The sequence below is a fragment of the Dysgonomonas sp. 520 genome (assembly GCF_010501095.1).
Classification (GTDB): Bacteria; Bacteroidota; Bacteroidia; order Bacteroidales; family Dysgonomonadaceae; genus QVMP01.
This window is the reverse complement of record NZ_QVMP01000003.1, coordinates 1-57,671: the sequence shown is the minus strand read 5'-3', so window position 1 is coordinate 57,671 and position 57,671 is coordinate 1. Positions and strand designations below refer to the sequence as shown.

Here is a 57,671-nt window from a genome sequence, read left to right as displayed (position 1 = left end):
CTGCGTTCTACATTATCCAAGGCTTCCTCCCAGTTTTCTCTTTTACTGTCTATTTGTGCCACCGCCAGATATGCAGGGTCTTGCCAAGCTGCATTCCATGCCGATTTGAAAAAGGCTTCGTAGGCTTCATCATCCTTGCCTTGCATTTTCAGGCTCCAGCCCAGGTTGTAGTAAGGCTCTCCGTCGTAAGGGTTCGGATTGCGTTCGGTCAAGGTTTCTACGGCTTTTCTGAAATACGGCTCTGCCTTTTCGAACTGTCCACGACGCATATACAACAATCCAACTGCATTATTGCAACGTACATCTCCCGGTTCACGCTTCAATGCTTCAAAATAGTAATCGAAAGGATTGTATGTTGCGTGGCGGTATTGTTCCAAATGCAAACCGGTCAGATATAATTGTTCCATAGAAGCTATGTCTTCCGGATTTTTTGCCGCACGAGCCGGGTCGGGAGTAGGTTTTATCTCCGGTTTTTCGGCTTGATAAGAAAGCATCAATTTCCCGTCTTCCTTGTAGAGTTCGAAAACCACATCTTCAACTTCCCGAACGTCGGTTTCTACGACATTCTTGTAAGGCTTATCGGGCGAAACATTAATCTTTCCATCTAAAAATATTTTACCATCTTTATGTTTCAACACAATGTGAAGGTTCTCAAATGCGCTTGTTGTGTACAGAATAACCTCTGTTTTTCCGTCTTGTGTTTCCACATTCACCATTGCCTCTTTTGTAGCATTTTTCACATAACCTACTTCGGCATAAGGCATGAAATATTGCACCCACGACTTTTCTTCGTATGGTTGCAACCATGTGAAGTCAGGCTGATTGTCTGTATAAACACCTGTCATCAGCTCTATGTATGGTCCATCTTCGTCTGTCAGGTTTCTGTCCCAAGCCACACCAAAATCGCCATGTCCCCATGTCCATTGTTTTTTCCCCGGAGACACATTGTGATTGGCTACGTGCAACAAACCTGCCTGCACATCGTCTTCGTATCCTCCCACGAAATCGAATTTAGACTTAATGGCCATGTAGGATGTGGGCACAGGAATATTCTTATATTTAGAAATATCAATTCCCGCAGAATAATCTTGCTTATAATAAACTCCCGTTGCAATAGGGAAATTAGATACATCACGCTTTCCGTGATCGAATACGGCATGCACATCGGGCGGAAAAACAGATTTATACCCATCGTTCACCACCACGGCTGGGTTTGCCCACCAAAGGAATGTTTGAGGGAAAGACGTGCGGTTATAAACCTGCACTTTGATCTCCAGATACGCTTTGCCCGGATGCAAAGTGAATCCTTGCATACCTTTCGTACGGAACATACGCTCTACTTCGTTACACCAGATTGTTTTGCTGCCATCCGCATTTTCTTCTATCGAACAATCGGTAGGCATAAACGTGCTGGGACGGTGATGCTGAGGCCAGTTGAACTCTATACCTCCCGAAATCCAAGGGCCTGTAAGACCTACCAGTGCAGGTTTCACAACTTGGTTGTAGTAGACAAAGTGACGTTCTTTCACCTTATCGTATGCCATGTGTACACGGCCTCCCAGTTCGGGGAGTATCATTATTTTCAGGTATTCATTCTCGATGAAGAAAGCCCTGTATTGCTTATCTACTTTTTCATCCGAAATTTTTTCTATCACCGGGTATGGATAAACCACGCCCGAACTACCTTGATAGACACGCTTTTCTAAAAAAATAGGATTTTTTTCCTCTTCCCCTACCTGATATGTAGGCAGCATGATTTTTTCTTCCCATGCACGCACAACCCCTTTTTCAGTAACGGTTGGACGAATCAGGTATTCTGTAATTTTTTCCATTTCTTAGTTCAATTTGTTTAAATGAAAATGCCTTGTATCGAGACTAAGGCTTATAATTTTTGTGTGGTTCTATGTGCTTTATTTATTATTGTATCTTTTTTCCAGTTCTTCATACCATTTTTGCATGACATAAAAAGCCTTTTTCTTCTGACCTTTATCTGATATTAAACCCTTACGGTTGAATCCGTCCTGTATTTCGGGCAATAGCCTGCGAGGCGATCTGAAGTCCATCAATATCCAGGGAGTTGTACCGGAAAGATTGGGTATTTGGTCTAGCATCTTCACACTTCTTTTATACAAGTCTTCTTGAAAATCTTCGGTAAAACGATCGGTCATTCCACCCCTCATTCCGTATAAAGCTCCGCCACCAAACTCACTGATAAAGACAGGCTTGTCTTCAGGAAAGACCCATTTCACCCGGTCACATTTTTCGGGCAAACCATCATACCATCCTACATATTGGTTAAAACTTACAATATCAAGCAATTGTGAAAGATCATCTTCAACAGTCAGCACATCTTTCTCTTTTTCTACTTTTTCCATTGCTGCCGATATAAGACGAGACGAATCCATAGAACGCGCTTTTTGTACCAGTTTCGACAAAAATTCGAACCGTTCCTTATTTCGGGGTGTTTCATTCGCCAACGACCAAATAATGACATTACATCTGTTCTTATCGCGCGTAATCATGTCAGCTAATTGATTCTCCGCATTTTGATAAGTATCATGGTTTTTGTAATGGATTGACCAATAAACGGGAATTTCAGCCCAAACCATCAATCCCAGCCTTTCCGCTTCACGCACCATATGCTCGTTGTGTGGGTAATGAGCCAAACGGACAAAATTGCAACCCATTTCTTTAGCCCAACCTAACAGAATTTTTGCATCATCCAGAGAATATGCCCGACCTGTCCTAATTGGTGCTTCTTCATGAATACTAATGCCCCGACAAAATGTTTCTTTGCCATTCAGCAGTATTTTTGAACCTTTTGTTTCGATTGTGCGAAAGCCTATTTCATCCTTCAGAGATTCTTCTCCGGAAGCAATGTTTACTACATACAGTTTCGGATTTTCCGGTGACCAGTATGTCGGTTTTGCCGACTGTTCGAAAGAAGCAAAGCCTTTTTCGTCGGATTGCAATGTTACTTTAATTTTTAACTCAGGTATTTCTATCGTTACCGGTCGATTTTTGTTTATCCCATCAAGCTGAATCCAACCTTCTATTTTAGTGTTTTCGTTCTTCTTTAACTGTAGATAATAATCCCTGATAAAAGTTTCGGGGGTTTCTATCAATTTCACATCCCGGGTGATTCCTCCGTAGTTCCACCAATCGGTAATAATTGTCGGAACTCCTTCCGGTATTCTCTTGTTGTCAACTTTCACAACAACAGAGTTTTCTCCATCTTTTAACAAGTTTGTAACTTCAAAATTGAAAGGAGTGAACCCTCCGATATGTTTACCTAATTCCTTACCATTCAGGAAAACAATTGCCTCGTAATTAACAGCTCCAAAATACAGGAATACCCGTTTCCCGTTTTTTACCTGATAGTCGAAATATTTTCTATACCAGACAGTGCCTTCGTAGTAAAACAAGTCGGGACGCTGTGTATTCCAATCGCCGGGAACATATAACGATTTATCTGTCGCAAAATCGTATTCCTGCAAAGTCGTTCTATCGGTAATAGCTTTATCCAAGCCATACGTATTTTTAATGGGGTTACGTTGTGAATCATAATAACCTTCCTCGTACGGATCTACAATAGTTTTCCAAAGACCATTTAACGAAAAGGTGCTACGGGCAGCAATGTTTGTTACAAGTTCAGCCTGTTGTGCCTTTATCGGAAAGATACAGCACATGCATAACATGGAGAATATGACTTTTTTCATCATCTTTTTTGAAGATTTATTTTGTTAATTCTTCTTCTATTTCTTCCAACGATTTGCCTTTTGTTTCGGGTAGATTTTTCTTGATGAAGATAAATCCTGCCAAGCATATAACCCCGTACAACCAGAATGTGCCGTATGCTCCGAGTCCCTTATTCAACAGAGGGAATGTGTATGTAAGTACAAAACATGCCGTCCACAAAGAGAATGTTGATACGGCCATTGCCATGCCTCTTACCCTGTTAGGGAATATTTCGGAAATAACCACCCATGCAACAGGAGCCAACGTCATAGCATAACTTGCGATAGCTGCTACCACCAATACCAGAACTGCAATTCCTGTGATTTGGAAATAGTAACACGCTCCCAGAATGGCATAGATGCAAGTCAAACTGACAGATCCTAATATCAATAGACCTCTGCGCCCTAGCCTATCTACTGTATACATACCCACAATTGTGAATATTACATTCGTTACTCCGGTTACAACTATATTGAACAGGATGTCGGAAACTCCGTAACCGGCAGCCGAAAATATTTCCTGCGCATAGTTAAAAATAACATTGATTCCGCACCATTGTTGGAATACGGCGATGACGATACCAATCAGCAATATTTTCGACATCTTGCCTTTGAACAAATCTTTGAAGCGAACCTTTTCTGTTACACTGTTGATAGCAGCCTGTATATTTTTTATTTCAGCAACAGCATAATCTTTTCCGCCTATTTTTGAAAGGATAGAACCTGATCTTTCATATTGCCCTTGAACTGCCAACCAACGTGGACTTTCGGGGATGAAGAAAATGAGGACGAAAAAGAACACTGCCGGAACCGCTCCTGCCCAAAACATCCAACGCCAACCCATTTGCCCGTTCCACGATGTCAGAATATCTTCTCCCGGTATCACAGGATCGGCGATCAGCCAATTGGTGATTTGCGCCGCCAAAATCCCGATCACAACAGTCAACTGATTGATCGACACAAATTTTCCACGGACATTTCCCGGCGAAACCTCGGCTATATACATCGGCGAAAGATTGGATGCTATCCCAATACCTATACCTCCAAGTATCCGGTAGAAAATGAACCAGTTCAAGTTATCAACAGCACCTGTTCCTATTGCGGCTCCGATAAACACTATCGAGGCGCATATCATCAACGGCTTACGCCCATACTTATCGGCCATACTTCCCGATATCATCACACCAATCAAGCATCCGAGAATGGCACTTCCCATTACCCAGCCTTGCATTGCTGTTGAATCGGCTATATCGAAAAAGACTTCATAAAAAGGTTTCGCTCCTCCGATTACCACCCAGTCGTAACCGAAAAGTAAACCGCCCATGGCCGAAACCAGAGATATTAATAGTAGATAAGGTGTTGTTTTTGACATGTTATTTTTCTGTTTGTTAACTTATGATACAAAAGTAGAATGTTATTTACGAATAAAATATACACAATAATTTTGAAAACATGTAAAATATAACTATTTTCACCTCATATTACTTCCTGCAATATATATACGAATTTTTTAAAGCGATTATGGAAAAAATAGCAGATGGGTTCAAGGGTGAAAAGGCAATTGTCACACCATATAATATACGACACTATCAGGCAGGCAATAAAATAACCCGCCAGATGTATATAACCCACATCGGATATTACCCAAAGGCAAAGTTTCACTTCAGGGAACGTTCGCAAGGTACAAACGAGTTTGTTTTCATCTATTGCGAAGCGGGAGCCGGATGGATAGAACTGAATGGAGAAAGGCACGAACTGTGCAAAAATCAGGCTTTTATATTCCCACCCGATCAGGCACATGCGTATGGTTCGTCAAATTCGAACCCGTGGTATATATATTGGTTTCATTTCAAAGGCGAGAATGTAGACATGTTCCAATCTTTGATCGGACGATTGATAACCCTTCCCGAATCGGACAAAAGCCGCTTTGGCGACAGGTTTGTGCTGTTCGAAGAAATGTATCAAAACCTTGAAAAGGGGTATAGTCCCGAAAATCTCGAATATGTTAGTTTTTGTTTAATGTATTTTTTAGCTTCCATCAAATATCTTGATCAGTATAGGGAAATAAATGTTGTGAAAGAGGTTGACGTTGTTCAACGGGCAATCTTATTTATGAAAGAAAATCTTGAAGAAAAAATATTATTAAAGGACATAGCCGATCATGTAGGCTATTCCGCCTCCAGATTTGGAGCAATATTTACCGAAAAGACATCGTATCCTCCAATGGATTATTACAATCAGCTAAAGATACAGAGATCTTGTTCTTATCTTCAGTTTTCCGACCTGAAAATCAAAGAAATAGCATTCAGACTAGGTTTTTTCGATGCTTTTCATTTCTCAAAAGCATTCAAGCTGGAAATGGAAATAACTCCGAAAGAGTATCGAAAAAGATATAAGAATTAATAGACCATGGGGGTTCAATATTTTGAATATCGTTGTACTGTTTGACATAAACTATGTGCAACCCGTGTGCAAACAAAAAAGAAAGCTGCCACTTACATCGTATTGTAAGTGGCTGCTTTTCTTGCTCTTCCTCTTGAACTAGAACCAAGGACCCTCTGATTAACAGGCACGACTTTAGTATTACCTACGATTCCCCAAGTGTGTGTGTGTGTGTGTGCAAATCGGGTGTCACTTATCTTTCTTGGGGCATATACTAATAGCCATCCCTCCTCCGGGAGCACAGTATTGCGATAGTTTAGATTTATTAGTTACTTGCATTTTGCGAATATTATATGCTTGAGGATTCGTTTTGTAATGGGCATCATGGTTATCAGAATAAATAGTAGCAATGTATGTTCTATTTTTTTCAAGAAAATTGAAATTAATAATGCTGTTCCGCCCTTTTTCTCCATTTGTACTTCCAACAAACCAGTCATCTGAATCTTTTGCTTTTCGCGCAACTGTAATATATTCTCCTGGTTCGGCTTCAATATATTTTGATTCATCCCAGTCTAATGCTACATCTTTAATAAATTGAAATGCATCTATATATTTTTCATAAGTTTCAGGAAGATCACAAGCCATTTGAAGTGGACCGGACATGGTTACGTATAAAGATAATTGATTTGCCAGAGTTGTGTTTACCCACGAATCGTTATTCGGATTATATTTACTAATATCATTTTCGAAAGCTCCGGGAGTATAATCCATAGGGCCACCAATCAAACGGGTAAAAGGTAATATTGTAGTATGATTTGGTTTACTTCCACCAAAAGCCTGAAATTCTGTTCCACGAGCCGATTCGTTTCCAATCAGATTTGGCCAGGTACGACAAACACCTGTAGGCCGCACAGCCTCATGAGCATTCACCATTATCTTATATTCTGCAGCTTTCTCAATAGCATATTGATAGTGATTATTTATCCATTGGCTATAATGTTTTTCTCCACGAGGGATGATATTTCCTACATAACCGCTTTTTACTGCCGGATAATCGTATCTGTTCATTAACCGATACGCATCATCCATAAACCGTTCATAGTTGCGAACAGACGAGGATGTTTCGTGGTGCATGATCATTTTAACGCCTTTACATTTTGCATAACGATGAATTTCTTCAATATCAAAGTCCGGATAAGGGGTTTGAAAATCGAAAACGAAGTCTTTAGATAAACCAAACCAGTCTTCCCATCCGATATTCCATCCTTCAGCCAATACTCCATCAAATCCATGTTGTGCAGCAAAATCAATATATCTTTTTACATTGGCCGTAGTTGCTCCGTGACGTCCATGAGGCTTAACTTTAGAAAAATCAGTTGATCCGATTTTTACACCAGCCACTTCATCTGTATATGACCACTCACTTTTTCCGGTGATCATTTCCCACCATACCCCCACATACTTCATAGGCTTAATCCATGATGTATCTTCTATCTTGCACGGCTCATTTAAGTTCAATGTGAGGTTAGATGCAAGAATGTCGCATGCATCATCACTCACTATAATAGTACGCCAAGGTGTATGGCATGGAGCCTGTAAATGTCCTTTGGTTCCGTTGGCATCGGGTGTGAGCCAGGATTGAAATACAAAGTTCTTATCATCCAGGTTCAAATGCATACAAGAATAATTGATAAGAGCAGCTTCGTGTATGTTGATATATAATCCTTCGTTAGTTTTCATCATCAAAGCCGTTTGAACGCCCGTGGGGGAAAATGATGTTTGTGACGAATTCGGAGTGATTGCACCTTTCATTAAACCCCGGATCTCGGATAAACGTGAAGTTGTATAATCATACTCCTGCGTATCATAGTCTCCCGGTATCCAAAAAGCAATATGATCTCCTGTCATGGCAAACTGAGTCAATTCATCTTTTATTACAAAATAGGTTAGACTGTCTTGAGTAGGAAATTCGTAACGAAAGCCAAGCCCATCGTCAAATAAGCGGAAACGGAGTATCATATTTCGCCCAGTTTCCCTTTGGCTCAATGTAACTTCCATTTCATTATAATGATTGCGAATATCACTTGTCTCACCCCATACAGGCTGCCATGTTTCGTCGAATGTCGCATTTTTCACATTCACTATTGTAAAGTTGTCATAAAACGAAGGTTTTTCTCCGATAAATTCCAACCCTAATCTACTTAGGTCTATTACTTTTTTCCCTTTATAAGACAATTCATAAGACGGTATTCCTCCATCCTGTACAGAAAACTTCATCACTAATTTCTCATTAGGTGACTTAAGCTCCTCAGACATAGCTATCCTAGCTATCAAGCAAAAGACTAAGAGTAATAATAGTTTTTTCATGTGATTATTAGATTAATTCATTTATATTCCTTCTTTTGTCAGGTATCATCTTACTCCCAGCTATCCGTTCTGAAAGAAGATACAGCTAAGTCACTGTCATCCTTGAGGTTTCCTTTTACATAATTCCTGAATCCATAGCGAGCAGCTACAGGCTCCGGTACTTTTTCGCTCGAAACAATAACTTTTCCGCTGCTTACATAAGCCTTAGCCGGATAAAAAACCCTGTCGTTGCCTGCGATTTCAAAGTTCTCTAAATTCGTAGAAATAGGAGTCACGCAACGAGATGAGGTATAATTGAATGTGAGGATTATTTTCCCCTCCTTGATTTCCATAGACTTATATTCGGCAGGAGCATATCCGAAACCTTTTCTATTGTATGTTCCGGACAAAGCCCAATAAGCGAGCCTGTTGCCAACTTCTTGCTTCTTGGCAGGATGAATACACTTTTCTTCCCCGATGTCCATGGTTACCACCATCCCCGAATTAGGTATTTCTTTCATATTCTTAAATTGAATCTCTCTAAGTTTGGCAGCTTGAAATCCATCAGGATCATTGTAACCATGCGGAGCTATTTGTACATAATAGAATGGGAAGTCTCCAATATTCCATTTGTTCCGTATATTTTTCACAAATGCCGGATGCAGCTTTTCGTACAATTCGGGGTTATCCCGATTACTTTCGCCCTGATACCAAAGAAAGCCTTTTATCGTATAGTTGATAAGTGGGTGAAGTTTAGCATTATACAAATAACATGGTGCGTGATGGTTTTGAGTGCTTGGTTTAACATCACCTTTCAGATGGGATAAATCGAACTCACCGAAAGACGTTAATGCGTCTTCACTCATCCATGCCTCTATTTTTGAGCCTCCCCATGCCGATACTACCAAACCGATAGGAACCTCTAGTGTTTCGTGAAGGTATTTTCCGAAGAAATAGGCTGTAGCACTCCAATTGGATATGTCTTCCGAAGTGTGATTTGTCCATCCTCCTTCAATGTCTTCCAGAGGGGTTTTACTGAACTTATTTTTGGTTGTGTACATCCGTATTGGGGTCGATTTGTTAGCTTTTGCTATCATATCGTTACCTCCTTCAACAGGTTGTCCGGGAAAACCTTTCAAAGGCATTTCCATGTTAGACTGTCCTGAGCAAAACCAGACTTCGCCTATGAGTATATCTTTCAATACAGTTTCTTCCCCGTCACTGATGCTTATTTCGTAAGGACCTCCGGCGACAGGAGTCTCTACTTGTAGAAGCCACTTTCCGTTAGAGTCAGACTTTACTGTATACGCTTTATTATTCCATGACGGAATTACTTTTACTTCTTTCCTCGGATGGGCTTTACCCCATAATTTCACACTCGATTGTTGTTGTAATACCATATTGTCAGCCAATATAGTAGGCAATTCTATTTTTGCTGAAAGGGGTAAAGTTGCCAAAAACAACAAGCAAATTATTATTATTTTTGTCTTCATTCGTTACTATTTTATTTCATTAATTTTCTATACTTATCGACAGAAGCTCCCATGCCATCAATCAGAATAATTTTATGCTTATCGTTAGCATCCCATTCAAGGTATTGGTCAAAATATAAAGATGCGCATTGAGGATAATTGTCTTTTAACGATTTATATTCGCTCCATAATCTGTCATATTCTTCAATAGCAATTTTCATCGAAATCAAATCATATTCTCCTGTTTTGTCACCATAATAACCTTTTAATATAACCGCCCATCCTTGCTCCATTATTGCATGAAGCAGATAACCATATTGAGATGAGATGCGGATATATTCTTCTGTCATTTTATCGCTGCATTCTACTTTTCGGGATAAATTTACTATATCTTTCCAAATAGCGGTTGCAGTCTTCATCTCATATAACGATTCAGATACTATATTTTTATCGACTATCTCATCAAAAACTTTTTGGTTCCGTTCAATTCCACCCAGATAATGATCCCGTGTCCAAGTCACCTCTACATCATGTATCAAAGAACCTCTGCCTCGGATAATGGCATCAGGAGTCAACAAGCATAATTTACGGAAATAAGGCAGAGACTCTTCACTTATCCCTTGTTTAACAGCATATTCGTTAAAAATATCTTCTTCTTTTCTGTCGGGATTATTCGCCCATCGGCTCATGACATACGTATTAATATCGCACCAAAACTCATTCGATATATACGGCCCATGCCAACCGCCACCGCGTGACCAAGTCCAAACTCCATAAAATAACGGATGATTCTTAATATCATTCAAACATCGGGGAGCCGGGTCGTTCTTGGTTTCTTCAAAACCATATATTACAGCATTTGCCACATAGTTGGGGTAAGCACCTTTCCCTTCATATTCGCGCTGACACTGAACTTCAACCACCTGCTTGTGCTTGCCCAATGTTATTGTTTTATTAAATGGGAAAGTGCGGAAATAATCTCCATCGGTATGCTTAATAGCAATATACAGATTGGGATGTGTTTCTACATTTTGTGTAACAGCAATATAGTAATCGGGACGTGTGTGAAAGAATCCGAAATCCCATGTCCGATATATAACCTTCTTGTTCCTTTTCACACAGACCTCTTCCCTCAATAATTGCATTAATTGTGTGTGTATCTTAATGCTTTCGTCATATCGGTTGTGATAATCTACCGGACCATTTCCCATGTGATAAGGAATATTGTGGGTATACGTTTCACCGGTGCGTATTACCAATCCGTCCATTTCGGGGAAACGTTCGAACAGTTCTTTAAGCATCGCACGATGTATCTCCCATGTTTTAGGCTTTTCGAACGATATTCGTCCGTTTTCGTCACATATTTCATTCTTGTATAGTTCTACAAGTTTTTTTGGTAGCACAATTATATCGGTAAAGTAATATGCTTTCAAACCATTTTTGTGACATTCATCAATTTGTGAACGAATTTCTTTAGTAAGTTTTTCTACCCATTTCCTATCTTCCGATCCTTTCGGAAATATCCGTTTATCAAACTTTTCGAAACTAACAGCACATTGCGGAAACTTAAATTCATTTATCACCATGCCGTTAAAATTGTATGATGCCAGTTTTTCCGGTTTACGGAATTCTGATACGGTAAGCGGCTCGCCCGGATTATGATGAACCATATCCATTATAAGGAATTCGTCTTTTGACCCGTGCTGAGGGAAGACAGCTACTGCGGAAAAGATAAATGCCAATATCAGAACGCAAATTTTATTCATATTTTGATAGTGTTTAGATTATAGAAACTACTTTTCGATTGGCTTATCCGTCATTGTGAAAACGAGATTTCCACCATTCATGATATCTTTATGATGGATAGATAAACCCTTTACAGGCACGCCATTCAGTTCTACCGATTTTACATATTTATTCTCTTTCGATAAGTCTTTAGCCTCCATTGTAAATATTTTATTATCAGGCAACGCAAGACTTACTTTTTCAATTTGAGGTGCGCCCAAGATGTACTCACCTCCTGAAGGATTAACCGGATAAAATCCCATTGCAGAAAATATATACCAGGCTGACATCTGTCCGCAATCGTCATTACCACACAATCCATCAGGTTTAGCCAGATAGAAACGATCGAATATCTCACGGATCAACTGTTGTGTTTTGTCTTTCCTGTCCACATAGTTGTAAAGATAAGCTACATGATGACTGGGCTCATTACCATGTGCATACTGCCCTATCAATCCGGTGACATCCAAAACAAAGCCTGTATTATCAGTAGTTGTGCTCAGGAAAAATAATGAATCCAATTTCGTTTCAAAAGTTGTTTTTCCTCCCATCAAGCTTATCAAACCCTCAACATCATGCTGTACGTGCCAGGTATATTGCCATGCGTTTCCCTCTGTATAATCTCCTCCCGAAGTATAGGCATGTGATAACAGGAACGAATTAAACGGTGTACGCCACTTTCCTTGCGAGTCCTTTGCCCGCATCATATTGGTTTCGGTATCGAACAGATTTTTATAGAAACCTGCACGTTTTGTAAAGTATTCATAATCTTCCGTTTTCGCCAATGCCTTAGCCATTTGAGCCACACAATAGTCGTCATACGCAGATTCTAATGTACGGGAAACCGACTCGGCTTTTATTATATCGAAAGGGTAATACCCGTATTTATCATAAGTTTCCCAATCGGAATTGAAATGACTTCTCATAGACGATTCTTTGATTGCCTGATATGCTTCTTCTGCATCAAAACCTTTAAAACCTTTCAGGTAGGCATCCACAATAACAGGTATGGAATGATTACCGATCATGCAATAATTTTCTTTTCCCCAAAGCGTCCAGATGGGTAAGAATCCTTGTATTTTATGGTGGGCAAGCATAGACTGAACCATTCCATCCACTCTCTCCGGAGCTATGATGGTATAGAGCGGATGAGCCGCACGATAAGTGTCCCACAATGAAAAAGTGGAATAATATGCACCGGACGGCGATGTAGATATGCTGTCGTTTACACCTCTGTATTTACCATCAGCGTCGGCAATATTGTTCGGCTGAATGAATAAGTGATAAAGTGATGTATAGAAACTCGTTTTTTGATCGTCTGTTCCGGTTATCTCCACTCGTGACAGTAATTCGTTCCACTTACTGCGTGTAGATTCTTTCACAGCCTCGAAATCCCATGCCGGATTTTCTTTTTCCATAGATGCCAAAGCTCCGTCTATACTCACTGTTGACAGTGCTATTTTTACTTGAACAGACTCCCCTTCTTTTATGTCAAAACCTAAAATATATTTTCTTGTTATTTTATCCTTTTCCTGCGGCAATTCATCAATCACACGATAGGGCCTGTCGAACCGTATTGCATAAAACACCTGACGTTCTACCCACGCTTTCACAATATTATGCCCTGTTATTGTTTTATCGTCGGGCATATTCACTTCTCCTTTTTTGATGATGCGTGGTTCTGATGCGCTCTCAGGTTTATCCCACAACCCGCTGAGCAAATCAATATAGATATAGTTTTGATCATCACCTTTGAAAGTGTACTTGTGAAAAGCAGTATGCTCAGTAGCGGTTAGTTCTACATCAATATTAAAGTCGGAGAGTGTTACGCCATAATATCCCGGTGATGCTTTCTCATTTATTTTATCGAAACGGACTTCGTCGGGTTTATTTTGTTGATCTCCCGTGAATGGAAGAATCAGAATATCTCCCAGATCGGGTACTCCTGTTCCGTTCAGACAAGTCTGGACAAAGCCTTGCAAGGTAGTATCCGCATAATTATATCCGGAACAATATTTCCATGTACCATTGTCCGATTGAGGACTGGCTTGTATCATCCCAAATGGAGCACAGGCTCCGGGAAAGGTGTGCCCGTTATCAGCCGTTCCGATAAAAGGATTTACGTACTGTGTATAGTCTGGAGAAGCTGCTTTTTCAGCGTTATTACAAGCATATAATAATCCGGAAAGGAATATCAGAAGAAATACTTTTTTCATATTTTAGAATATTATTTTTTTATAATCATTCACTGTAATAAACTTAACCTCAGAATTATTCAATGTTATTTGCTCTTTCTTGTCTTTTTCGAAAACAATTTCGACACTGGCTTCATTCTTATCAGTGCTCCAAATTGCAAGTATTTTGTCATTCGTCTGATTATTCCTGAATATTAAGGCCCAAACAGAACTATTCTTCCCTCTTATTTTTTCTTCAAATACGGGATTTTTTCCCAAAATAGATGTCATTTCAGAATATGCCTTATATGCTTTTTTAGGTGACCAATCATAGTTGAGTAATCCAAAATTATGTTCTTTTTCTCCTTTCATCATTCCGTCGGAATGAAGATCGTACCAGAACATTTTTTCAACACCTAACGACAAGTATGTAAGATATATCCGTTGTAGCAAATTAGCTTGCTCTTTTTCCGTATAACCTGTTGTCAGTGAAACTGTACTCACCAACAATCCCCCTTTCCAGTCGTTATAGGTATATAGAGCCATACCGTCACCTATATATTCATCGTTATGATATGCTTTTATGATCGGATAATATTTATCGCCATCTTTCATGTTTCTGTCTGTCAAATAACGATCTACATAAATATCACTAACTGGAAACAACCCGTTTTTTAAGGCATCATCACTTAACTTGACTTCATTTGTACCCTGTGGCAATCCTTCTTTTAACCACCAAGCATCAAATGCCATCCGAAAAAAAGGATGAGTTATATCAACACGGTCGGCCAATTGCCATATACCATCCTTATCCTGCGAATGAACAGTATAAAACGGTATTTGGTTAGCTGTTACCAAAAGTCCTCCCCTTTTGATATATTCGAGCATAGGAGCTAGCATGGGTTCATCGATATTTACTCCTTCCGATCCTATCAGTACCGGATATTCTTTAACATTCAGTGTTGCCAATTTATCCAATGTTATAGGCTCTATTTCTATACCGGGTAGCCATGTACGGGTACGCTCCACTTCATCCAGATTCTTAGTACGGGGAGAAACCGCAAGACCAATTTTTAGTTTATCGGTATTCTTTATATTTAATTTATTTAATGAGTAGTGTATTGCGTCTAACACAAAATTGGGCTGTTGCTCTGCCAATTGTCCTGTAAAGCTAGTCCCTCCAAACTCGGTTATCCATATGGGAATTCGTTTACTGTCATATTTTTTTATCACAGCCAGCATTTCCTCCCTCATCCGTTTAGTCTTCAAGTTTACGTCAGGAGCATGGTTGTATGGATGAACGGCAATTATATCGAAATATCCTTTTGCTCCATTCTTGTACATGGCTTCCAGATAATCGGCGTTCCACGAGCACATGCCTCCAACTACGACTTTGCAATCAGTATCTATATTCTTTATTTCTTCGTATGCTATTTTTAGTAGAGAAACATACTGCTTGGCATCGGGCGAAGGCTTCCAGAATCCACCATCCTGCTCATTCCATATTTCCCAGTATTTGAGTTTGTGATGATATCTTTTTACAGTTTCCCGTACAAAACGACGCCACTCTTCGGGATGTTCGTATATAGGAATCACATCCGTTCGTCCACTACTCTTCAACTCATTGTCATATGCTTCCAGAATAGGCAATATTTGGATATTGTTTCTTTCGGCAATCGACAACAAACTATCGTAACGAGAGAATGTAAATTCGGATTTATCTTTACAGATATATCCGAATTTATAATCTTCACGAATCCAGTTTATACCCGCATCCCTTACCTTTGCAATCAAAGTATCAATATTTTGCCATTCACGATCGGTTGTAGGATGAGCCGAAACTCCCCAAGGTGAATTTATTATCTCTTGTATCTGGGAAGAAACAGAGTGAGAGTAAAACAACGAGATAATAATAAGGAACAAGTACTTTTTCATTTCAATAAAACGTTATTTTATTATTATTTTTTGAGCTGAGTTCTGTAACTGCCCCTCCAGCCTTAGAATATAGATTCCCGAAGCAAGGTTATTAAAACAGCCTTCTCCTTCAATATCTTTTGTTTCCTTTAAAATGCCTGTAAGCGTATACAGTGTTGCAGTAATTCTTTCGTCCGATTTGATACGAATCGCATTGCCACTGTTATATATTGAGGCTATGCTGTTATCTGAATTGTCAATTCCGGCAACACCACCTGTTTCGGATAAAGTTATAAATTGTACAACGTTATCAATTAAGTCAACGCTTTGTGTTTCAGCATCTGATATATTTATTTTTACGTTTGACAACGCATCTGTCGACCATATTGCCAATATTCTTTCTTTAGTTTCAGACTTGCGGAATACCAATCCCCATACGTTCGGATCACCAAAGTCGAGACGCTGCTCAAATACAGGGTTTTCACCCAATGCTATGGTCATTCTCCTATAAGCGAAAAAGGATTGTTTCGGGTTGCCATTCCAATCTATCAATCCGAAGTTATGTTCGGTTTCACCTTTAAGTCCGCCGTCGTTATGAAGATCGTACCAGAATATTTTTTTCACTCCTAACGATAAATAGGATAAATAGACACGTTGCAGAAGGTTTCCTTGTCGCTCGGCAGAATATCCCGTTTGCACCTTTATTGCACTGTATATAATACCACCTTTCCAATCGCCGTAAGTATATAGCCCGATTCCATCGGCAGGCAATCTCTGGTTGTTTTTGTATGCCTCAACAATAGGATAATATGTATCGCCTTCTTTCATATTTCCTGCATTCACAAACCGATTAACATACACACTTGTTACGGACGGAACACCACCTGCCAAAGCATCGTCACTCGTTTTCACGGTGGTGGTGCTTTCGGGAATAACGCCTCCGGGAATAGTCCAAGAAGCTTCGTATTTCATCCTGAAATATTCCATATTCTGAGCCAAAGCCACTTTTGTTTTCCATTCTCCGTTTGCATCCTCATAATGTGTTGTATAAAGCGGAATACTACTTCCTCCCAGATTCATCGCTAACATAAGACCTCCGCGCATAACATAGTTACGCAAAGGTTCAAGCATGAGTTGGTCAATACCACTTCCTTCAGCGCCAATAAGAACGGGGCAATCCTTCGGGTCGAGTTTCAGCAATTCTTCGTAGGTCACTATTTGCAATTCTATGCCGGGCAGCCATTCGCGCATTGTTTCAACTTCTTCAGGATTGATTCTTGGCGATACGGCAACGCCTATTTTCAGATTTTCGCTATCGGTATTTCCTATTTTAGTTAATGCATACTGTATGGATTTCAGTATAAAATCGGGAGTTTTTTCCGTCAATTCGGTAGAATACGATGAGCCTCCACATTCTGTAATCCATATAGGAATATCTTGCTGATCATTCTCCGTAAGCACATCATAGAAGTTATTCCTTTCCCTTATTACCTTTGCATTCATATCCACCCCATAATGATAAGGGTGTACAGCAATGGCATCAAAATAGCCTTTAGCTCCGGCCAGATACATACCTTTCAGGTATTCGCCGTTCCATCCACACAAGCCTCCTACTATTACAGTAGCTTCGGGGTCAATAGCTTTTATCTCGGTATATGCTATTTTTAGCAACGATACATATTCTTTTGCACGATTTGGACCCGATGCCCAAAAACCGCCGTCCTGTTCATTCCATATTTCCCAATATTTTATCCGATCATGATATCGTTCTACTGTTGCTTTCACAAATTTGCGCCACTCTTCGGGATGTTTGTGCAGAGGAACCAATTCGGGACGTTTTTTAGTAACCTGACTGTCAAACCCTTGAAGTATGCCAATCATTTGCACTCCGGCTTTGTCAAAATCTTGAAATTGTAAGTCGTAAGCCGCAAAATCGAACTCGCCGGCAACTGCACATATATTGGCAAACTGGAGATCGTCGCGCATCCATTTTATCCCTGCATCTTTTGCATAGTTCAACAAAACGGTACGTCTTTCTTTGTGCGGAGAAAGCCGCAGATGGGCTGCTACTCCCCACGGCGATGAATTTGTAACATTATCGTCGGCTGATATGTATCCATTGAAAAATAACGAAACAAATAATGATAAGAATAATATTTTACGTATCATGGCTTGATTTTTTAAGGAAACTGTTGCAAAGGATATTTCTTCGCAACAGTTCTTTTCATTTTACTTCTTTATTAGCTTTACGGTCTGAGTCTGATTATCCACATCCAAAGTTTGGAAGAAATATAGTCCCGGATTCAAGAAACCTAAATTTATATTTGTCTGATTTTTAATATCTTGCGCTTGCATATATACAACTTTACCTTCTAAATCGAAGATGCTGAAAGACTGTATATTCTCAGTGTTAGATATTGTAACAGATTCTGCAAAAGGATTCGGATATATGGAAATTCCGGATGAAACTTCCTCCTCAATGCCTGTCGCAGTGTTAGATGTCTCTATAATTAATGTATTGATATAAAAATCTTTATATGCACTTTCATTATTAGGTCCTGCACCAAATTTAATTTCCAATTTACCTTCCGCCGTAGGTTGTATATCCAAAAATTCAAGAAGACTTGTATTCTCGGTTGCATTGATAGCATCTGTTTTCGCACTTGCACCTGTTACGATTAATTGGGTTTCCCTGTTTTTACCATCGGCAGAGCCTCCCGCACCTTTCTTTAAAGCGCACAACGCATAAATGTTATATGTATAGTTAACATCAAATCCGGACAATTCTATTGCTGCTGTTGGGTTCTCAATTTTAGCTCCTCCCATAGGGTCTCCGGCAACACCTAAAAAAAGGCTGCTGGCTACAGCGTTCGATAATTCGAATTTTGGGAAAGTCATTAATGTGCTGGGGCCATTTCCACTTTGTCCTCCAAAATCATCGGTAATAGCTACACTAATGGTTGTTTCCGTTTTATCTATATCCCACATAGGACTGTTGTCTGTTGCAGAACCTAAAGTGAATCCGGAAAACGAGTTCCAATAAGGATAAGTATAATGATCCTGAAATTTCCAATTTCCAAAATTCAGAACAATCATTTTATCTAACTTCTCAGCCTGAACGCTCACTGTTGAAAGTGCGAAAACAAAAATTGCAAGTATAATATTTATTTTTTTCATGATATTTTATTTCTTTATTAGTTTCGTAGTTTGTACGCTTCCATTTATGTCTACAGATTGAAGAAAATAAATTCCGGAATTAAGAAAGCCAAGATTTATACAAGATTCAGCATCAGAAGAGAAAGATTTTGAAAACACAACCTTGCCGCTTAAATCGGAAATGTTTACCGTTTTCAAATCTTCTACATTTGCTATAGTTATTGTTTCGGCAAAAGGGTTTGGATAGATAGATATTTCATCTTCCTGAGCGGAAGAAATACCCGATGTAGAGGCCGGTTCTATAAACAAAGAATTGATGTAAAACTCTTTATACTGTGTTGCATTGTTAGGGCCTCCTTTTACTCTTAAAGCTATTTTTCCTTCTGCTGTAGGCTGAACATCTTTTAAAGATATAAGTTTCGATACGTTCTTGTAAGAATCCTGAGCTCCCGAAACAACGTTTGTTCCTGTTGCTGTAACTAAAGTCTCGCGATTCTTTCCGTCGGTCGAACCTTTCGATCCACGACAAAAAATATAGATATTGCATTTATCATCGGGGTCGAAACCTGATAAAAGTAGCTCTCCTTCTTCGTATGTGTCCATACCTCCTGTAAAGCTATTATTGAGCACCCCACGATGAAATTCGAATCCGGGCAATTCATCAAAACTGAAATTTCCGCTGGTAAAAACATCCGTCTCTGCATTGGAGCTTTGAACAATTCCTCCGAAAGATGATGAAACCGTAAGCGAGATGGAGGTTGGTTTCAGATCCATATCCAACAATGTGGTTTGCGATTCGTATGTGGCTTCGTAAGTTTCGGCTCCTAAACCTATGCTGGTCAACGTATTCCAAAAGCACTGATTGTTACCATAATTTGGGTTGGCTTGTTGGTAGTTCCACGCGCCAAGATTAACAACAATTAGTTTGTCTAACTTTTCGGCATAAGCGTTAGACCCTAGAAAACAAAGAGTAAATAAAGCTATAATAGATGTAAATTTAATTCTTTTCATAAATGTAAATTTTTTAATATTTTGAATCACTTCATATTTTTCAGATATAGGTAATAAACCCTATGTCCTTCTGCAAAAGAAGGATGAAGAAGAAACCATATAAGGTTGAGAATCTTTGCTTTTCAGCAATTTACAAATCGAAGAATTAGTAGTATATTTACATTCGATTTTATGATGAAAAGCTCGACATGCGTTTCAATTGTAAGATTATTACCGGATGATATGGCCGTATCGTCCGGTTCTTTTATTGTCAGTTTTTTGTCATAGGCTTAAGGCTTTTTAAGTTTGTAAATTATCATCATTCATATTAATTGTTTTAGGACGAAGGAATATCAACTGGAGTACCAATGCCACAGCAACGCCAACAGCCAGCATGGCAAAATCTCGTCCCAGATTTCCCGCATCGGTAGATTTTCCTAATATATTGGTGATAAACGCTCCTGCAAATACTCCGGTCATATTCATCAATCCATATCCTGTTGCCCTGTAGCGAGGAGGTACAAACTGACAAAGTATGGGCATATTGTTGGCATCGAACATGCCAAAGCCAACACCAAAGAAAATTGCTCCGCCCAATACACTTACAATATTTTCTCCAAATCCGAGAAGAAATAGAGCAGGAATAGTTAATGCCAAACCTATTGCTCCGGTATATACACGTCCTCGAAGATTGCGCTGAACCCATCTGTCAGATAAAATACCACCAAAAATGACACCTATGAAGGATGCTGCTGCAATAGTTATTGTAGATAATGGACCGGCTTGTTCCATCGGGATATCGAGGCTTCCTGCAAAAAGTGTTGGTAACCAGTTTTTTGTAGCCCATCCGGGCAGACTAGGAGTTGCAAAATATAACAGTATGACCCAGAAGGAGATATTACTCAATAATACTATTAACCCTTTAAATACAGGAACCTTTATTTTTTTATTATTCGGGATCGGGGCAAGTGAGTGAGTTTTCTTCTCTCTCAGAAATGCTATCAATATGAGACTATATATAATCCCGATCAATCCGAAAAAATGAAAAGTTGATTGCCACGAATATCCACCTGCGATGGTTGCTCCGAAGCCGCCTAGCGCCTGCCCGACATAAAGACCTGTCATATGAATCCCAACTGCAAGTGAACGGGTTTTTCCTTCATGAAAATCTGCAATTAAGGCTAATCCGGCAGGAATGTATAATGCCTCGCTTATGCCCATTATAGCCCGAAGAACATATAATTGTTCGAAACTGGTGCAATAACTCATCAGGAATGTGACTGCCGACCATACAAAAAGGCTACCTGTTATCAACCACTTGCGATTCAGCTTGTCGGCTATCATACCCGCCACAGGACTCATCAAACCGTATATCCACAGAAATATAGCCATCAGACGACCAAAATTTGCAGCCGCTTCCAGTTCATGTATGTCTATCATCATCGCTTCGCGCATGGTCGAAAGCATTTGCCTGTCCATATAGTTGAGCAAAGCGACAAACCACAATAGCCCTACAACTACCCAGGGATATATTTTTTTATTGGTTATATTTAGTTGTCCCATTTTATTTTAGCTATAATATTCTCGGTTTGTCTGATATCTTTTGGTGTTACGGATACTGTTACCCACGTTTCATTATCGTTTATGTGTATCACCCCAAAATTTCCCAGATCACCTTCACTTTCGGGGATCGGTATCAATACCTGTTCGGTTTCCTTCAATACAGTGAGATTGGCAGGGTCGACCTGTGCTATGAATAATGGCGCACGATGACGGAAGATATTATCGTTATCGGCTCCTTTGCGTGTATAGATGAGGAATAGTCCTTTCGAATTACTGACCCAGTGTTGCTGAGTATTGTAACTGCCCAGCCACTCGCCGTCATTAAATTGCCATTCTTTCATAGGTTCATAACTAAGTCCATCTTTACTTTTAGCCACATAGGCACTGTTATCGCCACGCATAGTGAGAAAGTACTCTCCTTTATAATTGCATATTGATGGCTCATACAATCCCCTGTGTTGAGGAACAGTGAATGTTGTTCCATGTTTCAGATATTTCATCTCCTGCCCATCGTAAGAGCAAAGTATAACCGTTGATACATAATTCCGGTCTTTCAGATAACGGATAGGAAGTAATACATTCCCATTCTTGAGGTCGGTTCGTTGGGTACAACCTGCGTTGACACAGTAAAAATCGTCGCCATTGTCCAATTTATCGGGAAACTCGACAGATTTTATTCCGGACCATCTGTTTTCGGACGGATCGAAAACGGCATATGCCACTTCTTGCAGATGTTCTATATCCATACGCCTGTTTCCTTTAATTCCGGCAGTATCCTGTGGATATGCGAAAAAAGTTTTTCCTGTACAAAGCACCGTCTTTGTTTTTTCGTGCCACTCAGGAGTCACATCTCCAAAAGACCGCACCAAATTATCGTAGGTAAGATGCCGTTTCAGGTTTTCGACAACATCGGGCGTAGACCATTTCTTGCCATCTTTACTATATGCTTCGTAAATATCGCCATAGGCATGAGTCCCATGTCCATAAATAGACATGGTCATCATATATTCTGTCTTTCCATTTTTGGGAAAGAAGGCAGACCTAGCCTGCAGAAACAATGTGTCTGCAGACCGGTAAGTTACCTCCCTTTCTATATTGAAAAGAACTATTGATTGCCTTGTAGATGCCTTACATGCATGAAAGATGAAAATACAGAATAATATAGCAACATATTTAAAAAATACAGGAGCCTTTTTCATCAATAATCCAGGTTAACGTTAATATTCGAATTCGTTAGGCGTGATGTTCGGATTTGTATTTATAGATCCGTTAGAAATCGGCCAAAGCAGAACGTTTTTCTCATTATCTCGTCCAACAAGGCTGGGCACTTTCTGAAAGACAACACCAAAACGGATAAAGTCCCACCACAATTTACCCTCGGCAGCAAATTCCTTCATTCTTTCGTCCAGAATCTTTTCATCTACCTGAGCCTTTGTCAATGTCTTAGGATAATAATTTTCCACTTTATATGCCCGTTTCGCTATCTTGTTCAGCTCGTCAACAGCAAGGTCTTTATTGTCAAGAGCATTTTCTATCTCTGCCCTGAATAATAGGAAATCAGCATAGCGGTATACAATGATATCAGAATCCAGAATACGGGTATTTTGCTCCCAGGTTCCTGCAAATTTGTTTATCCATTGTTGCGTGCGTTTTTTACCTTCATCATAATATGTTTCGTAACTTACAGCAGTTCTGGTATCCTTGCTGTCGGAAGCCATAAAGTCCATATATTCTTTTGTATAGAAACATCTCTGCCTCACACTACCTACCTTCACCGGAGCTTCATGTAAAGAGGCTGTTACGTTTTGTGGCGCTTCAAGAAATACGTCCGGATAACCTCCCGTATATTCATCTCTTAAAAAACTCCAGGAAAAAATGATTTCTTTATTCAGTTTATTCTTGAAAACCAGAGCAAAGTTATCTTCCAGACCATAATCAGAATTTCCTGCTATGGCGTTCACTGCGGTTTGAGCTTTCAATAACGACTCATGTCCTCCTCCTCTTACCTTTGCCATCCATAGATGAAAGTCAGCTTTCAACATATTTATGGCAACTTGTGAAGCTTTATTTCTCTCTACAATGCTTGCAGGCATTATATCTAGCGCGGCTTCAATATCCAAATCTATCTGCTTGAATATATTTTCTACAGGTTCACGAAACGGATACATATCTTGTTTTGAAGATTCATACCCTTGCAGCAATAGCGGAGCATCGCCCCACAGCCGTGCAATCCAATAATAACAAAATGCCCTTACGTAGTAAGCGTTAGCCAATACCTGACCTTTTTTGTTATCATTGCTGAATTTAATACCCGGAGCATGTTTCAATATCAAGTTACAATCGTTTATTGTAGTATATAGTCCTGCCCAGTTAGCTTGTCCGCTACTTGCGGGGATTTTATTCAAATAGATTTCGTCACGATAGCCTTCCGAGCCGTCGCTTCCTGCTCCCCACAATCCGGAACGATATTCGCCCCAAAATGCAAAGTTAAATCCGAAAGTTGCTCTGAATTGACGATATGTTCCGTTTACTGCAGCAATTGCATCTCCTTCGTTTTCCCACATATTAGCAGATGTGATTCCACTCTTGTAGTCTACATCAAGAAGATCGTCGCACGATGTAAATAATGTAGCCAATGCCAAAATCGATATAATTAATTTTATTTTCATATTTCTTCTTTTTTAACGATTAAAATTTAACCATAGAACAGATTAGAATGTGGCTTTTATTCCTAAAGCATATCTCCTTGTTGCAGGATAATTATTATATGAATCGGAATATGTTGAGGATGTTCCTACTTCGGGACTGATGCCTTTCACGGCCGTGAAATAGTGTAGATTGCTTCCCGACAAAGTTATCGTTAGCGCATGCATTCCCAGTTTACTTATTGCCTTAGCCGGCACATGATACTGTAGGCTTATGTCCCTGATACACAAATAATCTCCTTTATAATTAAAGACATTAGATGTTCGCGTGAAGTTGCGGTTTCCATCGTTAGGGTCGTCCGGTGTGAAACGGGCATATTTAGTATTATCGCCCTCTTGTTTCCAACATTTTTTCACATCTTCAGCCAAAGCATAGTTGTATGAGAATGTATTCATAAAATAACGCATATAGCTGTTGTCATTTATTGAGTGCCCGATAGCCCAATCCAAGAATATATTAAGAGAAAAATCTTTATATCTGAAGGAGTTATTTAATCCTCCGGTTGTGTGTGGCACCGTTACACCTAATTTGAAAACATCTTTGGCTGTAATTTTACCATCTCCGTCTCTGTCAACCCATTCATAATCGCCCGGAGATTTACGACCTTTCTCCCGTTTATTGTCTGTAATACTCCATCCATTGGCTTGTTCGTCATATCTTGCATTTGCAGCTTCTTCATCATTTTGAAGTATTTTTTCTACTTTGTAGCCATAATATCCATATAAAGATTCTCCTTCGGCTCTTCCGCCAAACATAGTGCCGTCATCTAGTCTGATTCCATCTTCACGGTTCCTGTCGTTTCCGTTATCAGGCATCCTCAACACCTTGTTTTTAACATAGCTCCAATTTATTTTCGATTCCCATGTGAAGTCTTTCGTATCAATATTTCTGGTAACCAGCTCTATGTCAAATCCTCGGAATCTTACTTTTCCTAAGTTCATTTCAACAGAACCAAAACCCGCGGTATTAGGAAGTTTTTTGGTAAATAGAAGGTCATCCGTTATTTTGTTGAAGTAATCTACTCTTAGAGATATTCTGTTTCTTAACAGGCTGATATCGAATCCCGCATCCAATTGTGTTGTTGTTTCCCACTTGAGATCGTTATTAGGCATTTTGGATGGGGTGATACCTGAGGCCCCGTTATATTGGGATGTTGCTGCATAACTTCCTAAGGCATCATACATTCCTATATTGTTATTACCTGTTTGTCCGTAACTGACACGCCATTTAAGAAAATTGATAACCGGAATATTCTTCATGAATGTCTCTTCGCTCATTATCCATCCTACCGATGCTCCGGGGAAAAATCCCCATCGGTGACCTTTGGCAAAAAGTGATGAACCATCCTGACGGAAAGTGGCTGAGAACAGATATTTCTTATCAAAATCGTAAGTCAAACGCCCAAAGGCTCCTGCAAGGGCAATCTCGTCATATTTACTGTCTGCACTTTTTTTGTTGGGAGAAGCACTTAATGTAGGGATTTTGTCAGAACTACCACCATCGGCAGATGCACTGAATTCTTTATAGTCTTGCTTCTGATAAGAAAAACCTGCCATGGCAGACAAATTGTGTCTATTGAACAACGTTTTATTGTAAGTCAGATATCCATCAATTTTGGTTCTTTCTCTTTTCTGAAATCGTGAGGTTACGGGACGAAGTCCGTTAAATTCATTAGCCTTTTCGAAAGCATCGTAATCGTATGTATTGTTATAATATGATGCTTGAACATTGGCTTTAAGATTTTCGAGAATGAAATAATTTATTTCTCCGAAGAGAGATACAATATTCCGTTGGTCATCTCTTTGTTTCATGTGTTCAGTCCATAACGGATTTGGAGAAGCGGCATTGTATCCGGGTGTTGGTGTTCCATCTTCGTAGTATAGTTTCTGAGTAGATGGGTTTGCCAACGCCCTTGATATTTCATTCATCTGGCTGGAAAACTGATTAGATGTTGTTCTTGAATAAACAAACCCCATAGTTGCGCTTAACTTTCTGCTAATCTGTATGTCGGTATTAGCTTTCGCACTCATTCGGGTATATCCTGTTCCGCGTGCAATACCATCATCGTCAAGGTAACCAATACTTGCAGAATAACGCATCGATTCGGTTCCTCCGTCAATGCCTACGTAATAATTTTGCCAGGTAGTTGTCCGATATAACAAATCCTGCATATTATTATCCTGAAAGATAAGGGTCTTGGTTGGGTCGAGAGGATCAACCATCGACTGATATCCCGCAGGAATAGTTTCTCCGTCATTCAGGTAACGTGTTGAATAGAGTGAATTTGCATCATTTCCCGAACTTGCCGAAAAGCCGGAAATATCGTTCCTTTTAGGATAGGGACTTACAGCTACTGCCGGGCGCACGGTGTTGATGTAGTCTCTGGCATTCATCAGGTCTATTTTACTTTCAGCCTGTTGAAGGGCAAAATTTAAATCGAACGTAATGCGAGGTGCACTATTGCGGGTTCCTTTTTTTGTAGTAATAAGAACAACCCCGTTCGACGCTCGTGCTCCATAGATAGCTGTGGATGCTGCATCTTTCAACACTTCGATAGATTCAACGTCGTTTGGGTTAACTCCTGACAATTCCCTTTCAACTCCGTCAATCAAAACTAATGGGGCATTTGTTTTATTGATAGAAGACCCTCCACGGATGGTGAAAGATGGGTCTGCACCCGGTGTGTTGTTGTTTGAATGTACTCGCACTCCGGCCATTTTACCTTTCAACCCATCGCCAACGGCTGTGATGGGTATGTTTTCGATGGCCTCGCCACCCACTTTAGTTACGGATGAAGTCAGAGTTCTTCTTGATTGTGTACCATACCCTACGATAACGGTTTCGTCAAGAATCTTTGATGAGGATTTTAAAATGATATTAAGATTTGTCCGGCTATTGCTTACTTTTATTTCCTGAGTTTCGTATCCGAGAAAAGAGAAAATGATTGTTGCACCGGGAGATACATCGAGTTTAAATTCGCCATCCAGTCCGGACACAGTACCTGTTGATGTACCTTTTACGATGACACTTACACCCGGCAATGGCATATCGGGATCTTCCATAATGTTGCCACTAACCGAGATTTTTCCATCTTGCGAATACAATGTATTAGTAGCACAAAATACTATTAACAGAATGATTAAATGAAATTTTTTATGCATATTTGTAGATTGTTTGGAAATTTGTAACTAAACGATTTCTTTTCAAGAAGAGGGAGAGAGTGGAAGTCTCTCCTTCTCTTTTTTGTTAAAACAAGGCTATTTTTTCACATTCATAAAGTACAGATTTATAGGTTAATATTAAAAAGAAGGTAATTTTTCTTTTCTTTGTTTAATCAAGTTTCGTTTTGGAATTATCCGCTTTTTGCATTATCTCTTCCATATTTTCAAACTGAGTGTTTAAGTGCAATCTCATTGCTGTTCGGAACGAATCCGGAGTTCCGGTTCTTAAAACCTCAACCAAACCCGCATGTGTTATTATTTGTTTAATTATATAGTTGTCGGGGCGAGGTGCGTATACGGCAAACAGTTTACCCAATAACTTTTGAAAACTCTCAAGTCCTTTGTTCCCGACAATACTATACAGAGTTTTGTGAAAAAGAATATCCAATTGTATCGATTCTTCGGTAGAGGTGGTACCCTGTTCCTGTTCTACAATTTGTTCAAGCAGACTAATATGTTCGGGTTTCTTTTTAAGGAAAAGAAAATCGGCCATGCCAATTTCCAGCATTAAGCGCAGTTCGTAAAGATCTCTTAATGAATCGATATCGAGAACTCCGGAATTGACAATTATCTTCATCGTTCCAAAAACGTCGGGCGATGTCAGAACTGTTCCTTTTTTGCGTTTAGTTTCAATAAACCCCAAGGTTCTCAAGCTACTCAATGCTTCTCTCACAACCACACGGCTTACTCCCAAAATATCAGCCAGTTCATTTTCTTTAGGCAGAGTTTCTCCTTTCTGGATTTCGTTTTCATCTATATATTGAAGTATTCTTCTTTGAATTTGCTCCACAAGACTCAGATCTGTATTGTCCATAGTATTTTGTTTTATTGTATGACAAATATAGATTATTAGGTAATACATAATACTTAATATAATGTTAATATATGTAAAATATGTTTTATATCATGTATTATGTAGTATCTATAAATGTTTTTTAGCTACTTTTGCTGTAAATATGTAATATTCTATAATAGATATGTAGTACTTATTAATATAATATTTAAATATCATGAAAAAAATTAAGGGTTTAATTGTAGCCCCATTTACGGCATTTGACAAATTAGGAAAATTGAACTTGTCGATGATAGAACGACAGGCCTATATGTATAAGAACAATAAAATCAGCGGGGTTTTTATTTGTGGAACAACCGGTGAAAGTTCGGCTCTGACAATGGACGAGAAGAGAATCCTTTTTAAAGAATGGGCAAAATACAAAACAGCCGATTTTAAGGTTATCGCATTTTTGGGCGGTACGTGTGTTGAAGAATGTATTGAGTTGGCATTATTGGCTAAAGAATGTGATCTTGATGCCATATCTCTCACCGCTCCTTATTATTTTAAGGCTGCCAACGTTAAAGCGTTATCTGATTTCTGTATTGATGTGGCGTCAAGCGTTCCGGATATGCCATTTTTCTATTATCATATTCCTTCTTTCACAAATGCCTATTTCCCGATGATAGACTTATTGGAGGAGATTGATGGCAAGTTGCCTAATTTTGCAGGCATAAAATACACTTACGAAAACCTGATGGATTATCAGCTTTGCCTCGATTTCAAAAATAAAAAATACGATATACTCTGGGGGCGAGACGAAATGCTTTTGGGAGCTTTAGCTATGGGTGCCCAAGGGGCCGTTGGCAGCACATATGGTTATATGGCACCTATATATAATAAAGTGTTCGAATATTATGCACAGAAGGATATGTTGGGTGCGCAAGAGTTTCAACTAAAAGCGAACAAACTGATTTGCTTGTTGAATAAATATGGAGGAGGAACAGGAAAAGCCTTTATGAAGGCTACAGGTTTGGATCTTGGTGCATATCGACCTCCGGTATCCAATTTAAGCAATGAGCAAGAAACGGAATTTCTGAACGAGCTGGAATGTCTGGAATTTTATTCGTATTGCAATAAAATGGGATAATTTTTGCTCTTCCTTTACTTAACATGAAATTGTCAGTCTTGCCGTATTTAACACCTGCACACCGGTAAATAAATATAAGGCGTGTGCAACAAAAAGAAACAGCCACTTGCATTGTATTGTAAGTGGCTGTCTTTCTTGCTCTTCCTCTTGGACTTGAACCAAGGACCCTCTGATTAACAGTCAGATGCTCTAACCGACTGAGCTAAGGAAGAATTGGTAATATTTGTACTTTTTTTATTTACTTATTTCTCTATGGCTTCAACCAATAATATTTGAAAACCATTTTTACAGGCGCAAAGATAATTATTTTTTTATAATTAAAAAATAAGAGCGAAAAAATATTACTTGTAAAAGAAAAAAAGGATTGTGATTAATAACTAACCACAATCCTTTTTATATGGATGATCTTCTATTTACCTACTACTGTCACCATTAAGTCAGTAGTAAATGTCTGAATAGAAGTTCCCTTAGTATAAGTTGCACCTGTATATAATCCGTGAAAATCGTTTCCACCCGAAACGCTTCCACCCGTGTATATAGTATAGCCTGCATTTTCAGCAAAGTCAGGATTACTAAATAATAATGTCATTTGTTTGTAATTTTGTGGAATCTTGTATGTCAGTACGGGTGCCCCACTGTTAGATTCTATATGAATAAGCTGATTGGCTGATCCTGAACCTTCATAAACAACAGATCGCTGTGTGCTAACCGATGGCGCAGGAATACTGCTCACGCCTCCGATGCCCAAAATAACACCACCCGTAATCTTAAACGTGTTGCTGCCACAATCGAAACCACTTCCCGACGATGTTGCACCTGACGCCACAATAACTCCATCTGTGATGGTTAATGTTCCGTTCGCATCAATAGCATTGCCAGTTGCACTGTATCCATATACGTTTCCTCCATTAATTTCGATGTTTCCTTTGCTTGTAATAGCTTTCGCCTCGGCACTACCCGAACTGTGTTTATATTCTTCTCCCGATGTTGTTATGTTTAGCTCGCCATCGTCGATGGTCAGGTTGCCGTCGACATTGATGCCTTTTCCTCCCGAACCGGAGCTTGTTATGGAAAGTACACCCTGTTTGATGATCAGGTTTTCATCGCATTTTATTCCTGCAGCCGAAGACAAACCTTCATCGCTTTTGTCGTAAAATGTATTACCCGTAGTAGTCAGCGTCACGTCTCCTCCGTAAACTTCCATATCTCCTGCCACTTTAAAGGCTTTTGCTGCTATTCCTGTAGTTTTTATATCAATATTTCCGGAATTTACATACACCTTTCCCTTTTTTGTCCTGATTCCGGCCGATTTTTGTCCGCGGGCATTAACAGTTATATCTGTGGCAAGTGTTATATGACTCGAAATATCTATTCCTGTTTCATTGTAAGTAGATAAAACACCGTCGCCTCCGCAATTTATGGTTAATTTCCCTTCATTCAATTCGATGTAACCTCTTTCACATTCAATACCGTCGTTTGTCGATTTAATGTCCAGTACACCCCCGTCCATCACAAAATAATCGTTAACATGTATACCGTCTTTATAGGCACTTTGTATTGTGATATTTCCACTTCCGACATGGATGTAGTCGTCGCTGCAAATGGCATGCCTGTTATATCCTTTCAGAACGAGATTGCCGTTTCCGTTGAATATCAATTGACCTTCGCTGAAAAAAGTAGCTTTCATATCTTCCTCGCCATTGCCCGGAGCATAAATATTGTTGTCGATCAGGCGGTTATTAGTCTCTCCTACCAAATAAACAGATACCTTCTTCCCCGATTGTATATTTATGGCGGGTCCATCCGATTTAATCAGGCTGACACCATTCAGTCCCAATCCGAATTTGTAGTCGCTATATACTTTGAACGACCCGTCTGTGTGTGAACCGGAAAGCACGTAGTTTATTTCAGTGTCAACAACTGTTGAAGTCACCACCACATCGCCACCATTAACAGCAATGCTAACGCCATCGTTCTGATAAGGGTTGTCTATAACTATCTTATCCATAGAATATGTGATCACAACGGCATTAGAGAAAACCGTGTCTTTAGGATTCGTTTCGAACGGAGCCTTTATATCTACTTCATTATTCTCGGGATTAGTCCCATCAACAACAGGATTGTCATCTTTGCTACACGAAAAAATGGATAGAAGCAAGATACACGACATAAAAAAATAAATTCTTTTCATAGCTTATTCTAATGTTATGTTTTTATTAATCATGCCAATTAGCATTTGAAAAATATTGGTTTAAATTGTTGCCATGAGGGCGTAAAATTTTACATCCCTACTTTCGGACAGACTAGAAGCCTGCCCCTACAATCAAACTACCCCCTCCCACCCTCTCTTTTGGAGAGGGTTAGGGTGAGGTATATCAAATCCTGATTCGCATTAATCAGAAACTATATGAATATCCGATACTCAGGATATATTTGTCTTCCGGGTTTTTCACATTAATCTCCTTGTCTAGTATTCCCGACAAGTCGATAGTATGTTTTTTGTTCAACTTATAGGCCAGTGATAATGTATAGCGCAATCCGTCAAAATCATTTCCATCCGGATTGTTCAATTGAAAAAATGATTCGAAAGACAACGATGGTGTAAATTTGCACATGGGAATATCATATCCCACTTTTATTCTGTTGCGCCAACTCCATTCAGGATTTGTTTTGTATTTATCCTTTTTTCCGCTCTTTTTTATCCGGTCGCTGTCGTCCTTGGTTGTTGTCTGGAAGCGTTCACGCAGCGAAAACACAAAATTGCCCCATTTTTTCCGTCCTTGCAGAAATCCGATAAAGCGATGGCGTGGCTGAAAATCCCAGTATTCAATATCGTGAAAGTAGAGAAATTGATAGGCTAGTCCCACTTTTACCTCTTTTATAATGCTGTAATCGCCGCCAACCTTCAACCCCCAACGAGCTATTTCGGAAGAATTTTCTCTGGTACGCATCTCTAATTCTCCGTTTACAGCCCATTTTTTATTTATCTTTTTTTCTATCTCGATATTCGACCAGATACCGAAATCGTCCGATTGCCCTTTAGCCGTTATCACTAGAAACAAAAAAAGGCACGATACAAAAAATCTGTATTTTGTCATGTTATCATTAAGTTGATTATATTAATTGCTATCTCAAATTATACAAACCGCAAAGATTTTCTTTTGTCATACTGAGTGTAACAAAGCATCCGGAAACACATAACAGTTGTCAGTTTACACCTTGTCGTCGCATGGGATTGTAAATATAAGGATGAATTGCATTTATCCGAAAGTAGGAGTGTAAAATTAATCAAATAACGCTTTATTCGATATAAATTGACAACAGATGCGAACAACTTGCAAACGATATTACGAATCACTAAGATGCTCGTCTGTTTTGACAATATTGTCTGCTGTGTTCACCTTCCCGTTTGTTGTGTAATAGACTTTTACATAAGCTATATCTTTCAAAAAATCGACCTGTCCTATCTCGAAACGTTCTATTTTCAAACCGGTTCTATCACAAAGGTCATTTAGCATTTCGTTGTGATGCTCTGGTTTTATCAAATCTATTTTTTCGTATATCACCAGTTTACAGGCTGTATGCTTTATTATTCGGGTTGTTTCCAATATCCAAAACATAACAATGAAAATAATATTGGTGGAAACCAACTCAACAATGCTAACTTTATGATTACTAAGCGCATTGATTACTGAAATACCTATTATGGCAAACAAATACGTCATTTCCCGCACGGGAAGAGCATCGGTTCGGTATCGCAATATGCCGAAAATAGCAAACAAACCTAATGCAAATCCAACCTGAATCTTCACGCTATCGAGAAGAAATATCATTAAGAAAATGGTTGTGCTGACCATAAAAAAAGTGAACAGATAGTCTCTCCTCTGCGTTTTCTTGTAGTATAGAAACCAAATTATGATACCTGTTACAACCAGATTGAACACAAAGCGAGCAACCAGATTGTAGAATGCCTCTTCGTGTATTAGATCGAGTGTGTTATTCATATTGAAACGGGGTTATTTTGTTTATACCTAACAATTTAGCTTTAAATAAATTTTTCTTTACTTTTTCAGGATTTTCTGTAAGCGCAACGCCAAGGCAATATTTACTCATTCCCTTGGGTCTTATCCTTAATTGGTTCAGGCTGTTCATCACAGGGGAGTATGAAGACTGATTTTTTTTTATTTCTATGATAACCAGTTCGGGCAACGATATGCTTTTTCCTGTATACCTGTTTCGGAAGCAAAGGCTGTGGTCTATTGTAAGCCGTTCTGTTTTTTCTTTATTCACGAGGGTTATACGTTGATAAAGACTCCACAACTTTCCTTCTAACGAACGTGAACAGTAGGGAGAGTTTGACGACAGAAACGAAGACGATTCTTCTTCCTGTATAGATTCGTGAGTTTTTCTACTTATTCTTATTTTTTTGGTTATTCCCTTGTTCGATTTTCGTTTTATTTCGAGAAAGCAAAGATTTGAATCGACATACTCACGGGTTCTTACTTTCAGCCGATTGAGCTTGCCGTTTTGGTGAGCCCTATACATTTCGTAGTCAGCAGTATCGTAATATAATGTAGCGTACCCGAACGAACGTTTCCCGTCGATTTCTTGTATATCGTAATCAACCGTAAGCCTGTCTAGCAATTGAGGTAATAAATTTAATGGCAAGACAAACTTTTTATCAATACGTTTCATTAATCTGATATCTTCCATTTGAGATAAGGAAATACTATCAAAACTATTTAATTTAAGGTCTGCAAGTCTAGTCATTCTTTCGATTAGATTTTGATAATAATTGCCAATATACAAGCGTATATTTTTATTAAGTGTTTTTTTAACCCTTATTTTTATATTATTAACGCAGTTTATATTTTTTTATTTTACAAACAACAAACTATATAGAGCAATAATCAAAATATTTATTGTTTTTCAGGTTTCAGTCTAATATATTTACTGCTTAAAATATGACATTTCCCTTTATAATTAAAAGCAACAATGCCAATTTGCAAGTACAATATAAATTTTAACCAATTAGTAAAATAAAAAACGGTCATCACTAGTGATGACCGTTTCGTCTCCTTCTTTCATTTATATTAACTCAATACTCCTTCACTAAATTTTCCGGATTTGCTTTTCCTGCAAAAGGAACAAAGGAGAAACCATAATTCATCGATTGATTCGATTTTATTTGATACTGATCATGTGGCATCAATCCCCATGAATTATCACCACCCACACCCGACATTCCATAATCGATGAAAAGATCGACTAACTTTTGAGGAACAGCATCGTACATGTGGCGTTGTTTTGGTTGAGCCAAACGGGCTCTACCGTCGTCACGCCCATCGCCGCTGTCGAGCATCTCCATTGGATAATTGGATACATTCATTTCCAAAGTATTATCTGCTACGATCATTAATCCACTTCCTTTTTTAGCTGTCAGCGCAAACCATCTGACATCTGTACGATGACTATTTTCCTGCGGACGGACATAATCTTCATACAACTCACTTATCTTGAACGAGTAACGATCTACAAAACAAGATGTTTTTCTGTCACTGTAATTTTCCCAAGGTCCACGCCCGTAATAAGTAAGCAGGTCAAAATCGACAGGAAGCTGCATACGCAGCCCAACACGAGGGATGAACGAGGTTTCGGCATTGCGGGTCGTAATTGCATTATTCACCTTAACGACGCCATTGCTTAATGCTGTGTAGCTAATATTCCATTCAACTTGCGGTTTAGCATAAGTGTAGGTACAGGAAATTGTACCCGTTGCTGCATCTACTTTCATATTTTTCACGGCAGGAAGCTGTTCCGAAATATATTTCCACTCTTTCCATGTATCGAAATTCTTGAATCCGAAATCATTATCAAGGGGTGCGCGCCAAAATGTGGGGCGTGGCCCGAATTGTGATAAAATATATTCTGTTCCTTTATATTTATATGAAGTGAGCAGACCGCTCGCCTTATCAAAAACAGCATTAAAATCTTTGCCCGATATCAACACCTGAGTTGATGTTTCGGTTAATTTAGCCGGACTTATCGGGTCACTCTTATCTTTTTGGTATGTATTGATGCTCTTTTGTTCGCGGGCAATCACATATCCAACAGGCAAGAAAGGTTCTTCAGTCTTTATTTTCGCTTCAAAAGAAATCTGATAATCCGTTGAACTTGCATTTGTGGATGGTATATTGTTCAACTTGAAAGTCTTGGTTTCGTTCGGAGCTACATTTACTGATAATTTTTCAGTATGGATTACTTTTCCGTTGCCTTTTATTGTATAATAAAAATCGTATTTATTCAGATTGGTAAAAGAGAAATCGTTGTAAATGTCAATTGTTGATTTTTGGGGATCAAAATTCTTGAAAATAACATTCTGATACACTTTTCTCATTTCTTCGGTAGCAGGTTTCACTGTTCGGTCTGGATAAACCAATCCGTTTATACAGAAAATACCATCCGACGGCGTTCCCTCTTTGCCATAGTCTCCGCCATAAGTCCAATATTTTTTCCCGTCTTTTGTTTTCTCAAGCATTCCCTGATCAACCCAATCCCAGATGCAGCCACCCTGAAGAATAGGATATTTGTGGATGATATCCCAATAGTCTTGAAAATTTCCTAAACTATTGCCCATAGCGTGAGCATATTCACACAAAATAAGAGGGCGGTCCGACTTGGGGTCGTTAGCATAATTTTCTATTTGTTGCGGCGTGTGATACATAGGGCAGAATATATCCGTATTCCATTGCATCCATGCCTGTTCATACTGTATCGGACGTGAAGGATCTTGTTCTTTTAGCCAGGCATAAGTTGTATAGAAACAAACTCCGTTTCCGGCCTCGTTTCCTAACGACCAGATGATAATGCTCGGATGATTCTTATCTCTTTCATACATATTAACAGTGCGAGACATGTGTGCGTCAATGAAATCGGGATTGTTACCTAACGTTCCTCCTTTTCTCAGGTCATACCACATCCCGTGCGATTCTATATTGGCTTCGTCAATCACATACAATCCATATTCGTCACATAATTCATAAAAACGCTCTTGCTGAGGATAATGACACGTGCGAATCGTATTAACATTATAACGTTTAAACAATTCAAAATCTTTGCGCATCAGGTCTTCTTGCACATAGTGACCTGTTATTTCATCGTGCTCGTGCAAATTGACACCTTTCACCAGAATAGGTTGTCCATTCACCAAAAGCCGGCGGTTTTTGATCTCAATAGTGCGGAAACCGATCTTTGTACTTGTCGATTCCAATACTTGTCCTTTAGCATCTTTCAATGTGACTAATAATGTATAAAGATTGGGGGTTTCTGCTGTCCAATGAGCAACATTCTGAATGGTATAGGTAGGAAAAGTAAGGTTTTCCTGCGGTCCTATATCACTGAACGTTTTTTGCGCAGAAGCTATTTCCTTGCCTTTACTGTCAAGGATTTTATAGCTGACACTTCCCGATTCTTTTTGTTGGGTTGCACTACCTAATTTTACATTCAAATCGAATAATCCATTTTTGAAATCTGCACTTAACGGAGTTTTTACACCAAAATCCTGTATTCGGAGCTTGGGTTGTGCGTATAGGTATACATCACGCTCGAAACCCGATATGCGCCAAAAATCCTGACCTTCGAGATAAGTGGCATCAGAAAGACGGTGGATTTGCACGGCAATTATATTTTTTCCGGGTTTTACATGCTCCGTTATATTGAAACGGGCAGGAACTTTTGATTCTTTGTTCATCCCCACAAATGTTCCGTTTATGTAATAGTAGGCAGCACTTTTTGCTCCGTCCGAACTCAGGTATATTTCTTTTCCGCTCCAGTTGTCAGGCAAAACAAACTCCCGTCTGTAACTTCCTGTCGGATTCCATTCTTTCGGAACATACGGAGGGTTAGGTTTATCCCAATAAGGTTTATGTCCGGGAGAAATGAATTCGTAAGAAACGTTTACATAAATAGGCACTCCAAATCCCTGACGTTCCCAGTTGCCCGGCACAGAAATATCTGCCCAATTGCCGACATTGTAAGACGGCTTCATAAAATCTTTAGGAGCCTCGTCTATTGTTTCGGCATAATTGAATTTCCATTTGCCATTCAACGACAGATAGAAAGACCCCGAAGAGCGTTCGTTCTTCAAAGCATTTTCTTCGTTGGTGTAAGATGTAAACGAAGCTCTGGCTGGCTCTCGGTTGATATTTGTCAGTTTCGGATTGGTTATCTCGGCATACCTGTCCGACTGGGCAAAACACATTCCGGCTAGTGCGAGAAGTGTAAGGGCTAGTAGATTCCTTTTCATATTTTTATTTATAATAGAGTTTATCTTGAATAAGATTATATATATCGTTTTCAACTAATTACTTTAAATTCTCCTTCCAGACCATCAGCACTGTTGGTTGCAATCCAAACCTTAAAGTCGCCCGGCTCCAGAACAAATTGATTGTCATTATTCCAGAAAGACAATTGTTCCGGAGATAATGTAAAACTGACTTCTTTTGTTTCTCCCGCATCCAGGCAAATACGGCTGAAATCTTTCAATTCTTTCACCGGACGGGTTATCGAAGCATACATATCACGGATATATAACTGTACAACTTCGGTAGCCTTAATTTTTCCGGTATTAGTAACGGTACAAGATACGGTTAAAAATTCTGTTTTACCTATTTCGGACTTCGATATTTTCAGGTTTTTATACTCAAAGGTGGTGTAAGATAGTCCATAGCCAAAGGGAAAAAGAGGTTTATCTCCTGCATCAAGATAATAACTCCTGTTGCCTAACGACATTTGAGGCGCTTCGGGCGAGATGTCATTTATTCTTGGGGAATCGTCTAAAGGAGGGCGTCCCGTATTTTTATGATTATAGTAGATTGGGATTTGTCCTACCATAGCAGGATAAGTAATTGGCAATTTACCGCTAGGCACAATATCGCCGAAAAGCAATTCTGCAATAGCCAAGCCGCCCATCGTTCCCGGATGCCACGCATACAACAAGCCGTTGACTAATGGCAATTCTTTATAAATCTCTACCGGTCGGCCTGCCATGATAATCATGACAATGGGTTTACCCGCTTTCTTCAACTCTGATAACAATTCAGATTGAACACCCGGCAGGCTTATATCGGCTCTGCACCGTGCCTCACCCGACAATATTGATTCTTCTCCGGCAAAAAATAATATGACATCACTTGCCTTTGCGGCAGCCAAAGCATCTCCAAATCCGGATTTATTTGCATCGCGGCTGTGAGTCAGGGTTTTTACATAATTTATTTTTACTTTATCTCCATACCGGTCTTTCAACGCCTGCATTGGTGTAACCGAATGTTCTTTTTCCCCGTCAAAAACCCAAGTACCCATCTGGTCGTGTGCAGCATCGGCCAAAGGACCTATCACGGCAATACTTTTCACACTTTCGGTCAGAGGCAAAACACTGTTTTCGTTCTTCAACAAAACAACACTTTGCGCAGCAATCTTTTTTGCTTTCTCCAGAAAAGCTTTTTCATAAAACGGAGACGAACGGTTTATGTTAATATATGGATTATCGAAAAGTCCCAAACGAAATTTGAGACGCAAAATATTACGCACAGCATCGTCAACGGAAGATTCTTTTATTTTGCCATCTTCAATCAGTTTTTTCAATCCCGAAATATATGCTTCGCCCATCATATCCATGTCTATCCCTGCATTTATCCCTTTTTCTGTTGCTTCGAGGCTATCTTTACAATATCCGTGGATAATCATTTCCGTAATTGAAGACCAATCGCTGACCAATACGCCATCAAAACCCCACTCTTTGCGAAGTATATCTTTTGTTAAGAAAGGATTGCCCGAACAAGGCACTCCGTTAATTTCATTAAACGAGGTCATAAAAGTTGCGCACCCGGCATCTACCGCCGCCTTGAAAGGAACCAGATAGGTATTTCTCAATTGCTCATTCGAAATGTGTGTAGTGTTATAATCCCTACCCCCTTCCGTGGCTCCGTATCCCACAAAATGTTTTGCACAAGCAGCTAAGGATGTGGGATCGGACAAATCGTTGCCTTGCAAACCTTTAATCATTGCAGCACCCATCGTCCCACTCAGAAAGGGGTCTTCTCCCATACTTTCGGCAATGCGCCCCCAGCGAGAATCGCACGACACATCAATCATTGGTGCGAATGTCCAGCGAATGCCCACCGATGTTGCCTCGATGGCAGTAATACGCCCGGCTTCTTCAACCAGTTTAGGATTCCAGCTTGCCGCCTGTCCTAACGGGATTGGAAATATGGTCTTATAGCCATGAATTATGTCACGCGCAAATAGTATGGGGATTCCTAAACGGGTTTCTTCTACTGCAATTTTCTGCAATTCATTTAATGTTTTAGGGTCTACTTCATTCAGAACAGAACCTACTTCGCCCCGTTTTATTCTTTCATGCAGATCGTCGAATGCCCCTTCACTGTTGAGTTGATTCATTTGTCCGATTTTCTCTTCCAACGTCATCCGGGAAAGCAATTTTTCAACTTTCTCTTCTATGGGGTCTTTCGTTGTGCTACAAGAGGCAAATAATCCGATTGAGACTAGTGCTAATATGAAATTTTTGTAAAACATAAGTTCTATTATTTTTTATCCGACAATCGTATTTCCAACCATTTATTCAGCGAACCTGTCCATTGATCGTAATATGTAAAGTTTTTGTACATTCCCCAACCATGACCACCGGTAGGATATATATGCATTTCGGCAGGCACTTTGTTGTTGTTCAAAGATTGATAATAACGGATACTGTTTGTTGAGGGAACAATATTGTCATTATCGCTCAGCACGATAAACGCAGGAGGGGTTTCCGCTTTCACCTGACACTCGTTAGAATACAATGCTATTTCTTCTTTCGCAGGATTCTCGCCCAAAAGTTGCTGAAACGACCCTGAGTGGGTAAACTCCTCATCCATCGTAATGACAGGATACAACAAAATTTGGAAATCAGGACGGGTATCATTGTCAAAATGTGTGGCAAGAGTTGAAGCCACATGTCCTCCCGCTGATGAACCCATAATCCCGATTTTTTTCGGGTTGATGCTCCAATCTTTTGCGTGTAAACGGACGAGTCTCATAGCCTGTTTGGCATCGGTTAAAGGAATTTCAGGATTTCCGTCAGGCAATCTGTATTTCAAAATTATGAAAGTTATGCCCCGATCATTGAACCAGGGGGCGAAAGAATATCCCTCTTTGTTCATTTCCAAATATTTGTATCCTCCTCCCGGACAGGCTATCACAGCCATACCATTGGGTTTGTCGGATAAATAAACCCTTATAGAAGGTGTGTTTTCGTCAACAATACGTTTGGTATCGTAGAGAGGTATTTCAAGGTATTCTTGACCCGACAAGGATACATTTACGAAAATGAACAGAATTATACATATTGCCTTTATTTTCATATCAGAAAGTTTTTTATGATACTATTTACGCAAAAAAGTCATCTTGACTTTTTGCTTTGTACATTTTTGTCATCCTGAGAGTATCGAAGGATCTATATTTTCCAGATGTTTCACTTACGTTCAACATGACAAAGTCCTAAAATAATCATAATTTAAAAAAGTCAAGATGACTTCAAATCAATAGGTTTTTATTGTACAATATCTTTCCAGTAGGGGCGAATAAACATTCGCCCGATGGTGTAGTCACAAGGGCGTAAGATTTTACGCCCCTACTTTCGGGCAGACCAGAGGCCTGCCCCTACATCAATAAATTTTATTGTAGGGGTGGGTGTTGACTACATTACATTCCGTCGAAACAACGTTCGACGAAACGCATGTGAGTCAATGCTATTTCTACTCCACCCGTGGATTCGTCGAATAAAAACCAACTACCGATTGGCATCATTTACTTATCTTGACAAAAGTGACTCCGTGAGAAGGTACTGTTGCAGAAAAACCGATGTCAAAATTGCCGATGTCTTCTTGCTTCCACAGATTGCGCACTTTTCTGTTTCCGGTGATTTTTAATTGTTCCCACAAAACAGAAATATTTTGCTCCTTTTCTCCCAGATTGAATAAGCCTACCGCTTGAGAGCCGTCGCTCAACGGCTTAGACCATACTTCGATCATTTTGTCATCATCTTTGTACACCCTCTCGCCTTGTATTCCCAGAATATCCTGATTTACGGCTATAACTTCCCTGTTTTTCAGCAAATTCAGTGTAAAATTGTCCATTTTGCTCAAATCGCAACCCATCAACAGAGGTGCTGCCAAAATACTCCATAAAGAGATGTGAACGTATTGTTCGTCAGGAGAAAGGTTTGTTTGACGGATGCCATCGCCCCAACCAACTTTGCCAACAACCAGCATATCCGGATCATTCCAACTACCCGGCGATGCATACGGCTGCCATTTGTTCTGTAAAAAGCCGATAGTAGTCATACTGCACCACGAGTCGGTGATATCGCCTGTTGTGCGCCACGCATTAGTCAGCCTGTTCCAGTCTTTTGCCAGATCGAAGGGTGCAGCATTGGAGATTGTATATACGATATTCCTCCCCGATTTGCGAAGCTGATCGGTCATTTCTTCCGTATTTTTTATATCATTCGTAACCCAATCGTATTTTAAGTAATCAATTCCCCATTCAGCCCATTGCTTTACATCATTCTCTGCGAAAGAATATTCACCCACACGGCGTGAAGAATTTATAATTTCTCCTTCGGGTGTATCTGCACTTCCTCCAACAAATCCGGCAAATGTTTGAACCCAGGGAGAAGAGTAGATGCCCACTTTCAAACCTTTGCTGTGGATGTAATCGACCAATGCCTTCATATCCGGGAATTTTTCGTTAGGCATGATTGCATGATACTTACCTCCTCGTTTTCCTTGCCATCCGTCATCTATATTAATGTAAGCATATCCGTAGTCCGTCAATCTTAAATCGACCATAGCGTCGGCCATTGCTCGTATCTTAGCATCGTCAATATCAGCACCGAAGACATTCCAGCTATTCCATCCCATAGGCGGGGTCAATGCCAGCTTTTCGCCTACCTCGAAAGTAAACCGGTGTGTGTCTGATCCGTATGTGTTTGTTGCTGTAATATCAAACGTATAAGTTCCTTTTTCCTTAATTTTACCTGTAACGATTCCTGTGTTCGTATCTAAAGATAAACCTGCCGGAAGATTTTTAGCCTCAACCTTTAATGGTCTTTCTCCCGAAACAGGAATTGTAAATATTATAGGGCAACCCGGATGAGTGCCATAACGATATGGCGCATTCAGTAAGGGTTTTCGGGATGCCGGGGGAGTCTGTATATATATAGCCTCCTGAGGTCTTTTTATTGTATATGGTGGTTTTCCTGTATATTCAAGTTTTGCATTTACCCAATCGGCACGATCTCCGGCTATACCATCACCGGCATGATCGGTACGTAAGACAAGTGATTTTATATTTTTGAGAGAGACATCTATATTTTTCGCTTTATCGCCTGCGCGCATTATTCCGCTTCGCCACAGGATGTTGTTGTCGCCCAATACGACAAACTCTACCGATGCCTGTTTCAGTTCATGCTCAGGTGCAGAATCATCAATCCCTACCTGCGCTTTGAAAGATTTTGCTTTGCCATCGAGCTCAACTCTGATGACACCGAACGCATGTGTACCAATGCCTCGCTTCAATGTATCGCCTGCTATAACAAGAGGTGTTCTCCACATAGACTGGTTGACACGGGTAATTCCGGCTGCCTGATCGGCGTTAGTCATGTCCAGTTCGTCTAACCAAACAGTGCGGGGAGAAGCACATGAAAAAAGAAATAACAGGAGTAGAAAGAAGATAGCTGAGGATTTCATAGTATTTTGATTATTAAAACGTATAAGGTTCTGATTTTTTTTTCAATTATCAGGACAGGAAGTTTTTAGGTTCTTCCTGCCCTAATATCTTTTTTAACGGGACGTACTTTCTATTTTACAATTTTCAATACACCTGCATTTTCTATCTGAATAGCATACACACCCGATGAAAGATTGCTTAGATCAATATTTTGTCCGTTATAGACAGCAGATTCTACCAAACGGCCGCTTAAATCACAAACAGATATTTTCGAATTATCTTTCACGTCGAATAATTGTAAAGTACCATTGTTGTAGATATATTTCACGTCTGAATATTTTGTATCCTTAATTCCTGACGATGCCAATCCTTTGAAAGTCATATCGCCATATTTCGCATTTCTTTTCCATGCAAAATAGTCATCTCCCGACCAACCAAGTATCACTTTACGTCCATCAGCGTAATTTATACAATCAGCACCTTCCAGATCGAAAAGAATTGTTTGCCCTTCCGCAAATTTATCCATGTAAGTATCAGGAATAACGATGTCGTTGCTCAACATCACCTCGACATTATAACCATCGGCTGTTTTCACTGTAGTGTATTCATAGCCTGATATCTGATCGTCTACGATCATAGCCTTTGCATAACCTACGCCCGTAGCACGGTTTTCAGTGTTTCCTACCGAAATACGTAATTGAGTATCCGATGTTCCGTCCATAGCTGCAGGAATATTGTCGATACTAGACCTAAGCCCTGTTGCGCTAAAGTACATCTCCAGATTGTCTATATTGGTATCTCCCTTTATCTGATCTTTGTCGTAAGGAATATAAGTTGCGTCTTTTACCTTGATAAAAAGATAGATGAAAGTATCGTCATACACTGCTTTGAATGTGGCTGCATAACCGGTTGTATTAGATGCATTGGCGTCCAACAAACGATCCAGAGAGTGCTCTTTTACATCCGTAGAAGCCCATATTCCTTCATTGTCGATACCGTCCACTGTAATACGTTCTGTTGTCTTGTAAACATTTATAGTTTTATAATTTTCAAAATAACCGGGATCTTGAGCCATCACAGAAGCTGATCCGCAAAACATCATTGCAGCCAAAGTTAAAAAAGTACATTTTCTTTTCATAATTCATGTTTTTTTTATGATTAATAATATCTCCGGGGATACACCCCGGAGGCGCTGATTTTTTAATTAATACCCATCGTTTTGCAACAATTTATTCATCCCCACTATCTGTCTCTCCTTCAATGGGATTGGTAGCCTGTGGTGCTTTTTAGGATTAAAACCTCGCGAACCGAATAGGTCTTCCGCTTTGTTCAATCGGAGATAGTCGAACCATAAGTGTCCTTCCAGGCAAAGTTCTTTTTCTCTTTCGGCAATCAATTCGTCCATAAAATCGCCACCAGCAAAGTCGACAGGCGAGCCTGCCGTATGGATAGGATAACCCCACGCACGACGTCTTACCTTGTTCAGATATTCTGTTGCATTGGTTTGATCTCCTTCACGATAACAAGCCTCGGCATATTGCAGATACATATCTCCCAAGCGGAATATACGCTGATTGATAGAATTATAGCCATCAAATCCGGGTAGGTTTTCTGCCGACCAACTATCAACAGAATTGTAAGGTATGTATTTTTTAAACCCGTAATAGTTAGTCGAATATGGTTCTGTTTTACTTACATTCCAAGTATAAGAAATACTGTCTCTGTTGGGGATATAGAAAGAATCATACATACGAGGATCTGTATTTTTTTCCGATGCAGAGGAAATGATTTTTATATATTTACTGTCAACTGTTCCCCAGCGTGTATCGTCTTTTTTAATATCAAAATTGGTTATGCCTTCATTCTCAAAACGAGTATTGATTTCCGTTGCCAAAGCATCCCAATCGCCTGTATACAAGTCGAATAAATCTTCCTGGGTAAGAACAAAACTTCCTATCGACTGTTTGAATGCCAACTCCGCAACCAGTTGCAATGCTCTGCGTGGACGAGCTTGTAGAATATACTTTTCCGGATGGGCAATTATGTCGTCATATATCTCTTGATCGAGTTGAAATCCGCCCCTGAACTTGTTTACGTATTCCATCGAAACGTTTACCGTACCCCAATGTTTAGGATCGGGCCCAAAATTACGCCACATATACGACCCCAATACCACATCGGACGTAATGGTCTGAAATTGCACTTCAAAGATGGATTCGGGATTATTTTCGTGATCCAGATCAAAGTTGTGAGCATAGGTTTCCATCAATTCATATTTGCCTGTTTTCATCGACTCTTCAAACCACTTTTTAGCTTCTTTATAATCTTCAAGATACATGTATACTTGTCCCAGATAGCCTGCTGCTGCACCTTTTGTGGCAGCACCCAATTTATCATTGCCCCACGATTCGGGAAGTAGTTCATAAGCTGTTTTGAAATTACGGATCACTTCCGTCCAACATTCGCCCAACGTATTACGCGATTTGTACAGTTGTTCTTTATTTACGACCAATGTGTCTACTATCGGTACACCCAATTCATTAGGATTGTAGTTGGGGTGCGATGGCAACTTGTCTCCAAAAGAGCGGGTCAGATAGAAGTAGCCTAATCCACGCAAAAAGTTACATTCACCTATCAGGCGCATGAGTTCGGCTTTCTGATCATCGGTTGCCGTATTCACAAAAGCAGGGTCTTCATTCAGTATATACATTTTAGAGCAAGCATCGTTTGATCTGGCAACGAGGCCATAAAGATCTTTCCAATATCCTCCGATGAATGCGGAGCCATCGTTATAGCCATAATTCGTCATCATTTTTATATTCTCATCCAGATGCCTGTATTCCAGTTCGTTGGTAGCGAAATCGAGATAGTAATAAATTTGCGACCGGAACAAGCGTAAGCCATACAATCCGGAATATGCACCGTTTACAGCTATTTGCGCATTTTCTACCGATGTAATCAGTCCATCGGCAGGTACTCCCCCATAGTTTTTTATATCGTCGAACATATCTTCGCAGCCATTTAGAGAGAAAAAGGCTACTATTGCAATTAATACTTTTGATATATATTTCATGATTGATATTTTTTTTAGATTAACATAGCGAATTAGAAATCGACCTGAACACCACAAATAAAAGATTTACTCTGAGGATAAGTGCCATAGTCTATTCCGGAGGAGGTAATATCCCTAGACACAAATTCAGGATCGAAGCCTTCATATTTGGTAAATGTCAGTAGATTCTGACCCGAAACATAGAATCTGCATTTAGATATAAATGTTTTTTCCAACCATCTTTTCGGCATTGTGAAACCTAATTGTATGTTTTTCAGCCTCAGGTATGAACCATCTTCAATAAACCATGTGGAAGCAGTACCTTTGTTTACATTCGGGTCGCCATTTGCCAATCTGAAATTTTTATTCGTACTTCCCGGTCCTGTCCAACGATCCAATGCATAGTTAGTTGTGTTATAATCGCTAAAGAAAACATGTGTTTTGCTTCTGAAATCGTTGAACACATCATTCCCCTGAATACCTTGGAAGAACAGACCTAAATCAAACATTTTATAGTTCATATTGATATTAAAACCATACGTGAAATCGGGCCAAGGGTCACCAACCTTTGTGATATCTTTAGCATCTATATGTCCATCATTATTCACATCTTTGAAGCGCAAATCGCCCGGAGCGGTTCCCGATTTCTGATAGTGATCCCATCCTTTTTCCTGAGCCATTTGGTTGTATTGATCCACCTCTTCTTGTGTTTGAAATACGCCATCTGTCTTGTATGCGAAGAATGTGCCTATTGGTAAACCTTTCATTGTATAAGAGATTTTAGCTGAATTTTTCAATACGTTACCACCAACAACTTGTTCGTTGTCGCCATAAGTTTCTATTACTTTATTCTTGAAATATCCGATATTTGCGCTAACGGAATAATTAAAGTCTTTATTAATTTGGTCACGCCAGCCAATTTCAAAGTCGCAACCTACGTTTCTTATCTTTCCCACATTGACCATATACCCCGGAGTATCTCCTGTACTTTTACCCATTCCTACCATATCTGGTATCGAACTGCTTAAGAGTGCATCTTTCGTATTCTTTATATACCAGTCGAAAGAGAATGTAAGGCGATTATTCAACATTGCTACATCTAGTCCAATGTCGGTGGTTGAGATTTCTTCCCATTTTATCTCATCGTTCGGAAGATAATCTAACCTGATTCCTGTAACGGACTTTTGATCTACACCGGGACCAAAAGCATAATTTGCTTCCGGGGTTATGTAATTAGAAGTATACAGGAACTGAGGAATACCAGAATTACCCAGAATACCCCAAGATGCACGTAGCTTGAGAGATGACAGCCAATCCAGATTTTTATTTTCCTTAATAAAGTTCTCGTCACTTATTCTCCATGCTCCCGAAAAAGAAGGGAAAGTTCCCCAACGGTGCTTCTTCGAAAAGCGATCTGATGCGTCACGCCGCATAACTGCCGTAAACAGATATTTATCCTTATAGCCATAATTTAAACGTCCAAAATAAGATAAGGTTACATTATTGCTATAATGGTCATTTACAATGCGAAACGAAGGGTCTGCTAATGAAACCTGATAAATGCCTCCCAACATATTGGTTGCATACGACCTCACTCCTCTTCCTCCCCCTCTGCTGGTTTCCGTACCCAACATAAAAGTAACAGAATGGTCTTTAAATTTCTCGCTATAAGTTGCTACAACGTTTCCTGTGAGGCCATATCCACGGTCTACATTTTGCGTAACATAAGCCGATTGCTTTTTCTGTTCATGATACTTATATGCAGCTTTTTCAATATGTGTGCTTCCCGAACCAAATCCTGCTCCCAATGTTGCAACAACACTAAGCTGCTTTATCGGTTGTATTTTCACAAACACATTACCGGTGATGTTGTATTTATCGTTTTTAGTACGGTACGACTCTTCGTCTGCCAATAAATTACTACCATCATAACCTAACATAGATTTTATATCGCCTTCTTTGCCTGTCACCGGATTTATAATCGGACTTCCATCCTGATTTGTTTTAGGAAAATAGCCAAATCCCCCGGGTTGATTTGTGGCATCGTATGGCATCATGAAGGGAACGGTACGCATATAATTATTCAGGTAGTCGGCATTCGAGTTAGGGTTGTCTTTCGTATAGGTAATTTGCATCGATTCGCCAAACGAAAGCCATTTGTTTACTTTAACGTCAGAGTTCAGTCGTAGAGAGTAACGCTTAAACTCCGTGTCGATATATGTCCCTTTCTCGTTGTAATGATTGAAGGATGCATAATAGTTGTAGTCATCGCCTCCTTTAGAAAAAGATAGATCGTAGTTTTGAGTAATTCCTTGCGAAAAGATGCGATCCCTCCAGTTGTAATCGGCATTTGTTAAATCAAAATCTAGAGCATAAGCTGCCTGACTATCTGAGAATTGATAATTGAGCATTTCTTGTTCTGTCATTCTGCCCTGACCATTGAAGTCTTCTATGCGAAGCTCTTTAAATTGCCTGGTAGATAACATTTTGGGTAAGTTGATAGGATTGTTGAACCCGACGTATGCATTGAAGCTCATCTTGGCTTCTCCTTTTTTACCTCTTTTGGTAGTAACTAATACTACACCATTGGCAGCAGCAGCACCATAAATGGCGGCAGCAGAGGCATCTTTTAATATTTCTATCGATTCCGCATCATTCATGTTAAATTCCGCTCCCGGATTTTGTTGCACTCCATCAATGATCCACAACGGACCACTTGCAGTAAAAGATCCTACACCACGGATTTTCACATCTGCTGTTTCGCCGGGCTTTCCACTTTTTCGGGAAACAGAAACTCCCGCTACTTTACCTTGCAGGGCAGCCTCTATACCTGCGGATGCAGTATTGGCAAGTTCCGAGGCTTTCACCGACGACACTGCGCCCGTAAGGTCACTTTTCTTTATTGTACCGTAGCCAATAGCTACAACCTCATCCAGAATGTTTACATCGTCATCCAATGTAATATTCAGTTCGGTTTTGTTTCCAACCTCTATGGTTTTGGTTTTGTAGCCTATATAACTAAACACCAAACTTGCTTTTTGAGGAACGTTGATCGAAAATTTTCCGTCGAAATCGGTAGTTGTACCTGTTGATGACGGTGCATTGCCCGTTTTCACCATTATGGTTACCCCGATCAGAGGTTCGTTTTGTACGGAAGTGACGGTTCCTGTCACTGTCGCTGTTTGAGCTTTTAAACAATTTACTCCATATATAAATATGAAAGTAAACAAGAATAATTTTTTCAAATGTTTTTCCATATACCTAGATTTCGATTTAAGGTTATCATATAATTCATGGACTTCTGAGATTGACACAAAGATAGATTACAACAGTATAGTATTGACCAATAAAGCGGCTACAAAATAGGAACAAAACCGAGACAAAGTGGCGAAAAAGCACGGTTTAACCTACTTGGCTAATGTTTTTAACAGGAAGTGTATTAATACCTTATTTGATTGTAGGGGCAGGCTTCTAGTCTACCCGAAAGTAGGGGCGTAAAATCTTATGCCCGATATATTCTCGGACAAATGCAATTTGTCTCCACTTTTTCAAATACTAATTCACATGAACTAAGAATTGTACTAAAAAGAAAAATGATTCTAATTTTTTGTATCTTTAAAATAAATCTGATAGCTTTGTATGGCTATACTAAATTTTTTTGAGGACTTTAAATTTTACCCAAACGCACTATCCGAAAAATGGCTTCCCAAAGAGATTATACAAAAGATATTATTGAAGAGTATAATATTCGTTTACGCTCGTGGGGGAATTCCAACACATGGGGATTAACCGAATTCAAAATGCTTGAAGATTTGATATACGAGTCTTCCAAGATGCGTATTAATGCAAATACGTTGAAACGGTTTTTTCAGCAAAAAACATCAAATCCTCAATTGGCAACAAATAATGCCTTATGTATTTTTCTAGGCTATTCGGGTTATGCCGAGTTTGTGATGAAAAAGACCCAGGAAGTTGCAGAAAACAACCCAAGCGTAGAAACAGAACCCTCACAGGAAATACAAGAAGAGACAAAGCCAAATACTACAACTCAGCCGCCCATCGTTTCCGACAACAATAGTAATCAAAAACAAAGAAGAAGTACTTCTATTCGGAAATACTCGCAGAGAAGTATAATCCCGGTTGTTGTTGGCATTATAATATTGCTGGTGATTGGGTTTTGGGACAAAATTCAAGAAAAGTACGAGAATCATCTGATTTCATCTGTTGTTTTCGAATCTGTCTTGACCAAAGGTGCGTCGCCGTTCACAATGAAAGTAGTGTATGATATTCCCGAACAGCTGATAGACAGCATGTCCGTTGTCTGTGTTGAAGCCAATGGAGACATCACCGTGAGGAAACTAACTAATAACCGCCACGAGACGTATGCAACATTCATTTATCCGGGAAGAGGTCATTGTTACCTGAAGTATAAAGATAAAATAATCAGGACGATAGAAGTGGAATCCCGAACAACGGGATGGTCTGCCTATCTTATGGAGGAGCGAACAAACTCTTACCTGTATTTTCCCAACGATAGTTTGGATACACAAAAAGGTCATTTAACCTTACCTTTAAATAAAATTCCACGAGAGATTGTTGATCACGAAAAAGTTGGCGACAACAGGCTGTTTGTTAGTTACACATACTACACCGACAGCATAGTAGATGGCGATAATTTAATATTCGAAGCCCGTTTGCGGAACTCTAAAGAAGAAGATAGCGGGATTCAGTGTTACGACGTCATGATGTATATTTTCTCGAATACCGGTTTTCATGGACTTGCTTTGAATAGTGATGGATGCCAATCGTATCGAAAATTTGTCAGTAGCGAAAACGAAGAAAAGGGAGATCAGCACGATTTGAGTTATATAAAATTTGATCCTGATTCATGGCATATAATGAGAATAGAGGTGATTGATAAAAAAACTACATTCTATCTTGACGGAAAGGAGATCAGAAGTATGAACTACAACACAAGTCTGGGTACTGCCAACGAGCTAACACTAAGATTTAAAGGATGTGGTGCTGTGGACTATGTGAAGGTGATGAACCTTGACAAGAAAGTTGTATACGAAAAGCAGTTCGGAGAAAAGAAATAAAGAACTGCCCGAAAAAGCAGAAACCGGAACACATACTACAATTCTGAAATTACGTATGGAAATAGGTGCAATCCTTGATAAAATATACAAACTCCCGACAGCATCAAAAGAAAGCATAGTTGACGCCACTGTTGAAGTAGAGTACCCCAAAGGGTATCGTTTGCTTAGTGCGGATATGGTGGAAAGAAATATCTATTTCATCAAAAAAGGTATTGTTCGTGCCTATATAAACTCTCCGGAAGGAGAAGTCACTTTTTGGTTTGGAAAAGAGGGTGACACCATAGTTTCGATGCAAAGTTATGTCAACTCCCTGAAAGGATATGAAAATATAGAACTACTTGAAGATTGCACATTATACAAACTGAATACAAATGCTTTGACCGATTTGTACGTAAAGGATGTGAATATCGCTAATCTGGGGAGAAAATTTGCCGAACAAGAACTTCTCAAAACCGAACAAAGATTCATCGAAAGGTTATTTAAACCTGCTTCGGACAGATATAGTGAACTAATCAAAAATAACCCGGAACTACTTCAGCGGGTACAGTTGTCGTATATTGCTTCTTATCTGGGAATAACTCAGGTTTCACTAAGCCGGATCAGGGCTAAATTGAAATAGCAATTTTTTATCATTTGTTAATTCCTGTTTGATTTCAATTCAAGACCTTTGTGTTAGAAATTATAAATGTTGGTTTAAATTGTACAATAGTCTACCTAGTAGGGGCGTAAGATTTTACGCCCTCATGTCAACGATATCGGGCGAAATATTTTTCGCCCCTACTTTCGGGCAGACCAGAGGCCTGCCCCTACAAACGTACCCCCTCCCATCCTCCCCCTAAAGGTGGAGGTGTTTATTCTGTCGTCGCATGGGATTTACAATCCCATGCTTGGCTGCTATCCGGATTTTAAATCCGGTAAATAATAACTCCGAGGTTACAAACCCCAGAGAACAAAGGTGGCTTTTATTCCCTCTCTTTTGGAGAGATGTAGGGGGTGGGGTTTTACTCCACCCGGAAAACGTCGAATAAAAACCAACATTTTCAATTATTGATTCTCATTACTATGAATTGGATATTTTTAATTATCGCAGGACTATTTGAAGTCGGATTCACCTCATGCTTAGGCAAAATCAGGGAAACAACAGGAATCGAAAAATATTGGTGGACTGCAGGTTTTGTTGTCTTTTTGTTGTGCAGTATGCTTTTATTGATAAAAGCCACGCAAACTTTGCCTTTGGGTACGGCCTATGCCGTGTGGACGGGAATCGGAGCTGTCGGCACAGTCTTGATAGGAATCTTCATTTTTCACGAGCCTGTCAACTTTCTAAGGTTATTTTTTATTTCAACCCTCATTTTCTCTATTGTCGGCTTGAAAATCGTATCTCATTAAATTCCGTTTTCTATACTCCACCACCGACTAATCGGACAGAAAATAGAAGGAACTGTTTCCTTTTCAACTAAAATACCTAACTTTGGGCACGGCAAATGGCAGTGTATGACAGCCATCTGCCATCAATTTCAGTTATCAAGTATTTTGATCAACTGCATTTGTTTATGTGTATAAATAAATCTATAATAGAAAGATGAAAAAATCGTATGACCAGTTTTTGGCTCGTCAAGAGCTATTGAAAAAACAATATGACGAAACCTATTCCGAAAAACAGCATAAGCGGGGAAAACTAACTGCCCGCGAACGTATATTGCTACTTTTTGATGAGGGCACTTTTGAAGAAACCGATGCCTACACACCTCCGGCAAACGCTTCTTTCGGGAAAACAGTAAAAGCATTCGGCGACGGTGTAGTAACTGGCTTTGGTAGGGTGAACGGACGTTTGGTGTATGCCTATTCGCAAGACTTCAATGTGCTGGGCGGTTCGTTGGGTTCTATGCACGCTGCAAAAATTGTTAAGATACAAGATATGGCTCTGAAAACCGGTTCTCCGGTTGTAGGACTGATCGACTCGGGAGGTGCCCGTATACAGGAGGGAATCAGCAGTTTGAACGGTTATGCCGATATATTCAAACGTAACGTTTTGTCGTCGGGGGTCATCCCGCAGATATCGGTAATTATGGGGCCTGCCGCAGGTGGTGCCGTATATTCCCCTGCCCTGACCGACTTCATATTTATGACGGCCGACACCAGTTATATGTTCGTAACGGGGCCTAACGTTGTGAAGGAAGTTCTGAACGAAACAGTTACGACAGAAGATTTGGGTGGAGCTTCTGTGCATGGAACAAAATCGGGTGTGGCTGATTTTGTTTACAACGATGATGAAAATACCATATTGGGCGTAAAAAAGCTGCTTTCATATCTTCCGTCCAACAATATGGAGAATCCTCCTCTGATGGCATCGAAAGATTCGACTAACAGAAAAGAGGAAAGATTGAGGAATATTGTTCCCGAAGACCCCGATAAGCCTTACAATGTGAAAGACATTGTGGAACTGATTGTTGACAATGGAGATTATCTGGAAGTTGCCGAAAATCATGCCATGAACATCTTCACTGCCTTTGCCCGTATGGATGGGCAAGTGGTAGGTATTGTTGCCAACCAGCCAAAGGTTATGGCGGGAACGCTCGATATAGATTCTTCCGTTAAGGCGGCTCGTTTTATAAATATCTGCAATTCATTTAATATCCCCATCATCACGCTGGAAGACGTACCCGGATTCTTACCGGGAACTGACCAGGAACATGACGGGATTATCCGTCACGGGGCAAAACTTTTGTATGCCTACACGTTTGCCTCTGTTCCCAAAATAACAATCATTCTTCGCAAAGCATACGGCGGAGCTTATATCGTGATGAACAGTAAGGGCATCGGAGGCGATTTCAGTTTTGCATGGCCTACTGCCGAGATAGCCGTTATGGGACCTGACGGGGCCATCGCCATCCTCTACCGGAAAGAGCTGGCCGAATCGGAAGACCCTGTCATGCTGAAAAAGGAACTCACCCACAAGTATAGGGAAGAGGTTACAAACCCATATATTGCAGACGAAAAAGGATACATAGACGAAGTGATTGACCCTGCCCTTACACGCAGCAAGATTATCAATTGCCTGAAAGCTCTCGACCGCAAAACGGAACTTCGCCCGAAACGTAAACATGGAAATATGCCATTGTAATTTATTTACAAGTTACAGGACTTAAAACAAATATTATATGAAGCCTAAAGATAAAATAAATTCTATTCTCATAGCAAACAGAGGAGAAATCGCCATACGGATAGCGCAAACAGCTAAAAAGATGGGGATCGAATCGGTTGGAATAAGAACTCAGAAAGAACCTAACGCCCACTACCTTACACAGATGGATAGAATATTGGATTTTCCCGAAAGAGAAAAAAACGATATTCCCGAATTTCTTGATATCGAGAGCCTCGTTTTACTAGCCAAAAGGAATAAAATAGACGCTATTCACCCCGGATATGGCTATCTGTCCGAAAACGCACAGTTTGCGATACGGTGTACGGAAGAAGGAGTTATTTTCATTGGCCCTTCTCCCCGTGTTATCCAGAATATGGGTGATAAAGTGATTGCGAAGGAAATAGCTGCAAAAGGGAAAGTTCCGATGCTTGGAGGCAGCAAAGGATGCGTGGACACATTAGACGAAGCATTGGAAATAGCCAAGCAAATAGGCTATCCTCTCATAATAAAAGCATGTGCCGGAGGTGGCGGACGTGGTATGCGTATCGTTCGCAAGCAATCGGAAATGAAGCAGATGTATTTCTCGGCGGCGTCCGAAGCGCAATCGGCATTTAACAATCCGGAAGTGTTCATCGAAAAATACCTCGAAAATCCTCGCCATATCGAAGTGCAGATTGTAGCCGACAGTTACGGAAATGTAATTCATTTGGGCGAACGGGAGTGTTCCGTTCAACGGAAACACCAGAAGTTATTGGAAGAAGCCCCTTCACCCGCTCTGGACGAAGCCTTACGCAAAAGAATGACCGACGCTGCCATTTCGTTGGCAAAAGAAGCCGGATATGTAAGTCTGGGTACGGTAGAATTTTTGTTGGATAAAGATAAAAATTTCTACTTCATGGAAATGAATACCCGTGTGCAGGTAGAACACCCGGTAACTGAAATGATAACAGGGCTCGACCTGATAGAACTGCAGATACGTGTGGCCAACGGAGAAAAACTCCCGATAACACAAAACGATGTGAAACTGAACGGATGGGCCATCGAATGCCGGATAAACGCAGAAGATGTGCAGTCCGACTTTTCACCTTATCTGGGAGTGATAAAAGCATTGAAAATGCCAAAAGGTGAAGGTGTGAGAATTGACAGTGGTGTGACCGTGGGTTCGGAAATTACACCTCACTTCGACTCTATGATCGCAAAACTTATAGTCCATGCCAAAGACAGAAAAACCGTTATCGAGAACACATTGCATGCTCTGGACGATTTTCAGGTAAAGGGATTAAAGACAACAATACCTTTCGACAAAGCCGTTTTGCACAACGAAGTATTCCGGAAGGGTGACTTTGATACGTCTTTTATCGAAAAAGATATGGACTCGATGGTTTACCGGGAAAAAGACGAGGAGCTGTTAGCTGCATTGTTTGCCGTAAGTCATTTCGAGAAACAAAACAAGGCACAAGATTGCCGGAAAGAAGACCTCGATTTGTGGGCATTAAGAAACAGGATTAATAACATGTAATTAGCAAAAAGTGTATGAATACCCTAAATAAACAGTTGATTGCCCTCAACAAAGAATCGAACAAGGAATATAACTTCCTTTTGAGAGAAGACGGTAAAGTGGAATTCGATTCTAAAATATTAGATGAGATCGCTTACCCCATCGAGATTATATCGAATCATCAGAACGAGTATGAACTGCTTGTTAATGGTGTGAGTTACAGTTTTTCGGTAGAAACCCCATTTTCGCTGCAACGCAAAAAGATGTTGACATCGCAAGCCAGCGAATCGACAACCATCCGCCTGAAAGCACCTATGCCGGGAAAAATACTGGAAGTAATGGTAAAAACCGGAGATATGGTGAAAGCCGGAGACACATTGCTCATTCTGGAAGCGATGAAAATGCAAAACGCAATCCTAGCCAGCACAAAAGGCACAATCAAAAAAGTATTGATAAAAGAGGGCGATACCACAAGCAAAAGCGATTTGCTGATTGAGCTGGAAAAAGAAGTGTAAATTTTCGACGAAGTTATCATATAAAACGGGAGGATTACCCCCGTTTTTAAGAACAATTCAATTGTTAATGGCGTTTATTTAAGTAGAAAATGTGAATAAATACTTGAAAAAACCATGTTAGAAGAAGAAATTTTAGGAAACAGTGTTGAGAATTGGGGTATTTCTATACTCATAATCGTTAGCACCATTGTTATAGCTAAATTGATTTCCCTCCTTTTCAAGAGGGTGCTGAAATCGTTTACTCGCAAAACAGCAACCCAGCTGGACGACATTATATACGATTCGGTCGAGTCGCCGGTTTTGTTCGGTATAATATTGGTCGGAATCTGGATTGCAATTCACCGCCTTGCATATTCCGATGGCTTCGTCGATGCTGTCGACAGTGCATACAGAATACTTATTGTATTGAATATAACATGGATTGCCGCCAAGTTTACGAGCAATTTTCTGGATGTATATTGGGGAAACAAAAGCCACACCAAGAAAATGATGCCTATTGCCAAACGCTCTCTGTTGGTTATAGTTTGGATTATAGGTATAGTGATGGCATTGAGCAATGTAGGGGTAAACATTGGAGCATTATTGGGAACTCTTGGTATTGGTGGCATTGCTTTTGCACTGGCAGCACAAGACACGGTGAAAAATGTTTTCGGGGCATTTACCATACTTGCAGATAAACCGTTTAGCATTGGAAACACAGTGAGGATAGACAATTTTGAAGGAACCATTGTCGACATCGGTGTGCGCAGTACCAAAATGAGGGATTACAATAAAAGAATTGTCACATTTCCCAACTACAAAATAGCCGATGCCTCGGTAGTCAATATCACCGCCGAGCCGATGAGGCGGGTAGTGATGAAGATCGGGTTGACTTACGACACAACTCCCGAAAAGATGAACGAAGCCATGAATATACTAAAAGGCATTCCATCTAAGATAGAGTATGTGTCTCAGAACGGTCTGGTCGTGAATTTCTCCGACTTCACGGATTCTGCCCTTGTTGTCACTTTTATCTATTTTATAGAGAAAAAAGGTGACATAGGAAAAACATCGTCGAATGTGAATATGGAAATTCTAACCTCATTCAACCGCGCCAAGCTGAATTTTGCATTTCCCAGCCAAACGATATACATTGAAAAAGAGGGCTAATTAATTTAAGTTGCTACTTAAAATTTTCTAATAAAAAAGGCCAATCCATTACTTTTG

At 39.8% G+C, this 57,671-nt stretch carries 36 protein-coding genes and 1 tRNA gene (1 of these 37 running past the window's edge); 9 read left to right on the top strand and 28 right to left on the bottom strand.

The features are described 5' to 3' along the window. The 3 genes from D0T56_RS02735 to D0T56_RS02725 form a co-directional block, all read right to left on the bottom strand. A protein-coding gene (locus D0T56_RS02735) for a DUF5107 domain-containing protein (RefSeq protein WP_163318600.1) crosses the window boundary here: on the bottom strand, nt 1-1,832 show its 5' portion. 1,540 nt of this gene lie to the left of the window's left edge; 1,832 of the gene's 3,372 nt are visible here — the first part of the coding sequence; the start codon lies at nt 1,830-1,832; its stop codon lies beyond the left edge, outside the window. Nucleotides 1,833-1,910: 78 nt separating this feature from the next. After that, a complete protein-coding gene (locus tag D0T56_RS02730; protein ID WP_163318671.1) occupies nt 1,911-3,719 on the bottom strand; it encodes a glycoside hydrolase family 2 protein in 1,809 nt (602 codons plus the stop codon). Between the two features lie 16 nt (nt 3,720-3,735). Continuing rightward, on the bottom strand, nt 3,736-5,109 hold the full coding sequence (locus tag D0T56_RS02725) for a sugar porter family MFS transporter (protein ID WP_163318599.1): 1,374 nt from the start codon (nt 5,107-5,109) through the stop codon (nt 3,736-3,738). 149 nt (nt 5,110-5,258) lie between these two features. Between D0T56_RS02725 and D0T56_RS02720 the strand changes: the two genes are divergently transcribed. Continuing rightward, nucleotides 5,259-6,140, top strand: coding sequence for an AraC family transcriptional regulator (locus D0T56_RS02720; RefSeq protein WP_163318598.1), 882 nt, complete (start codon nt 5,259-5,261; stop codon nt 6,138-6,140). Nucleotides 6,141-6,368: 228 nt separating this feature from the next. On the opposite strand, the gene D0T56_RS02715 is transcribed toward D0T56_RS02720, so the two are convergent. The 13 genes from D0T56_RS02715 to D0T56_RS02655 all read right to left on the bottom strand — a co-directional run bounded on the left by D0T56_RS02715 (nt 6,369) and on the right by D0T56_RS02655 (nt 28,260). Next, the gene (locus D0T56_RS02715) at nt 6,369-8,486 is read right to left on the bottom strand and encodes a glycoside hydrolase family 97 protein (protein ID WP_163318597.1); all 2,118 of its coding nucleotides are present in this window, start codon (nt 8,484-8,486) and stop codon (nt 6,369-6,371) included. A 50-nt stretch (nt 8,487-8,536) separates the two neighbouring features. Further along, complete coding sequence (locus tag D0T56_RS02710; RefSeq protein ID WP_163318596.1) at nt 8,537-9,958, bottom strand: sialate O-acetylesterase; 1,422 nt, start codon at nt 9,956-9,958, stop codon at nt 8,537-8,539. Between the two features lie 11 nt (nt 9,959-9,969). After that, a complete protein-coding gene (locus D0T56_RS02705; protein ID WP_185153821.1) occupies nt 9,970-11,703 on the bottom strand; it encodes a hypothetical protein in 1,734 nt (577 codons plus the stop codon). A 27-nt stretch (nt 11,704-11,730) separates the two neighbouring features. Continuing rightward, on the bottom strand, nt 11,731-13,938 hold the full coding sequence (locus D0T56_RS02700; protein ID WP_163318595.1) for a GH92 family glycosyl hydrolase: 2,208 nt from the start codon (nt 13,936-13,938) through the stop codon (nt 11,731-11,733). Nucleotides 13,939-13,941: 3 nt separating this feature from the next. Beyond that, nucleotides 13,942-15,831 carry a cellulase family glycosylhydrolase gene (locus tag D0T56_RS02695; RefSeq protein WP_163318594.1) on the bottom strand — a complete coding sequence of 630 codons (1,890 nt, stop codon included), beginning with the start codon at nt 15,829-15,831 and terminating at the stop codon, nt 13,942-13,944. 12 nt (nt 15,832-15,843) lie between these two features. Beyond that, the gene (locus tag D0T56_RS02690; RefSeq protein ID WP_163318593.1) at nt 15,844-17,979 is read right to left on the bottom strand and encodes a glycosyl hydrolase; all 2,136 of its coding nucleotides are present in this window, start codon (nt 17,977-17,979) and stop codon (nt 15,844-15,846) included. Nucleotides 17,980-18,039: 60 nt separating this feature from the next. Continuing rightward, nucleotides 18,040-18,987, bottom strand: a complete 948-nt coding sequence (locus D0T56_RS02685; RefSeq protein WP_163318592.1) for a T9SS type A sorting domain-containing protein — start codon at nt 18,985-18,987, stop codon at nt 18,040-18,042. A gap of 6 nt (nt 18,988-18,993) precedes the next feature. Continuing rightward, nucleotides 18,994-19,977, bottom strand: coding sequence for a T9SS type A sorting domain-containing protein (locus tag D0T56_RS02680; RefSeq protein WP_163318591.1), 984 nt, complete (start codon nt 19,975-19,977; stop codon nt 18,994-18,996). A gap of 279 nt (nt 19,978-20,256) precedes the next feature. Further along, nucleotides 20,257-21,504, bottom strand: coding sequence for an MFS transporter (locus D0T56_RS02675; RefSeq protein ID WP_163318670.1), 1,248 nt, complete (start codon nt 21,502-21,504; stop codon nt 20,257-20,259). A gap of 2 nt (nt 21,505-21,506) precedes the next feature. Then, on the bottom strand, nt 21,507-22,718 hold the full coding sequence (locus D0T56_RS02670; protein WP_163318590.1) for an exo-alpha-sialidase: 1,212 nt from the start codon (nt 22,716-22,718) through the stop codon (nt 21,507-21,509). Nucleotides 22,719-22,736: 18 nt separating this feature from the next. After that, nucleotides 22,737-24,188 carry a RagB/SusD family nutrient uptake outer membrane protein gene (locus D0T56_RS02665; protein ID WP_163318589.1) on the bottom strand — a complete coding sequence of 484 codons (1,452 nt, stop codon included), beginning with the start codon at nt 24,186-24,188 and terminating at the stop codon, nt 22,737-22,739. Between the two features lie 42 nt (nt 24,189-24,230). After that, nucleotides 24,231-27,386 (bottom strand): TonB-dependent receptor, encoded by a 3,156-nt coding sequence (locus tag D0T56_RS02660; protein ID WP_163318588.1) that lies wholly within the window; start codon nt 27,384-27,386, stop codon nt 24,231-24,233. Between the two features lie 169 nt (nt 27,387-27,555). Further along, nucleotides 27,556-28,260, bottom strand: coding sequence for a FadR/GntR family transcriptional regulator (locus tag D0T56_RS02655; RefSeq protein ID WP_163318587.1), 705 nt, complete (start codon nt 28,258-28,260; stop codon nt 27,556-27,558). A 196-nt stretch (nt 28,261-28,456) separates the two neighbouring features. On the opposite strand from D0T56_RS02655, the gene D0T56_RS02650 reads away from it, so the two are divergent. Next, nucleotides 28,457-29,368 (top strand): dihydrodipicolinate synthase family protein, encoded by a 912-nt coding sequence (locus D0T56_RS02650; protein WP_163318586.1) that lies wholly within the window; start codon nt 28,457-28,459, stop codon nt 29,366-29,368. Between the two features lie 138 nt (nt 29,369-29,506). Here the strand turns inward: D0T56_RS02650 and D0T56_RS02645 are convergent. The 12 genes from D0T56_RS02645 to D0T56_RS02590 form a co-directional block, all read right to left on the bottom strand. Then, nucleotides 29,507-29,580 (bottom strand) — tRNA-Asn (locus D0T56_RS02645). A gap of 197 nt (nt 29,581-29,777) precedes the next feature. Then, the gene (locus tag D0T56_RS02640; RefSeq protein WP_255490996.1) at nt 29,778-31,559 is read right to left on the bottom strand and encodes a carbohydrate-binding domain-containing protein; all 1,782 of its coding nucleotides are present in this window, start codon (nt 31,557-31,559) and stop codon (nt 29,778-29,780) included. A 205-nt stretch (nt 31,560-31,764) separates the two neighbouring features. Then, entirely contained in the window at nt 31,765-32,466 is a 702-nt protein-coding gene (locus D0T56_RS02635) for a DUF2490 domain-containing protein (RefSeq protein ID WP_163318585.1), read from the bottom strand. A gap of 249 nt (nt 32,467-32,715) precedes the next feature. Further along, complete coding sequence (locus tag D0T56_RS02630) at nt 32,716-33,372, bottom strand: DUF4956 domain-containing protein (protein ID WP_163318584.1); 657 nt, start codon at nt 33,370-33,372, stop codon at nt 32,716-32,718. Next, nucleotides 33,365-34,138, bottom strand: a complete 774-nt coding sequence (locus D0T56_RS02625) for a polyphosphate polymerase domain-containing protein (protein WP_163318583.1) — start codon at nt 34,136-34,138, stop codon at nt 33,365-33,367. The genes D0T56_RS02630 and D0T56_RS02625 overlap by 8 nt, the downstream gene beginning before the upstream one ends. Before the next feature lie 328 nt (nt 34,139-34,466). Then, nucleotides 34,467-37,673: a glycoside hydrolase family 2 TIM barrel-domain containing protein gene (locus tag D0T56_RS02620; protein ID WP_163318582.1), complete on the bottom strand. Its 3,207-nt coding sequence runs from the start codon at nt 37,671-37,673 to the stop codon at nt 34,467-34,469. Nucleotides 37,674-37,723: 50 nt separating this feature from the next. After that, nucleotides 37,724-39,961 carry a beta-glucosidase BglX gene (bglX, locus tag D0T56_RS02615; RefSeq protein WP_163318581.1) on the bottom strand — a complete coding sequence of 746 codons (2,238 nt, stop codon included), beginning with the start codon at nt 39,959-39,961 and terminating at the stop codon, nt 37,724-37,726. 8 nt (nt 39,962-39,969) lie between these two features. Further along, nucleotides 39,970-40,782, bottom strand: coding sequence for an alpha/beta hydrolase (locus tag D0T56_RS02610; RefSeq protein ID WP_163318668.1), 813 nt, complete (start codon nt 40,780-40,782; stop codon nt 39,970-39,972). 447 nt (nt 40,783-41,229) lie between these two features. Further along, on the bottom strand, nt 41,230-43,176 hold the full coding sequence (locus tag D0T56_RS02605; protein WP_163318580.1) for an NPCBM/NEW2 domain-containing protein: 1,947 nt from the start codon (nt 43,174-43,176) through the stop codon (nt 41,230-41,232). Nucleotides 43,177-43,286: 110 nt separating this feature from the next. Beyond that, on the bottom strand, nt 43,287-44,294 hold the full coding sequence (locus D0T56_RS02600; protein WP_163318579.1) for a sugar-binding protein: 1,008 nt from the start codon (nt 44,292-44,294) through the stop codon (nt 43,287-43,289). A 66-nt stretch (nt 44,295-44,360) separates the two neighbouring features. Next, nucleotides 44,361-46,229 carry a RagB/SusD family nutrient uptake outer membrane protein gene (locus tag D0T56_RS02595; protein WP_163318578.1) on the bottom strand — a complete coding sequence of 623 codons (1,869 nt, stop codon included), beginning with the start codon at nt 46,227-46,229 and terminating at the stop codon, nt 44,361-44,363. Nucleotides 46,230-46,261: 32 nt separating this feature from the next. Beyond that, entirely contained in the window at nt 46,262-49,465 is a 3,204-nt protein-coding gene (locus D0T56_RS02590; RefSeq protein WP_163318577.1) for a TonB-dependent receptor, read from the bottom strand. Nucleotides 49,466-49,906: 441 nt separating this feature from the next. Between D0T56_RS02590 and D0T56_RS02585 the strand changes: the two genes are divergently transcribed. The 7 genes from D0T56_RS02585 to D0T56_RS02555 all read left to right on the top strand — a co-directional run bounded on the left by D0T56_RS02585 (nt 49,907) and on the right by D0T56_RS02555 (nt 57,614). After that, a complete protein-coding gene (locus D0T56_RS02585) occupies nt 49,907-51,307 on the top strand; it encodes a hypothetical protein (RefSeq protein ID WP_163318576.1) in 1,401 nt (466 codons plus the stop codon). Between the two features lie 55 nt (nt 51,308-51,362). Next, nucleotides 51,363-51,926: a Crp/Fnr family transcriptional regulator gene (locus tag D0T56_RS02580; protein WP_163318667.1), complete on the top strand. Its 564-nt coding sequence runs from the start codon at nt 51,363-51,365 to the stop codon at nt 51,924-51,926. A gap of 443 nt (nt 51,927-52,369) precedes the next feature. Then, nucleotides 52,370-52,696 (top strand): multidrug efflux SMR transporter, encoded by a 327-nt coding sequence (locus tag D0T56_RS02575; protein WP_163318575.1) that lies wholly within the window; start codon nt 52,370-52,372, stop codon nt 52,694-52,696. A gap of 193 nt (nt 52,697-52,889) precedes the next feature. After that, nucleotides 52,890-54,431: an acyl-CoA carboxylase subunit beta gene (locus tag D0T56_RS02570; RefSeq protein WP_163318574.1), complete on the top strand. Its 1,542-nt coding sequence runs from the start codon at nt 52,890-52,892 to the stop codon at nt 54,429-54,431. A 37-nt stretch (nt 54,432-54,468) separates the two neighbouring features. Continuing rightward, nucleotides 54,469-55,971 carry an acetyl/propionyl/methylcrotonyl-CoA carboxylase subunit alpha gene (locus D0T56_RS02565; RefSeq protein ID WP_163318573.1) on the top strand — a complete coding sequence of 501 codons (1,503 nt, stop codon included), beginning with the start codon at nt 54,469-54,471 and terminating at the stop codon, nt 55,969-55,971. A gap of 14 nt (nt 55,972-55,985) precedes the next feature. Beyond that, nucleotides 55,986-56,465 carry an acetyl-CoA carboxylase biotin carboxyl carrier protein subunit gene (locus D0T56_RS02560; protein ID WP_163318572.1) on the top strand — a complete coding sequence of 160 codons (480 nt, stop codon included), beginning with the start codon at nt 55,986-55,988 and terminating at the stop codon, nt 56,463-56,465. Between the two features lie 114 nt (nt 56,466-56,579). Further along, nucleotides 56,580-57,614, top strand: a complete 1,035-nt coding sequence (locus tag D0T56_RS02555; RefSeq protein ID WP_163318571.1) for a mechanosensitive ion channel family protein — start codon at nt 56,580-56,582, stop codon at nt 57,612-57,614. Nucleotides 57,615-57,671: the final 57 nt, after the last annotated feature.

Bases quoted from the DNA above. Each gene is read 5' to 3' on its own strand.
- D0T56_RS02655 (WP_163318587.1), bottom strand. From the start codon at position 28,260: ATGGACAATACAGATCTGAGTCTTGTGGAGCAAATTCAAAGAAGAATA.
- D0T56_RS02710 (WP_163318596.1), bottom strand. From the start codon at position 9,958: ATGAAGACAAAAATAATAATAATTTGCTTGTTGTTTTTGGCAACTTTA.
- D0T56_RS02585 (WP_163318576.1), top strand. From the start codon at position 49,907: ATGGCTTCCCAAAGAGATTATACAAAAGATATTATTGAAGAGTATAAT.
- D0T56_RS02640 (WP_255490996.1), bottom strand. From the start codon at position 31,559: ATGAAAAGAATTTATTTTTTTATGTCGTGTATCTTGCTTCTATCCATT.
- D0T56_RS02620 (WP_163318582.1), bottom strand. From the start codon at position 37,673: ATGAAAAGGAATCTACTAGCCCTTACACTTCTCGCACTAGCCGGAATG.
- D0T56_RS02595 (WP_163318578.1), bottom strand. From the start codon at position 46,229: ATGAAATATATATCAAAAGTATTAATTGCAATAGTAGCCTTTTTCTCT.
- D0T56_RS02635 (WP_163318585.1), bottom strand. From the start codon at position 32,466: ATGACAAAATACAGATTTTTTGTATCGTGCCTTTTTTTGTTTCTAGTG.
- D0T56_RS02695 (WP_163318594.1), bottom strand. From the start codon at position 15,831: ATGAAAAAGTACTTGTTCCTTATTATTATCTCGTTGTTTTACTCTCAC.
- D0T56_RS02720 (WP_163318598.1), top strand. From the start codon at position 5,259: ATGGAAAAAATAGCAGATGGGTTCAAGGGTGAAAAGGCAATTGTCACA.
- D0T56_RS02625 (WP_163318583.1), bottom strand. From the start codon at position 34,138: ATGACTAGACTTGCAGACCTTAAATTAAATAGTTTTGATAGTATTTCC.
- D0T56_RS02570 (WP_163318574.1), top strand. From the start codon at position 52,890: ATGAAAAAATCGTATGACCAGTTTTTGGCTCGTCAAGAGCTATTGAAA.
- D0T56_RS02665 (WP_163318589.1), bottom strand. From the start codon at position 24,188: ATGAAAATAAAATTAATTATATCGATTTTGGCATTGGCTACATTATTT.
- D0T56_RS02705 (WP_185153821.1), bottom strand. From the start codon at position 11,703: ATGAATAAAATTTGCGTTCTGATATTGGCATTTATCTTTTCCGCAGTA.
- D0T56_RS02715 (WP_163318597.1), bottom strand. From the start codon at position 8,486: ATGAAAAAACTATTATTACTCTTAGTCTTTTGCTTGATAGCTAGGATA.
- D0T56_RS02730 (WP_163318671.1), bottom strand. From the start codon at position 3,719: ATGAAAAAAGTCATATTCTCCATGTTATGCATGTGCTGTATCTTTCCG.
- D0T56_RS02575 (WP_163318575.1), top strand. From the start codon at position 52,370: ATGAATTGGATATTTTTAATTATCGCAGGACTATTTGAAGTCGGATTC.
- D0T56_RS02560 (WP_163318572.1), top strand. From the start codon at position 55,986: ATGAATACCCTAAATAAACAGTTGATTGCCCTCAACAAAGAATCGAAC.
- bglX (WP_163318581.1), bottom strand. From the start codon at position 39,961: ATGTTTTACAAAAATTTCATATTAGCACTAGTCTCAATCGGATTATTT.
- D0T56_RS02600 (WP_163318579.1), bottom strand. From the start codon at position 44,294: ATGAAAAGAAAATGTACTTTTTTAACTTTGGCTGCAATGATGTTTTGC.
- D0T56_RS02685 (WP_163318592.1), bottom strand. From the start codon at position 18,987: ATGAAAAAAATAAATATTATACTTGCAATTTTTGTTTTCGCACTTTCA.
- D0T56_RS02670 (WP_163318590.1), bottom strand. From the start codon at position 22,718: ATGAAAAAGGCTCCTGTATTTTTTAAATATGTTGCTATATTATTCTGT.
- D0T56_RS02555 (WP_163318571.1), top strand. From the start codon at position 56,580: ATGTTAGAAGAAGAAATTTTAGGAAACAGTGTTGAGAATTGGGGTATT.
- D0T56_RS02605 (WP_163318580.1), bottom strand. From the start codon at position 43,176: ATGAAATCCTCAGCTATCTTCTTTCTACTCCTGTTATTTCTTTTTTCA.
- D0T56_RS02680 (WP_163318591.1), bottom strand. From the start codon at position 19,977: ATGAAAAGAATTAAATTTACATCTATTATAGCTTTATTTACTCTTTGT.
- D0T56_RS02725 (WP_163318599.1), bottom strand. From the start codon at position 5,109: ATGTCAAAAACAACACCTTATCTACTATTAATATCTCTGGTTTCGGCC.
- D0T56_RS02630 (WP_163318584.1), bottom strand. From the start codon at position 33,372: ATGAATAACACACTCGATCTAATACACGAAGAGGCATTCTACAATCTG.
- D0T56_RS02650 (WP_163318586.1), top strand. From the start codon at position 28,457: ATGAAAAAAATTAAGGGTTTAATTGTAGCCCCATTTACGGCATTTGAC.
- D0T56_RS02590 (WP_163318577.1), bottom strand. From the start codon at position 49,465: ATGGAAAAACATTTGAAAAAATTATTCTTGTTTACTTTCATATTTATA.
- D0T56_RS02580 (WP_163318667.1), top strand. From the start codon at position 51,363: ATGGAAATAGGTGCAATCCTTGATAAAATATACAAACTCCCGACAGCA.
- D0T56_RS02700 (WP_163318595.1), bottom strand. From the start codon at position 13,938: ATGAAAAAAGTATTTCTTCTGATATTCCTTTCCGGATTATTATATGCT.
- D0T56_RS02565 (WP_163318573.1), top strand. From the start codon at position 54,469: ATGAAGCCTAAAGATAAAATAAATTCTATTCTCATAGCAAACAGAGGA.
- D0T56_RS02690 (WP_163318593.1), bottom strand. From the start codon at position 17,979: ATGATACGTAAAATATTATTCTTATCATTATTTGTTTCGTTATTTTTC.
- D0T56_RS02660 (WP_163318588.1), bottom strand. From the start codon at position 27,386: ATGCATAAAAAATTTCATTTAATCATTCTGTTAATAGTATTTTGTGCT.